76 protein-coding genes, 2 tRNA genes and 2 pseudogenes (3 of these 80 running past the window's edge) are annotated in these 54,741 nt (G+C 47.1%); 39 read left to right on the top strand and 41 right to left on the bottom strand.

Annotated elements, in window-relative coordinates:
* The 25 genes and pseudogenes from RS881_RS28435 to RS881_RS28310 all read left to right on the top strand — a co-directional run.
* Positions 1-66: the 3' portion of a hypothetical protein gene (locus RS881_RS28435; protein ID WP_315824209.1), read on the top strand. Its footprint begins 168 nt before the window's first position; only the last 66 of its 234 coding nucleotides appear in the window; its start codon lies beyond the left edge, outside the window; it ends in the stop codon at positions 64-66.
* Complete coding sequence (locus tag RS881_RS28430; RefSeq protein ID WP_315824208.1) at positions 66-965, top strand: glycoside hydrolase family 88 protein; 900 nt, start codon at positions 66-68, stop codon at positions 963-965. Before RS881_RS28435 ends, RS881_RS28430 begins: the two co-directional genes overlap by 1 nt.
* The gene (locus RS881_RS28425; RefSeq protein ID WP_315824207.1) at positions 931-1,491 is read left to right on the top strand and encodes a glycoside hydrolase family 88/105 protein; all 561 of its coding nucleotides are present in this window, start codon (positions 931-933) and stop codon (positions 1,489-1,491) included. The genes RS881_RS28430 and RS881_RS28425 overlap by 35 nt, the downstream gene beginning before the upstream one ends.
* A gap of 188 nt (positions 1,492-1,679) precedes the next feature.
* A complete protein-coding gene (locus tag RS881_RS28420) occupies positions 1,680-2,861 on the top strand; it encodes a tetratricopeptide repeat protein (protein WP_315824206.1) in 1,182 nt (393 codons plus the stop codon).
* Positions 2,852-3,490, top strand: a complete 639-nt coding sequence (locus tag RS881_RS28415; RefSeq protein WP_315824205.1) for a hypothetical protein — start codon at positions 2,852-2,854, stop codon at positions 3,488-3,490. Before RS881_RS28420 ends, RS881_RS28415 begins: the two co-directional genes overlap by 10 nt.
* Positions 3,412-4,425, top strand: coding sequence for a CARDB domain-containing protein (locus tag RS881_RS28410; protein WP_315824204.1), 1,014 nt, complete (start codon positions 3,412-3,414; stop codon positions 4,423-4,425). The genes RS881_RS28415 and RS881_RS28410 overlap by 79 nt, the downstream gene beginning before the upstream one ends.
* Positions 4,412-4,720 (top strand): hypothetical protein, encoded by a 309-nt coding sequence (locus RS881_RS28405; protein ID WP_315824203.1) that lies wholly within the window; start codon positions 4,412-4,414, stop codon positions 4,718-4,720. The genes RS881_RS28410 and RS881_RS28405 overlap by 14 nt, the downstream gene beginning before the upstream one ends.
* Positions 4,721-4,730: 10 nt before the next feature.
* Positions 4,731-5,627, top strand: a complete 897-nt coding sequence (locus tag RS881_RS28400) for a family 20 glycosylhydrolase (protein ID WP_315824202.1) — start codon at positions 4,731-4,733, stop codon at positions 5,625-5,627.
* Positions 5,609-5,854 carry a hypothetical protein gene (locus RS881_RS28395; RefSeq protein WP_315824201.1) on the top strand — a complete coding sequence of 82 codons (246 nt, stop codon included), beginning with the start codon at positions 5,609-5,611 and terminating at the stop codon, positions 5,852-5,854. Before RS881_RS28400 ends, RS881_RS28395 begins: the two co-directional genes overlap by 19 nt.
* 17 nt (positions 5,855-5,871) lie before the next feature.
* Entirely contained in the window at positions 5,872-6,630 is a 759-nt protein-coding gene (locus tag RS881_RS28390; RefSeq protein WP_315824200.1) for a hypothetical protein, read from the top strand.
* A gap of 153 nt (positions 6,631-6,783) precedes the next feature.
* Entirely contained in the window at positions 6,784-6,972 is a 189-nt protein-coding gene (locus RS881_RS28385) for a hypothetical protein (RefSeq protein WP_315824199.1), read from the top strand.
* A gap of 11 nt (positions 6,973-6,983) precedes the next feature.
* Positions 6,984-7,295, top strand: a complete 312-nt coding sequence (locus tag RS881_RS28380; RefSeq protein WP_315824198.1) for a hypothetical protein — start codon at positions 6,984-6,986, stop codon at positions 7,293-7,295.
* Positions 7,292-8,188: a hypothetical protein gene (locus RS881_RS28375; protein ID WP_315824197.1), complete on the top strand. Its 897-nt coding sequence runs from the start codon at positions 7,292-7,294 to the stop codon at positions 8,186-8,188. The genes RS881_RS28380 and RS881_RS28375 overlap by 4 nt, the downstream gene beginning before the upstream one ends.
* A 49-nt stretch (positions 8,189-8,237) precedes the next feature.
* Positions 8,238-11,075, top strand: coding sequence for a TonB-dependent receptor (locus RS881_RS28370; RefSeq protein ID WP_315824196.1), 2,838 nt, complete (start codon positions 8,238-8,240; stop codon positions 11,073-11,075).
* A 389-nt stretch (positions 11,076-11,464) separates the two neighbouring features.
* Positions 11,465-11,656 carry a hypothetical protein gene (locus tag RS881_RS28365; protein ID WP_315824195.1) on the top strand — a complete coding sequence of 64 codons (192 nt, stop codon included), beginning with the start codon at positions 11,465-11,467 and terminating at the stop codon, positions 11,654-11,656.
* A 26-nt stretch (positions 11,657-11,682) separates the two neighbouring features.
* A complete protein-coding gene (locus tag RS881_RS28360; protein ID WP_315824194.1) occupies positions 11,683-12,258 on the top strand; it encodes a 6-phosphogluconolactonase in 576 nt (191 codons plus the stop codon).
* An 11-nt stretch (positions 12,259-12,269) separates the two neighbouring features.
* A complete protein-coding gene (locus RS881_RS28355; RefSeq protein WP_315824193.1) occupies positions 12,270-13,166 on the top strand; it encodes a phytanoyl-CoA dioxygenase family protein in 897 nt (298 codons plus the stop codon).
* Between the two features lie 320 nt (positions 13,167-13,486).
* A complete protein-coding gene (locus RS881_RS28350) occupies positions 13,487-13,765 on the top strand; it encodes a hypothetical protein (protein ID WP_315824192.1) in 279 nt (92 codons plus the stop codon).
* Positions 13,672-14,301, top strand: a complete 630-nt coding sequence (locus tag RS881_RS28345) for an N-acetylmuramic acid 6-phosphate etherase (RefSeq protein WP_315824191.1) — start codon at positions 13,672-13,674, stop codon at positions 14,299-14,301. Before RS881_RS28350 ends, RS881_RS28345 begins: the two co-directional genes overlap by 94 nt.
* Positions 14,302-14,467: 166 nt before the next feature.
* On the top strand, positions 14,468-14,686 hold the full coding sequence (locus tag RS881_RS28340) for a hypothetical protein (RefSeq protein ID WP_315824190.1): 219 nt from the start codon (positions 14,468-14,470) through the stop codon (positions 14,684-14,686).
* Positions 14,680-15,747 carry a glucose/galactose MFS transporter gene (gene gluP, locus RS881_RS28335; protein ID WP_315824189.1) on the top strand — a complete coding sequence of 356 codons (1,068 nt, stop codon included), beginning with the start codon at positions 14,680-14,682 and terminating at the stop codon, positions 15,745-15,747. The genes RS881_RS28340 and gluP overlap by 7 nt, the downstream gene beginning before the upstream one ends.
* Positions 15,748-15,783: 36 nt before the next feature.
* A pseudogene (locus RS881_RS60070) lies at positions 15,784-17,078 on the top strand (MFS transporter).
* A gap of 15 nt (positions 17,079-17,093) precedes the next feature.
* Positions 17,094-17,915 (top strand): sugar phosphate isomerase/epimerase family protein, encoded by an 822-nt coding sequence (locus RS881_RS28320; protein ID WP_315824187.1) that lies wholly within the window; start codon positions 17,094-17,096, stop codon positions 17,913-17,915.
* Positions 17,916-17,940: 25 nt separating this feature from the next.
* Positions 17,941-18,063: a hypothetical protein gene (locus RS881_RS28315; RefSeq protein WP_315824186.1), complete on the top strand. Its 123-nt coding sequence runs from the start codon at positions 17,941-17,943 to the stop codon at positions 18,061-18,063.
* Between the two features lie 181 nt (positions 18,064-18,244).
* Complete coding sequence (locus RS881_RS28310; RefSeq protein WP_315824185.1) at positions 18,245-18,679, top strand: phytanoyl-CoA dioxygenase family protein; 435 nt, start codon at positions 18,245-18,247, stop codon at positions 18,677-18,679.
* A gap of 198 nt (positions 18,680-18,877) precedes the next feature.
* Here RS881_RS28310 and RS881_RS28305 read toward each other — a convergent pair whose 3' ends face one another.
* From RS881_RS28305 to rpsO, 13 genes are all read right to left on the bottom strand, one after another.
* Positions 18,878-19,342 (bottom strand): hypothetical protein, encoded by a 465-nt coding sequence (locus RS881_RS28305; protein WP_315824184.1) that lies wholly within the window; start codon positions 19,340-19,342, stop codon positions 18,878-18,880.
* A 165-nt stretch (positions 19,343-19,507) separates the two neighbouring features.
* Positions 19,508-20,317 (bottom strand): M48 family metallopeptidase, encoded by an 810-nt coding sequence (locus RS881_RS28300; RefSeq protein ID WP_315824183.1) that lies wholly within the window; start codon positions 20,315-20,317, stop codon positions 19,508-19,510.
* A gap of 212 nt (positions 20,318-20,529) precedes the next feature.
* Entirely contained in the window at positions 20,530-20,841 is a 312-nt protein-coding gene (locus RS881_RS28295) for a glycerol-3-phosphate acyltransferase (RefSeq protein ID WP_315824182.1), read from the bottom strand.
* Positions 20,838-21,200 carry a glycerol-3-phosphate acyltransferase gene (locus RS881_RS28290; RefSeq protein WP_315824181.1) on the bottom strand — a complete coding sequence of 121 codons (363 nt, stop codon included), beginning with the start codon at positions 21,198-21,200 and terminating at the stop codon, positions 20,838-20,840. The genes RS881_RS28295 and RS881_RS28290 overlap by 4 nt, the downstream gene beginning before the upstream one ends.
* Positions 21,201-21,279: 79 nt before the next feature.
* Positions 21,280-21,402 (bottom strand): hypothetical protein, encoded by a 123-nt coding sequence (locus tag RS881_RS28285; RefSeq protein WP_315824180.1) that lies wholly within the window; start codon positions 21,400-21,402, stop codon positions 21,280-21,282.
* A complete protein-coding gene (locus RS881_RS28280; RefSeq protein WP_315824179.1) occupies positions 21,402-21,581 on the bottom strand; it encodes a class I SAM-dependent methyltransferase in 180 nt (59 codons plus the stop codon). Before RS881_RS28280 ends, RS881_RS28285 begins: the two co-directional genes overlap by 1 nt.
* A gap of 10 nt (positions 21,582-21,591) precedes the next feature.
* Positions 21,592-22,101: a 50S ribosomal protein L11 methyltransferase gene (prmA, locus tag RS881_RS28275; protein WP_315824178.1), complete on the bottom strand. Its 510-nt coding sequence runs from the start codon at positions 22,099-22,101 to the stop codon at positions 21,592-21,594.
* Between the two features lie 97 nt (positions 22,102-22,198).
* Positions 22,199-22,330 carry a hypothetical protein gene (locus tag RS881_RS28270; RefSeq protein WP_315824177.1) on the bottom strand — a complete coding sequence of 44 codons (132 nt, stop codon included), beginning with the start codon at positions 22,328-22,330 and terminating at the stop codon, positions 22,199-22,201.
* On the bottom strand, positions 22,327-22,689 hold the full coding sequence (locus RS881_RS28265; RefSeq protein WP_315824176.1) for a KH domain-containing protein: 363 nt from the start codon (positions 22,687-22,689) through the stop codon (positions 22,327-22,329). Before RS881_RS28265 ends, RS881_RS28270 begins: the two co-directional genes overlap by 4 nt.
* Positions 22,690-22,706: 17 nt before the next feature.
* On the bottom strand, positions 22,707-23,432 hold the full coding sequence (locus RS881_RS28260; RefSeq protein ID WP_315824175.1) for a hypothetical protein: 726 nt from the start codon (positions 23,430-23,432) through the stop codon (positions 22,707-22,709).
* A gap of 88 nt (positions 23,433-23,520) precedes the next feature.
* Positions 23,521-24,078 (bottom strand): hypothetical protein, encoded by a 558-nt coding sequence (locus RS881_RS28255; RefSeq protein ID WP_315824174.1) that lies wholly within the window; start codon positions 24,076-24,078, stop codon positions 23,521-23,523.
* Positions 24,079-24,104: 26 nt separating this feature from the next.
* Entirely contained in the window at positions 24,105-24,362 is a 258-nt protein-coding gene (locus RS881_RS28250; protein ID WP_315824173.1) for a hypothetical protein, read from the bottom strand.
* A gap of 171 nt (positions 24,363-24,533) precedes the next feature.
* Positions 24,534-24,956, bottom strand: coding sequence for a 30S ribosomal protein S15 (rpsO, locus tag RS881_RS61735; protein ID WP_315824172.1), 423 nt, complete (start codon positions 24,954-24,956; stop codon positions 24,534-24,536).
* Between the two features lie 157 nt (positions 24,957-25,113).
* On the opposite strand from rpsO, the gene RS881_RS28240 reads away from it, so the two are divergent.
* The 4 genes from RS881_RS28240 to RS881_RS28225 are packed head-to-tail and all read left to right on the top strand — an operon-like array spanning position 25,114 to position 27,353.
* Positions 25,114-26,196 (top strand): glycosyltransferase, encoded by a 1,083-nt coding sequence (locus tag RS881_RS28240; protein ID WP_315824171.1) that lies wholly within the window; start codon positions 25,114-25,116, stop codon positions 26,194-26,196.
* Between the two features lie 10 nt (positions 26,197-26,206).
* Positions 26,207-26,740 carry a hypothetical protein gene (locus tag RS881_RS28235; RefSeq protein WP_315824170.1) on the top strand — a complete coding sequence of 178 codons (534 nt, stop codon included), beginning with the start codon at positions 26,207-26,209 and terminating at the stop codon, positions 26,738-26,740.
* On the top strand, positions 26,710-27,036 hold the full coding sequence (locus RS881_RS28230) for a hypothetical protein (RefSeq protein WP_315824169.1): 327 nt from the start codon (positions 26,710-26,712) through the stop codon (positions 27,034-27,036). The genes RS881_RS28235 and RS881_RS28230 overlap by 31 nt, the downstream gene beginning before the upstream one ends.
* Positions 27,024-27,353 (top strand): hypothetical protein, encoded by a 330-nt coding sequence (locus tag RS881_RS28225; RefSeq protein WP_315824168.1) that lies wholly within the window; start codon positions 27,024-27,026, stop codon positions 27,351-27,353. Before RS881_RS28230 ends, RS881_RS28225 begins: the two co-directional genes overlap by 13 nt.
* 122 nt (positions 27,354-27,475) lie before the next feature.
* On the opposite strand, the gene RS881_RS28220 is transcribed toward RS881_RS28225, so the two are convergent.
* The 14 genes from RS881_RS28220 to RS881_RS28160 form a co-directional block, all read right to left on the bottom strand.
* On the bottom strand, positions 27,476-27,907 hold the full coding sequence (locus RS881_RS28220) for a hypothetical protein (RefSeq protein WP_315824167.1): 432 nt from the start codon (positions 27,905-27,907) through the stop codon (positions 27,476-27,478).
* Positions 27,908-27,944: 37 nt separating this feature from the next.
* Complete coding sequence (locus RS881_RS28215; protein ID WP_315824166.1) at positions 27,945-28,361, bottom strand: glycosyltransferase family 2 protein; 417 nt, start codon at positions 28,359-28,361, stop codon at positions 27,945-27,947.
* Positions 28,358-28,696, bottom strand: coding sequence for a cell division ATP-binding protein FtsE (locus RS881_RS28210; RefSeq protein WP_315824165.1), 339 nt, complete (start codon positions 28,694-28,696; stop codon positions 28,358-28,360). Before RS881_RS28210 ends, RS881_RS28215 begins: the two co-directional genes overlap by 4 nt.
* Entirely contained in the window at positions 28,660-28,947 is a 288-nt protein-coding gene (locus tag RS881_RS28205; protein ID WP_315824164.1) for an ATP-binding cassette domain-containing protein, read from the bottom strand. Before RS881_RS28205 ends, RS881_RS28210 begins: the two co-directional genes overlap by 37 nt.
* A 269-nt stretch (positions 28,948-29,216) precedes the next feature.
* Positions 29,217-29,738: a GNAT family N-acetyltransferase gene (locus tag RS881_RS28200; protein WP_315824163.1), complete on the bottom strand. Its 522-nt coding sequence runs from the start codon at positions 29,736-29,738 to the stop codon at positions 29,217-29,219.
* A 15-nt stretch (positions 29,739-29,753) separates the two neighbouring features.
* On the bottom strand, positions 29,754-30,176 hold the full coding sequence (locus tag RS881_RS28195) for an SRPBCC family protein (RefSeq protein ID WP_315824162.1): 423 nt from the start codon (positions 30,174-30,176) through the stop codon (positions 29,754-29,756).
* A gap of 41 nt (positions 30,177-30,217) precedes the next feature.
* Positions 30,218-30,442: a hypothetical protein gene (locus tag RS881_RS28190; protein WP_315824161.1), complete on the bottom strand. Its 225-nt coding sequence runs from the start codon at positions 30,440-30,442 to the stop codon at positions 30,218-30,220.
* Entirely contained in the window at positions 30,412-30,828 is a 417-nt protein-coding gene (locus tag RS881_RS28185) for a hypothetical protein (protein ID WP_315824160.1), read from the bottom strand. Before RS881_RS28185 ends, RS881_RS28190 begins: the two co-directional genes overlap by 31 nt.
* A 53-nt stretch (positions 30,829-30,881) precedes the next feature.
* Positions 30,882-31,193: a hypothetical protein gene (locus tag RS881_RS28180; protein ID WP_315824159.1), complete on the bottom strand. Its 312-nt coding sequence runs from the start codon at positions 31,191-31,193 to the stop codon at positions 30,882-30,884.
* Positions 31,194-31,466: 273 nt separating this feature from the next.
* Positions 31,467-31,856 carry a VOC family protein gene (locus RS881_RS28175; protein ID WP_315824158.1) on the bottom strand — a complete coding sequence of 130 codons (390 nt, stop codon included), beginning with the start codon at positions 31,854-31,856 and terminating at the stop codon, positions 31,467-31,469.
* Between the two features lie 86 nt (positions 31,857-31,942).
* Positions 31,943-32,110: an SRPBCC family protein gene (locus RS881_RS61730; RefSeq protein WP_425476370.1), complete on the bottom strand. Its 168-nt coding sequence runs from the start codon at positions 32,108-32,110 to the stop codon at positions 31,943-31,945.
* A 403-nt stretch (positions 32,111-32,513) separates the two neighbouring features.
* Positions 32,514-32,969 carry a hypothetical protein gene (locus tag RS881_RS28170; RefSeq protein ID WP_315824157.1) on the bottom strand — a complete coding sequence of 152 codons (456 nt, stop codon included), beginning with the start codon at positions 32,967-32,969 and terminating at the stop codon, positions 32,514-32,516.
* An 11-nt stretch (positions 32,970-32,980) separates the two neighbouring features.
* Entirely contained in the window at positions 32,981-33,586 is a 606-nt protein-coding gene (locus tag RS881_RS28165) for an FUSC family protein (protein WP_315824642.1), read from the bottom strand.
* A 189-nt stretch (positions 33,587-33,775) separates the two neighbouring features.
* Complete coding sequence (locus RS881_RS28160) at positions 33,776-34,744, bottom strand: FUSC family membrane protein (protein WP_315824156.1); 969 nt, start codon at positions 34,742-34,744, stop codon at positions 33,776-33,778.
* Between the two features lie 305 nt (positions 34,745-35,049).
* Between RS881_RS28160 and RS881_RS28155 the strand changes: the two genes are divergently transcribed.
* Positions 35,050-35,122: transfer RNA gene (locus RS881_RS28155), tRNA-Lys, on the top strand.
* A 977-nt stretch (positions 35,123-36,099) separates the two neighbouring features.
* Complete coding sequence (locus RS881_RS28150) at positions 36,100-36,645, top strand: zeta toxin family protein (RefSeq protein ID WP_315824641.1); 546 nt, start codon at positions 36,100-36,102, stop codon at positions 36,643-36,645.
* A gap of 528 nt (positions 36,646-37,173) precedes the next feature.
* Here the strand turns inward: RS881_RS28150 and RS881_RS28145 are convergent.
* From RS881_RS28145 to RS881_RS28125, 5 genes are all read right to left on the bottom strand, one after another.
* Positions 37,174-38,784 carry a hypothetical protein gene (locus RS881_RS28145; protein ID WP_315824155.1) on the bottom strand — a complete coding sequence of 537 codons (1,611 nt, stop codon included), beginning with the start codon at positions 38,782-38,784 and terminating at the stop codon, positions 37,174-37,176.
* Entirely contained in the window at positions 38,778-39,026 is a 249-nt protein-coding gene (locus RS881_RS28140) for a hypothetical protein (RefSeq protein WP_315824154.1), read from the bottom strand. The genes RS881_RS28145 and RS881_RS28140 overlap by 7 nt, the downstream gene beginning before the upstream one ends.
* Positions 39,027-39,162: 136 nt before the next feature.
* Entirely contained in the window at positions 39,163-39,288 is a 126-nt protein-coding gene (locus RS881_RS28135) for a hypothetical protein (RefSeq protein WP_315824153.1), read from the bottom strand.
* A 1-nt stretch (position 39,289) separates the two neighbouring features.
* Positions 39,290-40,216 (bottom strand): hypothetical protein, encoded by a 927-nt coding sequence (locus RS881_RS28130; RefSeq protein WP_315824152.1) that lies wholly within the window; start codon positions 40,214-40,216, stop codon positions 39,290-39,292.
* Positions 40,217-40,271: 55 nt separating this feature from the next.
* A complete protein-coding gene (locus tag RS881_RS28125) occupies positions 40,272-40,751 on the bottom strand; it encodes a hypothetical protein (RefSeq protein ID WP_315824151.1) in 480 nt (159 codons plus the stop codon).
* 158 nt (positions 40,752-40,909) lie between these two features.
* Between RS881_RS28125 and RS881_RS28120 the strand changes: the two genes are divergently transcribed.
* Together RS881_RS28120 and RS881_RS28115 are read left to right on the top strand one after the other, a co-directional pair.
* Positions 40,910-41,554, top strand: coding sequence for a response regulator transcription factor (locus RS881_RS28120; protein WP_315824150.1), 645 nt, complete (start codon positions 40,910-40,912; stop codon positions 41,552-41,554).
* 16 nt (positions 41,555-41,570) lie between these two features.
* Positions 41,571-41,696, top strand: coding sequence for a hypothetical protein (locus tag RS881_RS28115; RefSeq protein ID WP_315824149.1), 126 nt, complete (start codon positions 41,571-41,573; stop codon positions 41,694-41,696).
* A 108-nt stretch (positions 41,697-41,804) separates the two neighbouring features.
* Here RS881_RS28115 and RS881_RS28110 read toward each other — a convergent pair whose 3' ends face one another.
* Entirely contained in the window at positions 41,805-43,271 is a 1,467-nt protein-coding gene (locus RS881_RS28110) for a clostripain-related cysteine peptidase (RefSeq protein WP_315824148.1), read from the bottom strand.
* A 40-nt stretch (positions 43,272-43,311) separates the two neighbouring features.
* Here RS881_RS28110 and RS881_RS28105 point away from each other — a divergent pair, with 40 nt between their 5' ends.
* Together RS881_RS28105 and RS881_RS28100 are read left to right on the top strand one after the other, a co-directional pair.
* Positions 43,312-44,055, top strand: a complete 744-nt coding sequence (locus tag RS881_RS28105; RefSeq protein WP_315824147.1) for a ligand-binding sensor domain-containing protein — start codon at positions 43,312-43,314, stop codon at positions 44,053-44,055.
* Positions 44,025-46,331, top strand: a complete 2,307-nt coding sequence (locus RS881_RS28100; protein WP_315824146.1) for a sensor histidine kinase — start codon at positions 44,025-44,027, stop codon at positions 46,329-46,331. The genes RS881_RS28105 and RS881_RS28100 overlap by 31 nt, the downstream gene beginning before the upstream one ends.
* Positions 46,332-46,758: 427 nt before the next feature.
* Here RS881_RS28100 and RS881_RS28095 read toward each other — a convergent pair.
* The 3 genes from RS881_RS28095 to RS881_RS28085 form a co-directional block, all read right to left on the bottom strand.
* Positions 46,759-46,833, bottom strand: a tRNA-Val gene (locus tag RS881_RS28095).
* Between the two features lie 204 nt (positions 46,834-47,037).
* Positions 47,038-47,823 carry a GIY-YIG nuclease family protein gene (locus RS881_RS28090; RefSeq protein ID WP_315824145.1) on the bottom strand — a complete coding sequence of 262 codons (786 nt, stop codon included), beginning with the start codon at positions 47,821-47,823 and terminating at the stop codon, positions 47,038-47,040.
* Positions 47,781-48,419 (bottom strand): 3'-5' exonuclease, encoded by a 639-nt coding sequence (locus RS881_RS28085; RefSeq protein WP_315824144.1) that lies wholly within the window; start codon positions 48,417-48,419, stop codon positions 47,781-47,783. The genes RS881_RS28090 and RS881_RS28085 overlap by 43 nt, the downstream gene beginning before the upstream one ends.
* Positions 48,420-49,409: 990 nt before the next feature.
* Here RS881_RS28085 and RS881_RS28080 point away from each other — a divergent pair.
* From RS881_RS28080 to RS881_RS28060, 4 genes and pseudogenes are all read left to right on the top strand, one after another.
* On the top strand, positions 49,410-49,544 hold the full coding sequence (locus tag RS881_RS28080; protein WP_315824143.1) for a hypothetical protein: 135 nt from the start codon (positions 49,410-49,412) through the stop codon (positions 49,542-49,544).
* 14 nt (positions 49,545-49,558) lie between these two features.
* Positions 49,559-51,300: pseudogene (locus RS881_RS28070) on the top strand (valine--tRNA ligase).
* A complete protein-coding gene (locus RS881_RS28065; RefSeq protein ID WP_315824640.1) occupies positions 51,276-51,569 on the top strand; it encodes a class I tRNA ligase family protein in 294 nt (97 codons plus the stop codon). The pseudogene RS881_RS28070 and the gene RS881_RS28065 overlap by 25 nt, the downstream one beginning before the upstream one ends.
* Positions 51,491-52,060 carry a class I tRNA ligase family protein gene (locus RS881_RS28060; protein WP_315824141.1) on the top strand — a complete coding sequence of 190 codons (570 nt, stop codon included), beginning with the start codon at positions 51,491-51,493 and terminating at the stop codon, positions 52,058-52,060. Before RS881_RS28065 ends, RS881_RS28060 begins: the two co-directional genes overlap by 79 nt.
* 461 nt (positions 52,061-52,521) lie before the next feature.
* On the opposite strand, the gene RS881_RS28055 is transcribed toward RS881_RS28060, so the two are convergent.
* Complete coding sequence (locus RS881_RS28055; protein WP_315824140.1) at positions 52,522-53,238, bottom strand: hypothetical protein; 717 nt, start codon at positions 53,236-53,238, stop codon at positions 52,522-52,524.
* A gap of 41 nt (positions 53,239-53,279) precedes the next feature.
* Positions 53,280-53,543, bottom strand: coding sequence for a hypothetical protein (locus RS881_RS28050; RefSeq protein ID WP_315824139.1), 264 nt, complete (start codon positions 53,541-53,543; stop codon positions 53,280-53,282).
* A gap of 20 nt (positions 53,544-53,563) precedes the next feature.
* Positions 53,564-53,989 (bottom strand): hypothetical protein, encoded by a 426-nt coding sequence (locus RS881_RS28045; RefSeq protein WP_315824138.1) that lies wholly within the window; start codon positions 53,987-53,989, stop codon positions 53,564-53,566.
* Positions 53,986-54,741, bottom strand: partial view of a hypothetical protein gene (locus RS881_RS28040; protein ID WP_315824137.1) — the 3' portion only. The gene runs 3 nt beyond the window's last position; only the last 756 of its 759 coding nucleotides appear in the window; its start codon lies off the right edge, out of view; it ends in the stop codon at positions 53,986-53,988. The genes RS881_RS28045 and RS881_RS28040 overlap by 4 nt, the downstream gene beginning before the upstream one ends.
* Position 54,741, bottom strand: partial view of a hypothetical protein gene (locus RS881_RS28035; protein ID WP_315824136.1) — a 1-nt sliver only. Its footprint extends 608 nt past the window's final position; just 1 of its 609 coding nucleotides falls inside the window; the start codon falls outside the window, past its right edge; its stop codon straddles the right edge of the window (only 1 of its three bases is visible, at position 54,741). Before RS881_RS28035 ends, RS881_RS28040 begins: the two co-directional genes overlap by 4 nt.

Raw genomic sequence — 54,741 nt, 5'->3', positions numbered from 1 at the left:
CTGGGAATGCAAGCAGGACAAAAGCTTATGCTTACTGTCAAAGCCAATCCAGTACGGATACGCTGATGCGCTTCGGTGTAAGCAGTAGTGTGAAAATAAAGATATGGGTGAATGATGTATTGGTATTTGAACAAGGAGAAAGCCTGTATGGGGTACCCCGGGAAATAGCGTATGGCAAATTCCGGTTTGGGCAATACTTCACGACCATGCAGCATAAGGGGATCAACAAATGGCTGGTCCAGTTGGAGCCAACAAAGACTGGGGCGCAGGTGGTATTGCTGCGGCCGCAAACGGAAGCAGGTGATCTTGACCAAGGTGTTAACTTTAGTGGTATAGTTGCCGGCAAAAGTGGCTGGTGGTATACTGGACAACCTACAGCTTCCCAAGCTGTTGCTTTGCCGGAAAAGGAACTGCAACCGTATCTGTTCACAGGTCCGGCCCTGATCAGCTGGCAGCAAGCGCCACAAAGGTTGTTACCTACGCTGCGGATTGACAGTACTGCCATTTATCAGCGGGAGTCGTATGCCAACTGGCATTATTCGCACGGGCTTACGGTATGGAGTATTTGGCAACTGGCGCAAGCAAGCGGGAATACCTCGATGGATGGTTTTGTAAAACAATACACTGATTTTGTTTTAAGGAATAGTGCTTATTTTAGACAGCAATACGAGCAATCCTTTGCTTACCGGGGCACGCTGCACCGGCTATTTCGCCGCACGATGCTGGATGATACGGGAGCGCCCATACTTCCCTTTGCAACATTGTACAGCAGTACGCGCAATCCGGCACTGAAGAACCTGGTAGATACGATTGCACAGGTAGTAACAAGGGAGCAGGTGCGGTTGTCCGATGGGACTTTTGCCGGCCGGAGCCGGTGGCCTATACGGTATGGGCTGATGATCTTTTATGAGTGTACCCTTTCTCTCGATAATGGCAAAGGCTACAGGCAACGCCAGTTTTTTTGATGAAGCAACGAAACAGGTATTGCAATTTCAGCAGTACCTGTTCATTTCTGAAACTGGTTTGTACAAGCATGGCTGGTTCAGCAGGAGCCAGGAAAAATCGGTGGCTTACTGGGGCCGTGCCAATGGCTGGATCGTATGGGCTACGGCGGAGCTGCTTAATGTATTGCCTACTAATCACCGCGATTATCAAAAGGTGCTTACGATTTTCCGGCAACATGCAGGGGCATTGGTCAAGTACCAACAAAGTAGTGGTATGTGGCGGCAGTTGCTGGACCGGCCAGGAGCTTATGAAGAAACCTCTTGCACGGCGATGTTTACGCTGGCAATAGCGCGTGGTGTGCGCATGGGATGGCTGGGAACAGCATACAAAAAATATGCCTTATTGGGCTGGCAGGGGGTAGCGCGGCAAATTGAAGCAGGTGGTATTGTGCATGGTATTTGCCGGGGCACGGAAATAGGCTTTGATGAGGATTTTTACCTCAACCGGAAACAACTGGACAATGATCCGCGCGGACTGGGGCTGTGATCACAGCCGCGATAGAAATATCAAAACTGGATAATAAACAAAAACGAATAAGAGGCATTGAAACAAGTATTGCTGATATGGTTATTGGGTTGTTGCCTGTTTGGCGCCTGCGGGTCTGGAAGGGGAAGCCGGGCGGTCAATAGGTTGTTTGATATTGACCGGATGGTTCGGTCACAGAACGTGGGTATATGCGGGTAGGTCCCACTGATGTTTACGGGGCAGAGAAAGGATATGGCTGGGTGGTAGCACCTACGGGAAGTTTTGACTCGATGTACAGCAAGCTGTCTGACAGTTTATTCAGGGATGGGGTAACAGGCAGTGACAGTATGGTATTCAGGGCGGATATTCCAAATGGTAATTACTGGATCACGGTGGTGACGGGACAGCACAAGGCTGATCAGTTGCAATTGCAAGTGAAGATAAATGGACATGTTTTTATTGATACGGTATCAACACCCTGGTTCCGGCTACCTTTTAGAAGTACGCGAAAAAAGGTGGCTATTACAGATGATAAGGCGATCATTAGTATGGTTGCTATTGGTGGTGGACCTATCGGCATTATGAGTATTGAAATAAGGCCTGAGACGCCGATACAGGAGATCGCATTTCCGGAGAAAAGCCCGGAGCAGGACACGGCTGTAGCAGTACAATTTGAGCACCAACTCGTTCAGGTTATAGGCAATAGTAGCAATCCCGAGGCGGCCATCAACCAGTTGCACTCGCTTCGTCAATATTTGCAAGCGTGCAGGTATTACAACGGGGGCGGCTGGGGATGGGCCACCAGGAAAACGGGTATGAACCAAATTCAGCGGATGTATACAGCGGCCAACCTGTTGGAACAGGTGGTGGCCGATCCGGCTGATCCATTTTATTATAAGGCATTGTACCTGCTGGGCAGGATCCATTACTGGTTGTACCAGGAAGATGAGCAATTGTACCCGGATAGTAAGGCGGCAATTTATTTTAAGGAATTGGCCAGTATATTTCCCAAGCATGAAGTGCTGCAGATGTACCTGGGCAATCAGGTACCTGACAGCTTTACACCGGGTGATACAACAGGGGCTCCCCGCTGGGCGGTATTGCAATATGAAGCGATGAGCAGGATGCAGAAGTTGATCCATTGGTGGGTACAGCAACGGCAAGCGGCCAATGGGGAGCTAGGCGGCAAGTTTGGTGATGATGTAGAAATGCTGCGGTGGTGGCTTCCTGCGGTAGTAGGCGCCGATGACAGTATTGCACGCAAGGGTTATACTCGATTGGCAGATGGCATCTGGAACAGTGACCTGCTGTACCGGGGTTATTCAAAGGGAGTGGATGATGTGGAGCATTCGGCTGAGCTTTCAGGGATTCGCATCCGGGTATGTTCATGATCCGGTATGGTGATCCGGCTTATGTAGAAAGGTGCATGATCAGTATGCAGCATTTCAGGGATGTTTGGTCGGGCATAACGCCGGGCGGGCATCGTCATTTTAAATCTTATTACCTGTCGGCAACCGAAGCCTGGGAGGATGCTCCTTATGGTGTAGATGTGCCATTGAATGCGCGGGCGTTGCTGCCTGGACTGTGGACGGCCTGGTATAACGATAATCCCACCCTATTGCGGTTGTTCACAGAATGGTCAAATGCCTGGGTAGCTGATGCAGCAGCAGCAAAAGATGGCAAGCCGGCAGGTGTTTTTCCCGCAGCAGTGCACTTTGGGGATGAAAGTTTTGGTGAGCAATGGTATGCTCCGCAACTCAAGTATGATTATTATGACTGGGATCACCTGGGACATGTGGGTGAATTGTATTATCATTTAACGGGGATGTATTACCTCACACGGCAGCGGCATTTGCTGGATCCGGTGAATTATGCGGCCAAGCTCATTACGGAAGCTAGTCAACATGCCCCGGCTGCCGATGCGCCCAAGGGTTCGTCCGAATGGGTGAAGCAGATCCTGTTGCAGGGGGTGAAGATAAAACAGCGGGGAATCATCCACTGGGTCAGGTATTTGCCATGACACGCCAGTTAAGCAGGCAATCAACTTATGATGAGTTGGTTAAGAAGCTATCCTCTCCTTACAATCAATATACGCTTACGGGCAAGGTGGCGGACATGCTGGAAGGCTTTACTCCCATACTGACCTCACTCCGTTACAATTTTCCTTTACTTACAAGTGAAGTAAAGTTTACGGACCGGGTCTATGTACGGGGCAGCGATCTGCTTACGGGTATGTATACGGGGCATTTTGGTAGGGGATTTGAATTCCCTTCATTGGTTGCTACCTGGAAAAATACGGGGCCGGAGGTATCTGTTTTTGTGCGCCGGGGAGATGAACGGTCGGCATTGGTATCGTTGTTCAACCGTGGTAAGGCCAAGGCAATTGAAATGAATACCTGGCGTTTGGCTCCTGGAGAATACAAACTTACGATTGGCACAGATAGCAATGATGACCTACAGGCAGAGGAAATATTGACGGAACAAACGATCAGGATCACTGAACGAATAGGCAGGATTGAAATAAACTTACCAGCGCAAAAGCTGGTGGTAGTAGAACTGCAGCAGCTTCGTGCAGATGGGCAAGGGCTTTCAAAAAGAGCTGATGTAGCGATCAGTGAACGGGATATTGCTATTGGGCATCAACAATTGGAAGCAGGTGATGTAGCGGATATTCTGTGCACGGTGCACAATATAGGCAGTGTGGCAGCCAGGCAGGTGACGGTTGCGCTATTGGTAGATGGAAAACTAACGGACCGGCATATCATTCCGGTAATTGAGGCGCCCAATGACCTTGAACCGCGCGCGCAAGTAGTGCGACTGCAATGGAAGGCAAGGGAAGGGAAGCACCAGCTTACGATCCAGGTAAGTTATGGAGGGAAAGAAATCACCAGCATCAATAATGAGGCTAGTATCGGCATAGAAATACCTTATTGGCCATCAAATGATCATCCATGATTGTAAGGACATTGATACAAGGATTGTTTTTTTGCTCTTGTGCCAGGTTGCAGGCGCCAATGGCTTACCGGTATTGCCTTATCCGCAATATGCCCAGGAAGAGGAAAGGAAAATTAGTTATCCGGCCAAATTGCAGTTCCAGGTCAATGGGCTTACTAAGGAAGCAAGTGAACGATTAACACGGCATTGGCAAGATTTTGGGAAAGGAATGCAGGGAGTAGCTACTGGCAGTGCCAAAGTATCATTGGTAATGCTGGGTAAAAATGCGGCAACTGATAAAAATTACAGGCTGTAACCGGCAGCAGGTGGAGTCAGTTGGGCCAGGAAGGTTATGTGATGATCATGAATGCCCAAGAGCGGGTTATTGCTGCACATACGGAAACGGGTCTTTTTATGGATTACAAACGCTGAAGCAGTTAACCAGGGGGCAATGGGCACAAGCTTTAGTGATTGTAGACTGGCCGGCATTTGCTACGCGGGTAATCTATGATGACATCAGCCGGGGGCCTATTTCAACGGTTGCATATATCAAGGAACAGATTGAAAGGATGGCAGAGGTTAAGATCAATTATCTCTCTTTCTATATTGAACATGTGGTGCAGCCACTCTCGCACCCTGACTTTGCGCCCACCAATGGCAAGCTTACGATTGGGCAGATCAAGGAGCTTTCGGCCTATGCAGAACAATACCATATACAATTGGTGGGGAGTTTTCAATCGTTTGGGCATTTTGAAAAGATATTGTCGTTACCACAATACCGGTCGATGGGAGAAACGAATACAATGATCTCACCGCTTGACCCCAAGGCGCGTCAATTTCTGGAACAGGTGATTGGTGAATTGTGTGATGCGTTTAATGCGCCCTGGTTTAATGTGAACTGTGACGAAACTTTTGACCTTAATAAAGGAAGATCCAAAGTGTACATTGACAGTATCGGCCCGGCCCGTTTTTATTCCGACCATATCCGGTTCTTGTATGACGTTGCGAAGAAGCATCATAAAAAGATGATGATCTGGGGAGATATCGCCCTTCAGTACAAGGATATCCCGGATATGTTGCCCCGTGATATTATTTACCTTACCTGGGAATATAGCGACCAGCAGAGTTATGCCCGGTGGATACAACCTTTGCAGACCGTAAGCTGGAGTTTATGGTGTGCCCGGGCATACTCAATTCTTACCGGATGTTTCCGGATATGGTGATGGCCAAAGGAAATATTGCCGGCTTCCTGGAAGCAGGTAAGGTAAAGGGGGCAACAGGCGCCTTCACCACGATTTGGGATGATGGGGGTAGTTATTTGTTTTCGGCCGACTGGTATGGGGTGTATGTAGCAGCAGAAAAAGCTGGAATCTGGACAGTACGCAGGACCATTCATTCGACAGGCGGTATGAGGTTACTGCGTATGGTACCAGCAATGGCAAGTATGTAAAGTCGCTCTTTAAGTTGATGGAGTTAAGGGAGCTTCCGCTCACTTATAACCTGAATGATAATTTGTGGAACCAGGTATTGCTGCCAGAAAAAGGGAAAAGATTATTGCTGAACAATCGTTCTGTACCCGCAGCCAAGGCGATATTAAAAGAAGCAGGCGGCACGCTTGCTAATGCGGTGCCAAAATGGAATGGGGATGATGTGCATACGCTTCAGCACGCCATTGATCAATACACGATCATGATGGATACAAGACTTGTGCTGGCAGAAACGGTGAATCAATACCGGCACGGGCTAAGTATGGCAGCTACCCAACCGCAACAGGCTGTTTCCCTGCTGACAAATGCAGTGAAGCCGATACAGGAACTGTCAAGGCGGTATCAATTGATGAAGGAAGGATACACTGCTGCCTGGAGAAGGGAAAACCAGGAATATTGGCTGAAGGAAGTGCAACAGCCTTATAATAACAAGATAGCCGACTTGCAGCAGCTTGAGCAGGCATTAACAAGCGCTGCTACAGCCATCCAACAACAGCAGGCCCCTACCCCTGCCAGTAATACACGGCTCGATATAGTTGAAACGACCTTTAGTTATTTTCAGAACTGGATGCTCACCGGCCCCTTCCCGGCCAAAGAACCGGGCCAGGCGCCCGGGTTCCTTTACGCCGAGAACAAGGAGTACAATAAACCACCATCTCCCGGTGACTTCACGATGTACGAGGGGAAAACGTATCGCTGGCAAAAGTTTGCCACTTCAAATGGGGGATCATTGACCTGAGGCTAAGTTTGGAAAAACAACACCGGCCAGCGCATTCGCTTATTGTCATATTACTTCTAAAGAGGCTGTTAATACAGGGGCTTTTTTAACAGCGCCGGCGGGTGCACAGTTGTTTTTCAATGGGAAGCCTATCACCCCACAACAGGTAATGATGTGATGCCGGGTGAAAAGAAATACTTGTTACCCTTTATGGTAGGGATGAACCACTTACTATTGAAAATACCACAAGGGGAAGAACAGGGTTGGCAATTCTTATTCAGGCTGGCACCGGAAGTAGAGGTGATCAATCAGAAACACAAATACCAGGCTAATCCCAAAAACAAAGTATATGAAGCTGAATAACGGTTTGCTGTATGTTTTTCGTTTGCCCTTTTACTTTGTTCCCTCCATGTAAAGGCGCAGGTAAAAAAGAAGAGGTGTTATTGGCCATTGACCAGATGGCAGGTTATGTATCGAATGTATTGCTGGATGAAGAAGGGAAAAGCCGCTGTGATTATAACCTCACAGAAGGTAAATGGTATGCGTATGAAGTGCCCTGGCATACGGGGCAGGCGGTGTATGCCTTGCTGGCTGCTTACAAACAAACGAATAATAAGGCTTACCTGGATGCCGCCATCAGGGGCGGTAATTTCTGGGCCGGGTTGAGATCAAAGACCATCCGGTGATGAAGGGTATGGTAGCTGGCGTACATGGGGATGCACTGGGAGATGAATTCATTGTATTTGCTACGATTTCTGATGGTACGCCGGGTATCTATGAGTTATCGCGTGTTACGAAGAACCCACGTTATGCCAAAATAGCTACGAACGCCGCCAGTTGGATGCTTAAGAATATGTACTACGCTGAAAAAGGTGTTTGCTATGATAATATTGATGCCAAGACAGGAGAAGTATTGAAAGAGTACAGTCCTTTTTGGAAACTAAAAGATAAAAAAGAGCAAAAGTTATTTGATGTTTCGCGCCCCAATACGGAAGGTTGGCTGTTTAAAGACGCCTATGAGTTTTCGGGGAATAAGCAATTCAGGGATGCCTATCTCAACCTGTGTAATAGTCTGTTGGAAAAGCAGGGGCCTGAAGGGGTTTGGATGCAGTTCATGCCCAATTTCATAGATGAGAAATCATTCCACCCACGGTTCTCCTTATGGTATGCCGAGTCACTGATCCATGCGTACAAAATGACGCAGGACAAGAAATACCTGGAAGGGGCAGCGAAAACAGCGCGGGCTTTTGTAAAAGCGCAGCAGAAAGACGGAACGATCTTTTATGACAACTACATGAGTGAGCGGCAACCGGATAAAGGTTCTGCCACGGGCAGCTCGGTAGCGCTGGCAGGTATTGTATGGATCGAATTGTCCAAGTACGGCTATAAGGAGTTTGATAGCAATATTGAAAAATCGGCGCAATGGCTTATCAATAATCGCTATGCCCAGGACCATCCCGATCCCAATTTACGGGGAGCGGTGCTAGAAACGAGAACACGGTTTAGAAAAGGGAAAGTATGGCTTACGAACCGGGATATTGGTACCAGCTTCGGACTTCGCTTTTGGTTGACTACCTGAATTTCAACGCTAAATAATATAACATTAATAACTGCCTAAATTCTTGCACATGAAACGATTGATCAACAGGGTGCTGTTACCGCTCCATTTACTGGTGGCTGTATTTGTTTTGCCAACATTTTTTACCGCTGCCATGGCACAGTCCAGTGGTCAGGTAAAAGGACAAATTACGGATGGTGAGGGGAATGCACTTCCCGGCGCTTCTGTAACGGTAAAAGGAACAACTATTAGTGCAGCTACTGACCTGGCCGGCAATTTTACACTAACTGGTGTAAAGGAAGGCAAGCAAACGATCACTGTGAACTACATGGGGTATGCCCCGGTAGACAGGGAAGTGGATGTGAAACGTGGCCAAACAGCTCCTTTAAACTTCAAATTGACCACACTGGCACGCAGTCTAACGGCAGTAACGGTAGTAGGCAGCAAGGAAGGTCAGGCCAAGGCGCTTAACCAGCAAAGGAATGCAGATAATATCAAGCAGGTAGTTTCGGCCGATCTAATGGGGCGTTATCCTGACCTGAACGTGGCGGAGTCGATGCAAAGGTTGCCAGGTGTAACGATTGGCCGGAACAGCAGTGGTGAAGGTGCTACGGTGCAACTGCGAGGCACGCCAGGCAATTTCACCAATATCAATGTAAACGGTGAGCAGATCATGGGTACGCAGGAAGATGGTTCCCGGAATGCGCAGCTGGATGTAATACCGGTGAATGTTTTGTCATCTATGGAGGTGATCAAAACGCTCACGCCTGATCAGGATGGCGATGCCATTGCCGGCGCCATCAATATGAAATCGCCTACTGCTACTTCATTAAGACACAAATTTGCAGTGGACCTGGGAACGGGTTATAATAACCTGCGGAGCAATTTCAATGCGATTGGCAATGCTTCGTGGAGTAAACGCTTCTTCCCTTCGGCGGGCAGTCCCAATGGCCGTTTGGGCATTATGGCTACAGGCAGTTATTTCAAAACAAAAAATGGTTATGATGAGATCAGGGCACAGGTATGGGAAGAAAAGGATTATGGGAAAGGGAATATCTTTTTCCCTACGGATGTACGGTTGTTGTATGTAGAAAATGAGCGTACCCGTACGGGTGCATCGCTGACACTGGATTATAATTTCAGTCCCAATACCAGTATTGTGGCCAACCTGATGTATGCGGATCACAATAATGACTTGACGAGGTACCGCAAGCGCACACGTATGCAAAGCAAGAGTACTACGCTGAATGCAGACAATGAATATGTAACCACCCGGGGACGCGGATACAATGAAATAAAGGCAGCTACGGAAAACAATAGCAACCTGAACTTTAATGTATCGGGTGAAACGAAGGTGGGTCGTGTAAAGCTGGATGCCGGTATTTTCCTGAGTCAATCGGAGTTTAAAAATAGGTCGGGCATCTACAACTTTATTACCAAGGACATTCCGCTAAAGATCAAAGACATTTCTACAGATTACCCGCAGGCGTATGGGGCTGATTGGAAAAATGATGCATCGTTGTATACGTATAATACGGTAGAACGGGATTGGTGGACTACGAATGGTAAGAATTTTACAGCCCGGCTCAATGCCATGCTGCCTTATTCGATTGGCAAAAACGCTTCTTCCTTCAAGATGGGCGGTAAGTTTAAAAGGATGCACAATACCCGTTTCCGCCCCGACAATACGATTGTTACCACGTATGCAGGTGCAGCTGCAGCCGGTGGTTTGGGCAATTTCCTGGGGCAATCAGAGGTATCTGACGACTTACTGGATGGGAATACCAATTTTGGATTGGGTGTTGACAAGGATAAAACGATCAGTTTCCTGGATGCCAACCTGGGCAGCAGTCTGTTCCCCATCAATGTACCGGCTACCCGGATGAGTATTGACTCTTACTTCTATGATGCGATAGAAACGGTGACCTCTGGTTATGCGATGAACCGCATCCAGTTCAACAAATTTATGGTGTTGGCCGGCGTACGGGTGGAAGCCACATCAGTAGATTATAAGGGAAATATCATTGCCCAGGATAAAGATGGCAACTGGATCTCTACCACGCCCAACCGTAAAAAGAATGATTATGTGAAGGTATTGCCGAATATTCAAGTGAAGTATGACCTCACAAAATCTTCGCTGATCCGTGCCGCGCTTACGTATGGTTATTCAAGGCCCAATTTTGTGGACCTTGTTCCCGGTCGTGTAACGAGCATTCTTAGTGAAACAGTAACAGATGGCAATCCAGAGCTGGAGCCCGCTTCGGCCGCCAACTGGGACCTGATGTATGAGAAATACCTGTCTAACCTTGGTATCCTATCGGCGGGTGTATTCTATAAAAGGATCAACAAGTTCCAATACAATAGTGTAGTGACGCTTCAGGGTGATGAATTTGACAATGCGGCCGTTTATAAGGGCTGGAGATGGTACAGAACGCTGAATGGTAATAAAGCAGACGTATTTGGCATTGAGCTGAATGCACAAGCCAACCTTACCTTCCTGCCCGGGATCCTGAAAGGGTTTTCTGTACTGGCCAATTACACTTATACCCATTCCAAAGCCGATGCACAATTCAGGAAAGGTCTTCGCCTGCCTGGTCAGGCCGATCATACTGCCAATGGCTCGCTGTCATTTGCTTACAAAGGATTTACAATACAGGGTAATTTGAATTACAACAGCGCCTATACGGTCATACTGGGAGATAAAGATGCTACGGATGTAATACGCCATGACAGGATCCAGATCGACGTTAATACTTCTTACCGCATCAACAAAATGTTCTCGGTATATGCGGAAGCGCTCAATTTAACGAAGGCGCCACAGCTAGATTATTTCGGTGAAAGATCAAGGGTTTATCAAAAGCAGTTTTATTCTTTCTGGGGTCGTGCGGGCATCAAGTTCAGGTTGTAAGTAAGGCAACGAGAAAGTGTAGGCTGGCTCTTTTGAGTCCGGAAGTCCGAAAGTCGGAAAGTCCGGAAGTCTGGAAGAAGAATCTTTTACAGCCCTTCGACAGGCTCTTTTAGACCCGGTTTCAGGTTGGTAGCCGGAGGCTACAAAATAACCTCACTCGCCAGAGGCGAGCGAGTGCAAGTCCTCCTCCCGCCATTCGGCTGTAAGGGGAGTGACTGCGAGAAAGTGTCTACAGGCAGGGTGAGCCGCCCCTAGAGGGCGACCCACTCTAAAAGCCGCCTGCGATAGGCCTTTGATAGTGCTTCGACAAACACAGGGTGAGATGGTCCAGGGTGACACCGATGCAAGACTAGTTAATCATCATTCAAAATAAAAGAACATTGTTTATCATGAAAGAAGGAATTGCAGATCAGTTAAGGGTAAAAGTGTATGGCAACAGGAAAGAACTGGGCGCAGAAGCAGCCGAGATGGTGGCTAAGCATATCAATGATCTGTTATCGAGGAAGGATAGTGTTAACATGATCTTTGCCGCTGCGGCTTCGCAACTCGAATTCCTGGAATCGCTGATTCAAAAGAGGTAGACTGGAGCCGGGTAAATGCATTTCATATGGACGAGTATATCGGTTTACCCCCAGGTTCGCCACAACAGTTTGGGCATTTTCTGAATGAATGGATCTTTCACAAGGTGCGATTCAGGAATGTATTTTATCTGAATGGGCAGGCTGTCAACCTGGAGGAAGAATGTGCCCGTTATGGCTCCTTATTGGAACAATTTGCAACAGATATTACCTGTATGGGCATTGGAGAGAATACGCACCTGGCTTTCAATGATCCGCATGTAGCGAATTTCAATGACCCGGCACTGGTGAAAGTGGTTGACCTGGACGAAGCCTGCAAGCAGCAGCAAGTGAATGAAGGTTGTTTTGCAGCAGTACATGAAGTACCCAATGATGCATTCACGCTTACTGTACCTGCATTATTAAAAGCCGGCTGCATCTATTGCATGGTGCCAGGCGCCTCCAAAGCACAGGCGGTATACCATACGCTGGTAAATGAGGTTTCGGAAACCTATCCATCCACCATTCTGCGCACGCTGCCCAATGCCTTTCTGTTCCTGGATACAGCCAGTGCAGCCAAGGTGCAGCAGCTGCCATTGTGGATGCCGGTGATAAGTGAGAATTAAAACCTATTGTTATGGCATCAACAACGATCAACGATCTATCCAAGTTTCATTATATCCTTTCGGACCTGTTCCGGTGGCCCTCTACGCCATCGGAATGGGACGCTTACCGGCTTACAGGTGAGCAGGTGGCCTTCTTTCATGAGTATGGCTACCTAAGTAATATCAAGTTGCTGGAAGCCGGGCAAATCGACAGGTTGAATGAGGAACTGGCATCAATTATCAATCCCGCGCATCCAGGCAATGAGTTGTTTTACCAGTTCTATTCCAATGAATCATCGGATGCAGCCTCGGTCTTATTTCATGCTTTGGGTGCCTGGCGCATCACGCAAGGATTTCATGATGTATTGTGGAATCCGGCATTTGTGATGGCTGCGCATCAACTGTTGGGTAACCAGGCAGTACGTTTCTGGCACGACCAGTTATTTTATAAGCCAGCCCGGCATGGTGGTGTAGTAGCCTGGCACCAGGATTATTCTTACTGGACACGCACATCCCCAATGCAACACCTTACGTGCTGGGTAGGGTTGGACGATGCCACCACGGAAAATGGTTGTTTGTATTATGTGCCTTACAGTCATCGATGGGGTCTACTGGACAAACCTGAACTGGCCGGAGATATGGAAGGATTGATGGACTACCTGACGGAAGAACAGAAAGAACAGTTTAAACCGGTACCCATTGAATTGAATAAAGGGTATGGCGCTTTTCATCACCCGCTGATGGTGCATGGTTCTTATGCCAATCATTCACCAAGGCCCCGTCGGGCTTTTGTATTGAATGTATTTGCTGATGGTACTTTATCGAATTCGGACAATGGGGAGTTATTGCCTAAAACACCGGGTATAGCCAAAGGAGAGAAGATGCAAGGGCAGTTCTATCCGCTGTTGTATACGCCGAGGAAGTCGTGAATCGGCAATCGGCAGTCGGCAATGCTTTAACTTCGAGGAGCTTCGGCGGGCACAAGTACGCCAAGGCACAGTAGCCCGGCTGCAGACTTGCGCCAGGGTGTGTATCCAGGGTGAGCCGCCCTGAAAGGGGCCCACCCTAAAAACAGACTCGACAGGCTCCTTTAGATGAAAGGTGAGTCACCCTGCAGCCCGGCAAAGCAGCGCGGCAGGGTGGCCCACCTTCTACAAGGTTGAAAGGTCGACAGGTACAGGCTGACAATGGTTAAACCCAGCAATATGCTTTTGAAAATGACATTGATTAATGGTACAGCGCAACGATTATGATACAAGACAGAATAACAGAACAGCCATCGCGTTACCGGCATCTTGAACAAATGGAGGTAACGGAGATCATACAACATATTAATGAGGAAGATAAAACGGTAGCACTGGCAGTAGAGCAGGCCTTGCCCCAAATAAACGCCTTGATTGCCCGGTTAGAAGAAAAATGCTGGCCGGTGGGCGGTTGTTTTATCTGGGCGCCGGCACCAGTGGCCGGCTCGGCGTATTGGATGCCAGTGAATGCCCTCCTACGTATGGGGTACCGGCCACGCTGGTAATGGGTATTATGGCTGGTGGTGATGAGGCGTTGAGAACGGGTACAGAAGATGCAGAAGATGATCCGGAAGGTGGCTGGAGGGACCTTCAAGAGCACGGAGTAACCACGCAGGATATGGTGATTGGTATAGCCGCCAGCGGTAGTACACCTTATGTGGCGGGCGCACTGATGCGCTGCCGGCAGGAAGGTATTGTTACCGGATGTATTGTCAATAATCCGGGTTCACGGGTGGCGGCACAAGCGGATTTTCGGATAGAAGTGATTACAGGACCTGAATTTGTAACGGGCAGCACAAGAATGAAAAGTGGTACGGCTCAAAAAATGGTACTGAACATGATCTCCACCGCAGTGATGATACGGCTGGGACGGGTGTATGACAACCGGATGGTGCACATGCAGATCAGCAATGATAAATTGCTGGACCGTGGTGTTAACATGCTGATGGAAAGATCGGGGCTTACGGATTACGCAACGGCCAAAGCCTGTTTGCTGCAATATGGCAGTGTGCAGGCAGCGCTTGACAACCTTAAACGTTAATATCATTGAATTCCACTGAAGGCTTTGACAGATACCTTCAAATCAGGGTAAGCCGTCCCAAAAGGACGACCCACCCTAAAGACGACTTCGACGGGCGTAGTTCCGCCAAACGGGATAAACGCTGACAAGCTTCTTCATTCAACGACATAATATTAAACATTAACATATGGAACAATCAGGGCACGGAAGAAAGATCGTTATTATCGGTGGGTTCTTCTTCATATTTGGTTTTATTTCCTGGATCAATGGCACGCTGATCCCCTATTTGCAGATAGCCTGTGAACTGGAGGAATGGCAAGCCTACCTGGTTACTTTTGCCTTTTATATTTCTTATACGGTAATGGCCATGCCCTCTAGTATATTGCTCAAAAAACGGGCATGGTGAATGGGATGAGCCTGGGGCTGATCATCATGGCGGTAGGCTGCCTGAGTTTTATACCGGCAGCGTATGCACGTTCTTACCTATTGTTCTTGTTGGGCTTGTTTATTGTAGGTACGGGCCTGACGCTATTGCAAACAGCGGTAAACCCCTATATCACCTTACTGGGACCCGAAAGTACAGCAGCCCGGCGCATCAGTATTATGGGTGTGTGTAATAAAGTAGCGGGCATCCCGGCGCCGCTGGTGATGGGCAGTATCATTCTCAAAAACTCCAATGGATTGTTGGCGGAATTGGCCAGGCTTTCGCCGGAGGCCAGGAGCATGCGGCTGGATGAGTTATCAAGAACGGTGATACTCCCCTACTCCTGCCTGACTATCATTTTACTGGTGGTGGCCATTGCCATCCGGTATGCGCACCTGCCAGAGATCAATAAGCCTGATGCGGGAACGGTCAGTAGCGGCCATCATAAGCAAGCAAAGTTATCGCCAGTGGTACGCAAGCAATTCCTATTGGGTTTCCTGGCTATTTTTGCCTGTGTGGGCGCCGAAGTAATGGCGGGAGATACGATTGGAAATTATGGATTGTATCATGGGGTAGCGCTGGATATTTCCAAAAGCCTTACGTCTTATACGTTGGCAGGGATGATGATCGGCTACCTGGCGGGTATCTTCGCTATACCCCGGTATATCTCGCAGCAAAACGCTTTTTATTACTCTACGCTGGCGGGGCTTTTCTTTACCTTGTTGATCCTTATCCTTCCCGGCCAGTATTCGATTATTTGTGTAGCGCTTCTGGGTTGTGCCAATGCTTTGCTGTGGCCAGCTATCTGGCCGCAAGCTTTAAAAGGCTTGCAAGGCAATTTGCTCAATAAAGGGGCTGCTATCCTGATCATGGGCATAGCCGGCGGGGCCTTACTGCCGCTGCTCTATGGCTGGCTGGCCACGGTATTCAACAACCAGCAGGCTTATTGGATCTTAGTGCCGGTATATGTATTCCTTATCTATTATAGTTTTACTGGTAAAAAACAAGCCAATTCCTATCAATCCTTGTCCGTAACCTCATAATTATCCAAACATGCATCCAACAACAGGAAGCTACCGGTGGACGATCTGCGCGTTGCTCTTTTTGCAACAACCATCAATTACCTCGACAGGCAGGTATTGGGATTGCTGAAACCGGTACTGGAGCAGGAATTCAATTGGACAGAAAAAGATTATAGTTATATCGTGATGGCCTTTACGGCTACGTATGCCCTTGGGCTGGTAGTATTTGGCCGGTTCATTGACCGGATTGGGACCAAGCTGGGGTATACCATTTCGGTTACCGTATGGAGTATTGCCGCCATGTTGCACGCGGTGGTAAAAAGCACGCTGGGCTTTGGTATTGCCCGTGGTGCGTTGGGTATTGGAGAATCGGGCAATTTTCCTGCCGCTGTTAAAACGGTGGCGGAATGGTTTCCGAAAAGAGAGCGGGCACTCGCTACAGGTATTTTTGATTCAGGAGCCAATATAGGCGCCTGTGTGGCCCCCATCCTGGTGCCCTGGATATTAGGAGCATACGGATGGCGTGAAGCCTTTATTATCACAGGAGCGATCGGCTTTCTGTGGCTAATCGCCTGGCGTATTTTTATGAGCATCCGGATAAACACAAGAAGGTATCGAAGGAAGAACTGGCGTATATCCGTATTGATGACGAAGATGGTGCACCCGAAGGGGCTACCGGAAAGCGCATGGCTGAAGCAGCGCCGATCAAATGGATACACCTGTTCAGGCTTACACCTACCTGGTCGTTTATTGCAGGCAAATTCCTGACAGACCCTATCTGGTACTTTTTTATGTTCTGGCTACCCTCCTATTTCAATACTACATTTAATCTTGACCTCAAGAAGCCAGGGCTAGCGTTGGTGATCGTTTACTCGGCTGCTACGGTGGGCGCTATTGGAGGAGGCTTATTGTCCTCCTGGTTTATCCGCAAAGGATGGACGGTATCGAAGTCGCGCAAAACAGCCTTGTTTATTTCGGCCTTACTGGTATTGCCCATCCTGGGCGCCCGATTTGCTACAGATATGTGGACGGCGGTAGCGCTGATCAGCCTGGCCATTGCCGGCAATGCAGCCTGGAGTGCGAATATTTATACGATTGTGTCGGATATGTTGCCTAAGAAATCAGTGAGCTCTGTCATTGGTATTGGTGGCATGGCAGGGGCTATAGGCGGTGTAATTTTCCCCTTGTTCATTGGATTTATATTGGATTATTACAAAGGGATCGGTAAGCTGGTAACAGGATACAATATCATCTTTCTTGTATGCGGGTTCTCCTTCCTGCTGGCGTGGCTGGTGATCCACTGGTTAACACCCACGATGAAGCCTGTTACGCTGGCCGATACGCAACACTAAAAGCTCAAACAAACAATGCAATTATTCATGATTTGCCCCATTTGGGGAATGGCAGGGCAGCCTCTAAAGGATTCGCTACAAAGGATCAAAGATGCGGGTTATGATGGGGTTGAATATGGCTGTTCGCTGCATGACCCCATCAGGAAGGAGTTTATGGAGCTTGCCAAGGTGTTGGAGCTGGAAGTAGTAGCTCAGCAATATGATGCATCGGGCAATAGCTTTGCAGGGTATGCACACAGTTATGAAGCGCACCTGCGCTACCTGGCCTCCTTTAATCCGTTGTTCATTAACTCGCAAACGGGTCGTGATTTTTACCCGATAGAAGAGAATACGGCTTTGATCCAACTGGCAGCTACTATTGAACAGGAAACGGGTTGCCGGATCGTTCATGAAACGCATCGTGGTAAGTTTGCTTATAGTGCAGCTACTACGATGCAATACATTAACAGTTTGCCCAACTTAAGGCTTACGGGTGATTTTTCGCATTTCTGTACGGTATCGGAATCGTTCCTGGAAGACCAGCAGTCAGCGATGGAGGCTATCTATCCGCGAGTATATCATCTGCATGCACGGGTGGGTCATCCACAGGGGCCACAGGTAACGGATCCAAGGCTACCCGAATGGCAATATGCGCTGGACAGGCATTTGCACTGGTGGGACCAGGTTATACAATATCACCGCAAGGCAGGTACGGCGTATTTCACAATTACGCCCGAGTTTGGGCCGGCGCCATATATGTCAAGTGCCCCCTTTACTCAGCAGCCCATTGGCAATCAATGGGAGATCAATTTGTATATGTGCCGGTTACTGCGGGAACGGTATGCTACGAATCAATAATTTTTTTCACCATAATGCAAGCATCATGTCAATAGAGATCACGCAAGCACAAGTTGATTTTTTTGAAAAGGAAGGTTACCTGATCGTGCCCAATTTATTATCGGCGGAAGAGGTGGGTTATTACCGGGATCTGTATGAGGGTTTTTAGCCAACCGGATCGATGCATCGCGTTACCGTTCGGACCTGGGTAGCCATGTGAGTAAGGAAATCCCGGAAAAAAAGGAGCGGATCACGCAGATCATGGTACCGGGACGGGTATTGCCTGAACTATTGGAAAACCATTGCACCAAAAAGCCCTGCAGCTAGCCAGGCAACTAATGGGACCAGATATGGCACTTGACTTTGATATGCTGATCGATAAGGCGCCCCAATCCAATACACCTACGCCCTGGCACCAGGACTGCGCGTATTGGATTGCTATGCCCGATACAAGGGCAACGAGTTGCTGGGTGGCGTTGGATGCAGCTACGAGAGATAATGGATGTATGTGGTATGTACCGGGCTCGCACAAGTTGCCCATCCGTACGCATGTACCGGCGGGGAAAGGTGGCGGGGCGCTGGAATGTGTAGCCGCCGAAGGGGAAGGGCTGGCCATAGAGATACCGCCTGGTACGGGTATCTTTCACCATGGACATACGTTGCATTATTCAAGGGGCAATTCAACAAATACGAGACGGCGGGCCTTCATTACTAATTACCGGCCGGCAGCCATGATTGCCTATGAGCGGGAGCAAGGATATGATCATACGGGGAGCGCGAAGTAAGGAATGAGAAGGTGTGAATGCAAGGCAGCGAGGCAACAAGGCATTGAGGCAACGAGGCTGGAAAACAAGCTACGAGCTGCGAGCTGTGGACGAAACGGCAGCATAGAAAAGGCTGTTACTAAAATAGCAGAATAGTAAAACAGACCCATTTATTCAATGGGTCTGTTAGCAATAAAGTGATGTGTGACGACGGATTGATTAATCGACCAAAGCTGGTACACGTTTTCCGGGTACCGGGGCCCTGCGACCAGTTTTAGCAACATGCGCTGTAGGGGCAGTAGGTATTTTGTTGAAACGCATGGCGGTCCATACGTGGTCCAACGCTACTTCTCCTACGCCTTCAAAACCGGCATTCCGGATGCAGTCCCAACTACATTGGCGATTGAGGTCTGTAACGATCTTGGAAGTGGTTTTTGGATAAGCGATCCAAAATTTACCTTCTTCCTGCAATGCTGGTAGAACGTCCTTCATGATACCTGTTAATTGGCTTTCGTTGACTGCAAAGACCAGTGCAAAGTCGATTTTGCGCGACTTCAGCAAAGGGGTTACATTTTTAGCGAAGGCTAATTTTACAAACTGTTTCTCGATTGAAGAAGGAAGTCCCTGAATCAGTACATTTTTTTCTTCCTGGAGCTGAAGCTTATCTAACAAGTTTTGCGACATGCCTGAGAAGTTTTTAGTAAGTGATTTAGGATTAGTTTAGACGGGATTGCAAAGGTAAGGTAAATAGGATACGAAATTGTACTTTTCACATTAAAAACCCACCAGGTGCATTAATAGGCCCCTGGCGGGTAGTATAAAATCGATTATAATATAATTTTTACTTACCTATTTACCCATTGGTTTATAGTACTTAAGGGCTTCGGGCATGAGCTCGCGCAATTTCTCAATACGCGTTGCTTCGGCAGGGTGAGTACTGAGTATCTCGGGTGGTTTTTGACCTCCACTTGCGGCAGCCATGCGTTCCCAGAGGGGAATGGCTTCCTGTGGATTGTATCCGGCCATGGCAGAAAACATCAACCCATAGCGGTCGGCTTCCAACTCTTGTTTGCGTGAAAAAGGTAGCATGGCGCCTACCTGGGAGCCGATACCATAGGCATTCATGAAGAGGTTTTGGGCTGCGGGGGTTTTATTGGCGATGGCCACCTGAAGTGCTACACCACCTAATTGCTGCAAGCTGGCCTGGCTCATGCGCTCATTACCATGTTTGGCAAGGGCGTGGGCAATTTCATGTCCCATTACTACAGCAAGTGCTGCTTCATTTTGTGTGATGGGCAACAGTCCTGTATAGACAACGATCTTACCACCAGGCATACACCAGGCGTTGACCTCTTTGGAATCGACCAGGTTGTATTCCCATTTGTATCCCTGTAATTCCTGAGAAAGTCCTTTGGTGGAGTAATAGCTATTGATGGCAGTAGTAAGCCGCTGTCCTATCCTACGCACCATTTCAGCATCTTTATTGGCACTGGTAGCAACCACCTTATTCTCGCTTAGGAACTGGGTGTACTGGGTAGATGCCATACCCTGGATATCTGCCTCGTTGTATAAGGACAGTTGATTTCTGCCAGTAATGGTATTTTGGCTGCAACCCGTTATCAGGGTTAATAGTGCGGCTGCAACAAAGATTCGTTTCATGGAAAGTAATTTTGTCAAAAATAGTACTAAAATAATACCAGCCTTGGGGAAGGTGAAAGAATTCAGCATACAGGATACAGAATCCAGGATACAGAATACAGAATCAATTAATTGGAGGGGTTGTATGACCAACGGGGCTTGAATGGTTGTAAAAACAAACATCCGCTACAAAAAGCAGCGGATGTTAAAATTTTATACTTATTTAAAAGCGTTTAATCTTCTTCTTTGGCCAAACGGCGTTTCTCCCGTTTGCGGTCGCGGTGCTTCAGGATGGGCACTTTGCTCTCACTACCACGCAGCAGGCGGGTAATGTTTTTTTGGTGTGTGAGCACTACCAGGAGGGCTACCGCGATGGCAAATGCCCGGTACAAGGGTTCTTTTTCATTAAATATGAAAAGGATCAGTACAGCAAATGCAATACTGGCCAGGATGGAACTGAGGGATACAAAACGAGTAAGGAATAATACGAGGAGGAAAACACCTACGCAGCAAACGGCCACCAGGGGCTGAATAGCGAGGATCATTCAAATAAGGTGGCAACGCCTTTACCTCCTCTGAAGTCGGCCCAAATGGGAAATATATGCCCCAATACAGCAGCAAGGCCAAGACCTACCATCAAGTTGGTACGATCCCATTCATTGACGCTATTGGCATAAAAAGGTAGTAAGAGGTATAGACTAGTAGCAGCTACGCCTTTGAGTACATCCATAATCATTACGAAGGTACCCCAGCGTGAACCCAGTACCCGGAAGGTATTGGTAGCACCGGCATTTCCGCTTCCGTATTCACGGATATCAATGCCGAAAAAGCCTTTAGAGACCCAGACAGCAGTAGGAACAGAGCCGATCAAATATGCTATTACAATGACGAGCACTTCTTTCATTGAATAGTTGGTTGAAAGTTGGAAAATTCAAATATAAGTAAAAACAGTTTAAATCAGTGGATCACACTGCATTATTCTGTTACACAGCAGTTAATTGTAAAGCGATCCATGCATCTTGTTGTTTTTCACCCACAATTTTTAATCCGTTACTAATTGCGGAAGCTTCAATATCAGCACGATCGCCTGCCAATAAACCACTCATTATAATAACGCCCCTGGTGTTAAATGTTGTTGTAAAGCCCCCATATTTGCCAGTAAAACATGCTTATTGATGTTGGCCAATATGATATTAAATAATCCAAATTTTTCTAAACTATCGGCCTTTTCCAGCACAATGTTTGTGGCACCGTTTACAGTTATGTTCTCACTCGCATTTTCCACGCTCCAATCGTCATTGTCGATGGCAGTAATATGGGAGGCTCCTTTTTTTTTCGGCCAATACAGCCAGGATACCCGTTCCGGTGCCAAAGTCGAGCACGGACTTACCGGCCAAATCGAGTGATTCCATGTATTGCACCATCATAAAGGTGGTAGCATGATGGCCCGTACCAAAACTCATTTTGGGTGTAATGATGATCTCATATTGCATACCCGGTTGTGGCTGGTGAAAATGTGCACGGATAGCGCAAAAATCACCTACTACTACGGGTTCAAAATTCTTTTCCCATTCTTCATTCCAGTTCCGTTGAGCAATACGCCCGGTAGTCCAGGATACACCGCCTAATTGTTCTGCCAGCTCCTGGATATACGCCTCATCCCATTGTTCTTCGGGAATGAAAGCCGACAAGTATTGAACTCCTTCTTCAAATCCTTCAAAACCCTGATCGCCCAGCAGGGCAATGAGGATTTCCTGGACCTCTTTATCAACAGGAGCGAACTTCAGGTGGATGTAAGTGGACATGGTGTGTGGTTGCCAAAATGTTTTTTAAAGAAAAGGGTGAGCGGCTTTTGAAGCAGCTCACCCTTACTATGCGATCAAAGTATTAATTCCCGTGGGCTTACTGCTGGGGAGCAGCGCCATTGGTACCCTGGGGCGACCTTGGCGCGCCATCGGGTTTAGGCATTAACACTTTACGGCTCAATTTGAACTTGCCGGTCTTGTGGTCGATGCCGATCAGTTTCACTTTCACCTTCTCCCTTCTTTCAAAACGCCTTCCATTGTTTCGAGGCGTTTATGAGAGATCTCACTGATGTGCAACAAACCTTGTTTACCAGGCAGGAATTCTACGAAGGCACCAAATTCTTTAATGCCTTTAACGGTAGCTTCGTATACGGAACCAACTTCGGGCATGGCAGTGATGCCCTTGATCCAGGCCACGGCTTTATCCAAGCCTTCTTTGGCCGGGCTAAATACGCTTACTTCACCGTAGTTACCTACTTCTTCAATATTGATGGTAGTACCTGTTTCGCGTTGGATCTCCTGGATGATCTTACCCTGTGGCCCGATCACCGCACCAATAAATTCTTTATCAATGAAGAGTTTCTCCATACGAGGAGCATGTGGTTTCACTTCCTCACGTGCAGTCGATATACATTCGTACATGGCATCGAGGATGTGCAAACGGCCTTTACGGGCTTGTTCAATGCTTCGCGCATGGTATCCATACTAAGGCCATCGATCTTGATGTCCATTTGTACGCCGCAAATACCTTCGCGAGTACCGGTAACTTTGAAGTCCATATCACCGAGGTGATCTTCATCGCCCAGGATATCGGTAAGGATTGCATATTTATTGTCAGATGCGCGGGTAACGAGACCCATTGCCACACCACCAACGTGCTTAGGGAAAGGAACACCTGCATCCATCAATGCCAATGAACCTGCACAAACAGTAGCCATGGAAGAAGATCCATTGGATTCCAACACATCGCTTACAACACGAACGGTGTATGGATATTCGTTACCAGGCATCATTTGTTTCAGGGAGCGCATGGCCAGGTTACCATGTCCTACTTCACGACGGCCGGGACCGCGCATCATTTTCACTTCACCTGTAGAGAATGGCGGGAAGTTATAATGCAGGATGAATTTTGAATACTCAGAGTTGGCAGCGCTTTCTATCAGCAGTTCATCCAATGGCGTACCGAGTGTAACGGTAGTGAGCGATTGTGTTTCACCGCGTGTAAATAAGGCTGATCCGTGGGGAGAGGGCAGTGGATCAATTTCCATGGCGAGGCCACGGACCTGATCGAGCTGACGACCATCAAGACGTACACGATCATTGATCATCATGTCACGTACCAGTTCCCACTGGAGGTCTTCGTAATATTTTTAGCCAGCTTTTTAGTGCTGTCTTCTACTTCTTCGCCGAGGCTTTCGATCAGCTCTTTTTCAGCTTATCAAAAGCATCGCTGCGATCGTGTTTTGCAGAAGCACTTTTAGCGATGGTATAAATCCTTTCTTTTGTAAAAGCAGCTACTTTATCGCGCAGTTCTTCGTTCACAACGGGCTTGGTATACTCACGTTTACCAGTTACACCAGCTTTATCGCGCAGTTCTTGCTGTGCTTTGATTTGGATGCGGATGGCATCGTGCGCAATTTCCAGCGCCTTTACCAGGTCTTCTTCACTGCATTCTTTGGATTCACCTTCCACCATCATCAGGTTCTTATCGGTAGCGGCGATCAGGAAGTCCATATCAGCAGTAGCGAGTTCTGTACGGCTTGGATTTACAACAAAGTTTCCATCTATACGAGCTACCCGTACCTGTGAAATAACTTCCTTAATGGGAATATCTGAAACTGCGAGTGCGGCAGAAGCGGCCAGACATGCGAGGGCATCGGGCATTACTTCTTTATCGCTGGATACGAGGGTGATCAACACCTGTACATCGCAGAAATAATCTTCTGGAAATAAGGGGCGCAAAGAGCGGTCGATCAAACGGCTTACCAATACTTCATAATCATTCAGTCTACCTTCTCTTTTGAAAAAGAGCCTGGGATACGACCAGCAGAGGCAAATTTTTCATTATAATCTACAACAAGGGGGAAAAACTCTTGTCCTTCTTTAGGTTCTTTATTGGCTACAACGGTAGCCAGCATAATGCTGTTTCCCTGGCGAACGGTAACGGAGCCATGAGCCTGGCGAGCCAGTTTACCGGTTTCGATGGTTACCATACGGCCACCACCAATATCAAATGTTACACTAATAGGTTGAGAGAGCATACAGTCTCAATTTAAGGTTAGCAATCGCAAACGGGTAGGCGGGAAGGAATGGTTTGTGAGAGCAACCAGGTTTAAAATACAATTTCCGGTCAACAAACCAGTATGTCAGTAAAACAAGTATTCCCAACTGGTATTATACAGTTGGGAATAGTATCTTAAAGCATATACTGATTATTTTCTGATTCCGAGTTTCTCGATCAATTGGCGATACCCCTGGAGGTTGTGCTTGCTCAGGTAGTTCAGCAGGCGCTTACGCTGACCAACCATCCTCATCAATCCACGGTGGGTAGAGAAATCTTTCTTATTTTGCTGGAGGTGCTGGGAAATCCCGTTGATACGCTCTGTCAGCAAAGCAATTTGACCTTCAATAGAACCGGTATTGTTGGCTTTTCCGCCAAATTGGGTGAAGATATCTGATACTTTTTCTTTTGTTAAATACGGCATCTCAATTTTTTTAAACATCCAAATTTTAACTTCTTCTATAATTTGGCGGCAAAGGTATGGAATTAATCGTGATTTTAATATCTTGCCTGTCCGTTTTTTTTTCTTATCGAGAGAAAATGGGGAAGATGTGAAGATAGGTAAGTCGGACATACCGATGGAGGGAAATAGGCAGTAAAACCTTTAAAACCAGCATGAGTTACCAGTTTGCCATTAGCTATTGTGGGCTTATAACCCGGCGCTATGCCACCCTGATTGCCTTCCAGGGGCCATATTCCCCACTTATTTCCTAAACTACCCTACCGCCGGCATGAAGCAGCTTGTATTTACTGTCACCAATGATCTTAGCTACGACCAGCGCATGATACGGATCTGTACCTCGCTGAGCCAGGCTGGGTACGGGGTGAAGCTGATAGGGCGGAAAATGGATAACTCAGTACCGCTAAAGAGCAGCCTTTCCACCAAAAAAGGTTATCCTGTTTTTTTCAAAAGGGAAAGGGTTTTATATAGAATACAATATCAGGCTATTTTTTACTTGATAACCACCAAATTAGACGTAATCTGCGCTATTGACCTGGATACCATTCTCCCCTGTTATTGGGTATCGGCCATTAAAGGGATTCCAAGGATCTATGATGCGCATGAGCTGTTTTGCGAAATGAAAGAGGTGGTGATCAGGCCCCGGATCTACCGGTTTTGGAAACGGGTGGAGCGTTTTGCTGTACCCCGCTTTAAAGCCGGGTATACAGTAAACCAACCCATAGCCGATGCGTTTAAGGACATGTATGGAGTGAATTATGCGGTGATCCGCAATGTACCTGTGGAATATCCGCTAACGATCCCACATAAGAAAGAAAAGTATATCTTATACCAGGGAACGGTGAATGAAGGCAGGAGTTTTGAGACCCTCATTCCGGCTATGCAACAGGTGCCCGCCCGACTGATCATTTGTGGGGATGGCAACTTTATGGAACAGGCAAAGCAATTAGTGGCAGCGCACAAACTGGAGGAAAAGGTTATTTTCAAAGGCCGGGTGTTGCCACAAGAATTAATAGATTATACCGTTAATGCGTGGATAGGTATTACGCTATTTGAAAATAAGGGTTTAAGCAACTATTATTCGCTGGCCAACCGGTTCTTTGACTATATACAGGCAGGAATTCCACAACTGGGTGTGGATTACCCGGTTTACCGGGAAATAAACAATCAGTACCAAATAGCTGTTCTTATAGACGATCTGGGTGCTGACAACATAGCAGGTCAACTTAACAGATTGTTAAATGATGAGCATTTATATCTGGGATTACAGCAAAACTGCTTAACTGCAAGAGGGATTTTTAACTGGCAACAAGAAGAGCAGAAACTGGTTACTTTTTATTCAACAAATATTTGAGGCTGTTATTTTGGAAAAGTATGTACATATTGTTTCGTCGGATATCCCTTATCCCGTAGATTATGGTGGTGTAATAGATGTATTTTGTACGGTAAAGGCGCTGCATGAAGCAGGTGTTAAAGTTCATTTACATTGTTTTGATGATGGACGTGGACAACAACCAATGCTTGACCAATATTGTACAACGGTTCATTATTATCAACGACTTACCGGGCACAAGTGCATTACGCCCCGGTTACCATATATAGTGGCCTCCCGCTCCTGCAATCAATTGCGGGAAAAATTACTGGAGGACAATCATCCGATACTTCTACAAGGTATTCATTGTACTTACCTGCTCAACGATGAGCGTTTTGACAATAGGAAGATACTTGTGCGGCTCATGAATGTAGAGTATGAATATTATGAGCAGTTGTGCAAAACCACTACGGTATTGCAACCACTGAAGAAGATCTACTACCACCATGAGAGCCGCCTTTTAAAGAACTATGAAAAACGATTGCCGATAAGGCCATGTTCCTGGCATTATCAGAACAGGACGTAGCGGTATACCGACAAAAGCTTCATGCCAAAAATGTAGTATGCCTTCCTCCTATGCTGCCGTTTACGGCCGTAGAAACAGAAACGGGTATCGGTTGTTTTTGCTTGTACCACGGTAACCTTTCTGTGGCAGAGAATGAAGAAGCGGCCATCTGGTTGCTGACGAATATCTTCAATAAGATAGATGTTCCCTTTATTATAGCTGGTAAAAAACCATCGCCCCGGCTGGAGCGGGAAGTAAACCTGCATGGTCATGCCTGCCTCATCTCAATCCTTCGGCCCAGGAAATGCATGACCTGATCCGTAAAGCGCAGATCCATGTATTACCATCCTTTTGCCGTAAGAGCAGGTCGGTAAAATTATTAAACGCTCTTTTCTCCGGCAGACATTGTGTAGTAAACCCCACGATGGTAAATACTTCCGGACTGGACACAGCCTGTCATGTAGCCACTACTGCCGAAGCGTTTCAATCGATCATCATCCAACTCTATCACCAGCCTTTCGATGAGCACGAATTGGTTTTGCGCAAAGAAATACTGGCCCCCTTCTTAAATCATGGTCAATTAACCAAGCAATTGATATCGTTGATATGGCAGGGAGAACACCAATACAGCTAACACGAATGGAAAGGGTTGACAGGTTGGAAAGTTGAAAGGGTGATAAGGTGAAGCATTCAGGAAGGAGGCAACCAGGCACCGTGGCAGTAAGGCAACGAGAAAAAGCAGGGTTCTGTTTATTGTTATTTAGAAAGCCTGATGAAGTATTGAAGTCTATACAAATCAAAATAGGTTAAGGAAGGATTGCAGGAAAGCAGGTTGCGCCGGACAGGGCCTTTAAACAGGTGATACAAGAGCAGCGGTATCCACTCCCCTTTCCATGACTTCAATGAACGGTAAATCCTGAATAGTTTTACATGTCTGGCCAGTTCGGCAGCCGGTAGCAAATTGCTTAAGCCGCACAGGTTTTTCAGTGCATTTTCGGATTTGGCAATAAACGCACTATTGATTTCCAATCCTGCATGCAATACAGGATTATCTATATAAGCAATGGGAATACGCGCTCTTTCCAATTGTATACCTATCCAAGTATCTTCATGTCCATATCCCTCTCCGCCGGTTTCAAAAGACAATTGTTTAAAATAGCGGGCTTCTATGATGAAGTTATTGGTCATAAAAGCCGGTTGGTGTTTTTTGTCGTCCCTCCTGCCTTCACGAGCCAGGCCATAGGTCCAGTGTAAACGGAGAGCACAATCTTTGGGCGGAGCAGCAGTATAGGTTCTCCCCTACTACTACACCTGCATGGGCAGTTACTGCAAGGATATATTTGTCTAAAAAATCATCTGTGATCAGTTCGCTATCGCCATCCAGGAAAAGGAGCCAATCGCCTGTAGCGGCATCTGCCAGGTGCTGGCGGATGCGTATACGTCCCTGGTTTTGTGCATGAAGGGAATAACGTACAAATGGCAGGGAAGCAATGGCATTATTGACAAGTTGAAAGGCTGGTTCCGAAGCATCATCCATTACAATAATTTCTCCGGCCGCTCCTAAACGGGAAAACCCGGCGCTTAGCCAGGCCACCAATGTATTGATATCCTGATTGAATACGGGAATTAGGACGGAGATCATACCATGTCGATGCTTGCATTATCGATTACCCGGCCCCTTTCGGTACGCACCATACGTGCCGGGAACTTATTGATCACGATATAATCATGGGTAGCCATGACTATCGCGGTGCCGTAATCGCGCGATATATGAAACAGGAGCTGCATGATCTCATCGGAAGTTTCGGGATCGAGGTTACCGGTAGGCTCATCGGCCAGGATGAGTTTGGGCGAATTGAGTAATGCCCTGGCCACATCCACCCGTTGTTGTTCGCCACCACTCAATTCAAAAGGCATTTTAAATCCTTTTGATTTTAAACCTACCTTGTCCAGTACATCAATGATCTTTTCGTCCATGAGTTTTCATCTTTCCAGCCGGTAGCCCGCAATACAAATTTGAGGTTGTCATTCACGTTTCGGTCGGTCAGCAATTGAAAATCCTGGAATACAACGCCCAGGTTACGACGCAGGAAAGGCACTTTTTTCCAATCCATTTCACGGAGGTTGAACCCCACAACGGAGCAATCTCCTTCTTTGAGGGGTAGATCGCCGTAAAGGGTTTTCAGGAGACTTGATTTTCCGGTACCCGTCTTTCCAACGAGGTACACGAACTCCCCCTTTTTGCACCCTGAGGTTCACATCCTGCAGAACGAGATTCGTACCCTGGTATATATTTACGTGCTTTAATTCAATGATTGCATCCTGCATATTAACCGGTTAAGTCAAACAAAAATAGGTAATTATGTCTGAACCCCGATTTTTTTGGATTTGAAGGATTTAGTGGATTTGGGTTCGTGGTTGGTTTACAAGGACACGAGTAGTTGGTTAATTAGGCAGGAGCCAATGAACAGCGCCTGGGAGGAGTTAACCACCACATTTAGCCTTGAGGTTGCAGACTGGCTCCCATTAGTACGATGGGCTTTTTGTCGCCGGGCATGGTGATCATTCTTTCATATTTCAGACCCAGTTTGTCCAGCAGCCTGATAGAGCGTACATTGTCCTGGTTAGTAATGGCCAGGATATAGGGTAAGGCATATTTATTTTTTGCATGGACCAGTACGGCTGTTGCAGCCTCATAACCATATCCTTTTCCTTCATAGGGAGCCAGGTAGGCAAAACCTATGTCAACATGCTGTAATGCATCTCTTTTGATGAGTCCACACATACCTATGGGAATTTGTTCTTCTTTCAGGAGCACCAGCCATAGGCCAAAGCCATTCTCCTGGTAACTTTTCAGGGGAACGTTGTGTATATATTTCACAGCATCTTCCAGGTTCCTCACGCCTTTATCGCCAATAAAGGTGAGCCAGGCTGGTTCATTAACGAGTTGAAGGATAAAGGGGGCATCCTCTACGGTTATTTGCCTGACCAGCAAGCGTTCTGTTTCAGCAATTATCATGGTTATTGTTCAGCTTTATCGTTCTACGATTTCTTTGATGGTGGCCAACACATCATCCCATCCGGCCAGGGAATTTTGCCACCACTGTTCGCAGTTAAAGTTAATTTGATTCACCGTTAGAAGGGTCTTATTATTTTCCTCCGACAGGCTGTACGTAATGGTAGTATAATGTTCGGGGTGATCTTCTAAACCACTGTAGGGTGTCCAATAGGTATACCGCAACAGGTGCGTAGGCACAAAATCGAGGATGATACCTTTATCCCTCACCTGGTTACCTGCCTGGTCGTATACAAATATCAGTTCACTACCCACTTTCCAATCAGTGATAACCTCTACTCCTGGCAGAAATTGGGTAATGATATCGGGGTTGATCAATGCATTCCACACTTTAGAAGCGGCGGTATTGATCTCAATGGATTTGTTAATACTTTTCTCCATCTTGTTCGATTTTAGTGCAATCCTTTCCTAAAGTTACGCACTCAATCCTTCTCCCACTTTCTTTTGTGTGATCCTTCCTGCCTTTGAATGGTCCAGCCATTGGCAACGGCTTTTGAGTAATCTTTTCCGCAGTTTTTGGGATAAAATATTTTCAAGACCGTTTTCTTCCGTGAATAGCCTGGCAGGATACCCAATTGACCAAGGATCTCATAGGATGCCGATCCACAACGCATACCTACCAAGGCATAATCGTAGGGTGTTTGCAACAGATAGGCCTTTGCAATGCTGTCGAATTGCTGCTTTTGCCGGGTAGTGACGGGAATGTATACAACGGCTTTTTAGCGCTATCAGGATCACCACCCAAGATGGCATAAAAACTACGTTCATTGTGTTCGGCATAGATGCTGTGCCGGTTATTTTGCTTTTTGAATACATGAAAGGCACCTGCAGGCAGAAAATTGAGGATCTGGTTGCTGTCGGCTTCAATGCCCACATGACCGCCCAAGATACCGCCAAACCATTTCGATTCGGTAGCTGAGTATTCCTTCAACGGCTTAGAACCATACAGAAAATGAACTTTCAGGAAAATAGTATCGCTGGCCCAGGCCAGTGAGGAAAGGAAACAAGCTATACAAATAAGAAAGGGGCGCATATATGGCCCCTTCAAGATAGAACAAAATTCAGTATGTTTTGACTATTTTAGGACTACAGGTCACTCATGATCTCCCATTTTGATACATAGATTGTTAATTCGTTTGGCTTTTCGGGATCGCCATTGAAAAATATCAGGTTGCCGTCCTTCGCCTCCAGTCTAATTAACTGCTTGGTTAGGCTACCGTCTTTTTGCTTGATAAAACCAGTGTATAGGGCACCGCCAACTGTAAAGTCATTATTAAAATTGCAATCAATTTGCTCGAGAATCATCTCGAATCCCTCCTTCTCTTGACCCGATGCCTGGGCCGACAAGGTGATCGTTTTCGCCGTTGGGTTTACAAGTATTTCAGTATTCACGTCCATCAGCTGGCCTGATTGAGTGGCCAGCAGCTTTTCAGCAGAGAACTTAACAGTTTCGTTGCAAACACTTTTTGCTGGTCAGAATTTGCAATAGTCGCTTTGCCCGACCTTGCGGTCGAATTAGGCCTGGCGGCTTTCTGACCAGTGTTACAGGCTAAAAACGATAAAAGAATGAAGGAAGCAAGGGGTTGCGACAGTTTCGGGTATTGCATATTTAATAGGCTATGTATCCTTTAGTAGGACAATCGAAACCTTTGTTACCATTAGTCCCCGTTTTTATTTGGGTTCAATTAAATCCCATAGGTTGCCATAGAGGTCGGCAAATACGGCTACCCTACCCCAGGTTTCCAGAACGGGCTCCCGCACGATGGTGATGCCCTGATCGAGGAGGTTTTGATAATCTCTTTCAAAATTGTCGGTATACAGGAAGAGGAATACCCTGCCGCCGGTTTGGTTGCCTACCCTGCTTTGTTGTTCCTCATTGGCGGCTTTGGCCAATAACAGGCAGCAGCCATCAGAACCGGGAGGAGACACCACCACCCATCGCTTTACCGGATTGAGCACGGTATCTTCTATGAGGGTAAAATGTAATTTTTGGGTATAAAAGGCAATGGCTTCGTCATAATCGTTTACTACCAGGGCTATGAGTGCCAGGCTTTGTTTCATGGTTGCGTGTTAATTGCGAATTTGATGGCAACAAATATGCGTGTAAAATTGCCTGCAACCAAAATAGTTTTTCCTGTAGAAATGTCCTAAGCGTGCTGCACTTTACCCGAATTGATCAGGGGTAATAATTTGTTTTGCAAATACTGGGTCCAGGCAGGCGCACAGGAATCGTAACACTCTACTTCAGGAGTCAACCCTTCATGTGTAAATACAAGTTGTGTTTTGCCTCCTTTTTCTGTAATATCAAAAATCACTTTCGATCCTACCCATTCCTGTCTTTTCTCAATAAAACTAAGTTCGCTTTCTGTGATCAGCCATACTATTTTTTATTGGGGATCACTTCCACCAGTTTTTGTTTGCTATAATGAACCCCATCCCCGGCACGAAAACTAAACTCATCATTCAGCTTTTCGGTATTGCCTTCAAATTCTTCCCCATAGTATCCCTGCCACCAACCACGTACATTGGTAACTGCTTTAAATACTTCCTGGGAGTGCCCTCCGTCAATAGGGTAAGTGTAAAATCTGTTGTTGTTGCCATGGCTTTAATTTTTAGCGTTGATTTCCTATCAAAGCTATTGGCCAAATGGTACTTGTACGGGGTGTAGAATAGACTTTCAGATGGGTAAATTTGGACAAATTCGTTACATAAAAACTGTTATTCGGCTTTGTGCAATTTCTCAATGATCTTGACCTGTTCGGTGGTAATGGAGTAGATGAGTTGAAACTGGTCGGTGATGGCTTTCAGGTCGGACAGGGTTTTGCGCACTGATTGTTCGGGCTTGCCAGCACCTGGCTGCATTTCCAGCCTTCTTTGCTCTAATAATTGCTGCAGGCGGGCACGGATGGGGTATTCGCTGGCTTTTTGATCGGCCTTAAGAATGGCCTGGTTTTCGAGCACATTGGCTGTATTCTGAAATTGATCATCTACCTGTTTTACCAGGGGCACAAAATCGGTTGAAGCATATTGTGCGGCCGAGCGCTGTGCATAATAAGACAAAGAGGCAATATGGGAATTAAGCAAGTGACTGGTGGCCACAAACTGGTGATAGTGTGGTAAGCCAGGCTGTTTGTTTTTGGGTTCAGAAAGCATCCGTTGAAAGTGGTCCGACATATTGGCCAATGCTACAAATGCTTCTTTACGGGCTGTACGGTAGTTGTTGTTGGCAGGCGTTTGCCCGGTAAAAAGGCAGCTACCATATTGAAATAATGGCGGCTGGCCGTAATGGATTTCTGGATAAAGGGTTCCATTTGTTCATGCTCCCACAGGGGCAATACAAAGGAAGATACCAGCCAGGCAATAATGGAGCCGATGCCTGTATCCACAATCCTATCCTGCAGCACATCTGTCAAGCCGCTGGGATTGATAAAGTGGAAGCTTAATACCACATAGGTAGTGATACCGGCAGAGCCGACGAGGTAATTCAACTTGAGGTAGCTGTATGCCAGGATCATGGCCACCAGCATAAGGATAAAGAGGGCTGTATGGTCTTTGATAAAGAACAACACACCAAAAGAACAGGCCGCTCCTATGAGGGTGCCACCCAACCGGTGAAAGTTTCTTTGCCGGGTAATACTGTAGGCCGGCTTCAGGATGGTGACAATAGTAAGTAATATCCAGTAACCATGCCCCAGGGGATAGAGGAGTGAAATAATGTAACCGATCATCATGGCCAGGGTAACACGGATGGCATGCCTGAAATGGGAAGATTGCAAACTAAGGTTATCCACCAATAAGCGGATATTGAATTCCTGTCCGGCTACATCCTGCTCTTCGAGGCGGTCGGGATCGATCTTTTATTTTTGCTGATGCTGCGGTCGTAGGTGGAATAATGGGCCAGTATACCGATTCGTTCTACCAGGTCTTCGATGCTGTACAGGATATGGCGTAGTTTGATCAGTCCTCGATGGTATGTGGATTCAATTGCTGGTCGCGGTGGGCAAAAAGATAGTGCTGGTTTCTTTGAATGCCTGATCCAGGGTATTGTCGTGCTTATAGGATGTTCCTTCCTGCACGGCCAGGCCAATCCGGTGCAGTTTTTCCGATGCCTGCATGATCATGCGGTGGTATACTGGCAGGATCTCTGTATCGTCGAATTCTTTGTGCAGGGACTCATAATCCTGTTGGGTGGTCATGATGCGCTCGAAGAGGTCCATGCTGTCGAGGAACATCATCATGAGGATACGGCCTTTGCTGGTGGATTCAAATACAACACGGCGGGCCCTGAACAGCATTTCGCGTAACTCGTCCTGGTGCAGGTGCACAGAAACCTGGAGGCGCATCAGTTCCCGTACCAGGCTGTCGGTATCGCGTTCCTTTTCGTAAAAGGCGGCTTTGATCTTGAGGTAATCGGCAATTCCCATGAGGTTTTCGCCCAGTAATTGCTGAATGGGTTTGTAGGGCCGCAGGGTATACAGGGTAAGGCTGAGGATAGCATACCAGGTACCGCCGAGGGTAAACCAGGCAGCATCGCGCCAGATATTGGAGGAGGCGAGGTGACTGTCAATATTGAAAATGAAAACCAGGAGGGCAATCAGGCCGATGGCGTTTACGCGGTTGCCATATACACCTACCAGGGAAAAGAAAAGACCAAAAACGATGATCTCCAGCCCTATCAACCAGGGAGAATGCCGGGTAAGCCCTACTATGACAACGATGATAAAATTGAGCAGGATGCTCACCAGCATCCCATTGCGGCGGTGCTGGGGCGGTCCGGGTGTATCGGTGGTACTGACTACCAGGGCGCCCAGGGGAATGACCATGAGGTGGGATAACAGGCCGAAATGGTTTAAAATAAGGGCCGGAATGATGGCACCTGCGGTAATGCGTACGCCGGCATATAAATACTGACTACTGATAAACTTCCTGAATTCCCGGGTATAATCCATAGCTTGTATTCATAACTAAATTACACACTGTTTTGTTGGCAGGGGCCTAAGGTCGGGTTTAAATTTCTGTAACTCATCCGGTTGTAAAAATATTTTCGGAGGCGGCAAGGTAGGGGGTCTTACACAGTCCAGTCTAGTACTGGCTTTCAGGGAAATTCAAAAAAACAAGTAGAAATGATCCACAGGATGTGAAAATAAAATATAAAATAAATTTGGTGCGATGTGATTTTAGCGTATTTTTGCACTCCAAAAAACGATATAACGGTCCTGAAAATGAGACAGTTATTGAGTAGAAAGGGAGGTTAGAACTCGTAGCTCAGTTGGTAGAGCACAACACTTTTAATGTTGGGGCCCTGGGTTCGAGTCCCAGCGGGTTCACTTGATGGGACAAGTACACTAAATCGGTGCTTGTCCCATTTTTCTTTCGCTCAAACCCGCGTCCACGCTGAATATTAGGATCAGGGGATCGAGTACCAAATATCGAACCAAGCATTCCTGGCTAATATGCATTCTCCATACAAAATAAAACTCGGTCATATAATTGATTTCAGGGTGAAATATTGCTCTTTTACGAAAGAGGAAGGCAGAAGGCAAATACTCCCTTATCAAGGACTTCGTTGTGACTTTTGGCACGATCACGGTGATAACTCAGAAAATAAAATGTTCATGATATGGCCAGAATTCGAGAATGCAGCAGGTGAAGTTATTTTGGAAAATGATCCTGTTGTTCCTCAAATAGGTACAGCCCCTATGTGGGTAATTGTACCTGAAAGAAGGCCCTACCATTATGGTCATATAAAAGAAGGCTTAGTATGCTATTTTAGGGAAGGTGCAAAAGGACGGTCGAATGTCAGGTAATTGAAGTAATCGGCTTGCTAATTAACCCAACAGGTAGCCATTAATTTAACTTACTTATAATGCATTCTTCCTGAGTCCACTCTACCGGTTCTTGCGTTTGCTGAACTCCCTCTTTTTCTGTATCTTTATTTTATATGACAGCGCTTCAAATCATTGGAAAAACAGGTAACGAAGCTGTGCAAAAGCTCCGTCTACAGAAGCTACGCAGTGGTTATCCTTTCATGATCAATTCGAAAGATCTGGAACCTAACCAATGCTATTTGGAATATCCGGATGGCTCCATTCAGCTTGTTTACTTAAAAAATGCCGCCAGGGAATTCACGGTAATTCGCACTTTGTCTCCTTCAGAGGAACTGTCACTACGTAGCAGATATGGTCTTTCCCGTCTTTAATTATGCCGGAACTATTCATTATTACAGGTTCTAACGGAGCTGGTAAGTCCAGTATTGGCCCAGAGTACCTACCTACTCACATCCGGCAGCAAGGCCCCATTTTTGATGGAGACAAACTCCTCGTCGAAAAAAAGAAAGGAACTTTGGCGAAGCATCAAATCCCACAAAGAATGCAGCAAATTAGCATTTGCGTTCGTTACTGAAACATTTGACAGGCTGGTAGAAACCGCACTTGCAGCGAACGTGGATTTTGCCTACGAAGGGCACTTCACCAATGAAGCTACCTGGGATATTCCTCGCCAATTTCGGGTAGCAGGCTATTCTATCCACTTAATTTTTCTCGGTCTTCAGGACACAGGCTTATCTGAGCTTCGTGTCGTTGACCGGTCACAAGCCGGTGGCCACTATGTAGATCCCCGTACAGTAGCAGATAACTTTTATGGCAATCTGGAAAAACTGAATGAACATTACGAAATGTTCCAAACAGTTCAGATCATTGATACTTCCGAGGCGGAGCATGTAGTCCTTGCTGTATTAGAAGAAGGCAAACCTGCGAATGCCGTGCCATCAGAAATGCTTCCATTGTGGTTTCAGCAATATTTACCCTCCATTACCCAAAAAATCAAGGCCGGGGAACCACGGTTTTACTAAGATTATCAATGCTACAAGGCTATTCAGAAGACTCCATTGAACATTTAGGCTCCAGGTGAATTATTAGGACTGTGTCATATACTTTTGCTATGGCATTCTCCTTAACAAATCCAGGTCCCGTATAAATTGATTCGAGTTTTGTCCCAGCGGGTTTCACCGAGTCGGACAGGCTTCCAAATTTGGAAGCCTGTTCTGTTTTTATCTCGCTGGAAGCCGCACCCAGCGTGCTTATTCAGTCCTGACGCGGGTTTCAGGGAAATAAAAAACGGCAGTACAAGTGATTTTGTACTGCCGTCCGGTAGAGTGGAGTCTGCCGACGAATTGTCGAACCATATAAGAGCCTTTTTCAGACGACTATACCAACTTAAATCATTGACTGATAATAGCTTGTTGAAAATAAAGTAAGCTATTATATTAAAAAAATAAGATTATGCTATATTTATTACGAGTGCGACAGGCATTCATTTGTATACAATTTTTGTTAAGGCATTGTTGAAGTTAGAATCCTATCCACCCGGGTTTGCGATTTTATGCGATCGTAATCGAATTTGATCGTTTATTTTCGTTTTTGTGACTGTAATACAGGATTAAGGTGTAATATTTCATTTTAAGCCCACCGCGATAGTGCGGAAGGCTTTTCATCATCTCAACTACCCTTTTAGGATTCTCGCCTTTATCTGCTCCGTTTGTCGTGTTCGTTGTATTCGCGTTATTCGTCGTATTGGTCTTGCTGTTTTCTGCTGCTGGTGGCTCGATATCAGAGGATGCTTTTTTACGTTTGATGAAAGGCAGGTTGTATGTAACGGATATGGACCAGCCGTTCTTGAGCCTGTTCCTCGTAGCGAGCGTGCTTTCCCCTTCCGGCAGCCATTTGTAATTGCCATTGGCATCTTTGGGATACTGGCCGCTCAGTTCCGTTACCTTGCCCCACATTAAGCCGGTGTTCACGCAAAGGCGATTGTTGCTGCCAAACAGGAAACTGACGCCCGTAAAGTACCGAGGCCTCGGCTTGTCGCTGAAGTTGACACCCGCCCCGAAGTGTAGACCTGCATTGAAGAAATAGCCGAACTTATAATAAAAGTGCAGGTAGGAAGCGAAGCCAAACTCGACCTTACCGGTATTCTCCTGTATGATGCGATTGCCCCTGACAACGGGCGTTACAGTCAGGTCGCTGTCTTTCCGCGTAGTGAACTCATTGTCTGCAAGGCCCCCGATATACAGGCCGGAGCTGACATCGATCTTAAAGAAGTTCCTGATGTAGCCGATCTGAGTAGGATAGTTGGATTTCAGCAGGTCGGGATAAGGCGCATTTTCTTTCCGCTTAATGGCCAGCTTGAAATTGATCTGATCGTATTCAGGGATATCGGGGAAGCGATAGGCGATCACGTATTTGCTGCGCCAGAACTCGCCGTACAGTGCTTTAAGACTTTTACCCAGGCTGGAATCAGCAGAGATTGGGTCCAGGAAAATATCGACGAAGCTGGTGAAAGACTGGTGTGTGTCTTTCCCCACAGCAGTGAGCACGCTGTCGATGGCGAGCAGGGCCTTTTGTTTCTTGTCTTCAATGCAATTGTGCGCCGTCCGCGACATCACGCGGTAGTTTTCCAGCAGCAACCCCATCTCCGCCCGCAGGTGAAGTAGAGCTGTTTTCACAAACAGGTAGCGCGCCTGCTCATCTGTTACATCCTCCTTCTTTTGGCCGGCGCTTTGCGGTGAAATGCCTTGCGGATTGTCGATCTTCGAAAACAGCAGGTTTTCCAGCAAACCGCTTGCCTCGTTGTTCACCAGAAAAGCCGTATCGGTTAATTCCACATCATAAAGATAGGGATTCACGTTCCGAACGATGTACACTAACGGGGCGCCTGCCTTCAGGTGAATGCGGCGCGTATTGTGCACCACGAACTGCTCCCGTGCCAGCCGAACTTTCGGACAGGTGTCGCAAAGTTTCAGGAAGAGGTCGATAGTATCACGGCTTTGTGTTTTATTAAACTTATAGGGAATGAAATAAGTAAGGCCTGATGAGGCATCATACACGATGCGGTTGTTGAAAGCAAGCAGCGTGTCCTCACAACTCAGGCAGGTATCGCAGCAAAAATTGGCTGGTATCCGGTAGTTATCAAACAGGTTGGTCTTCAGCACTTTTTTACAGAGTCGAAGTATTTGGGATAAACAGGCACGGCTGGCTTACTGCCGGCAGCAGGTGCAGCATCGGTACCGGAATTATCGTCAATGGCTGCTTTCTTTTTGTTTATCAGCCGCAATAGTTCAATCCCTTTGTCTCCAACTGTCTTCAGCACTATGGCGTAGCCTGCTTTGACAGATTGTAGTTTGTTCTTCTTAAAGTCAATTAGCAATACTTTCTCTCCTTCAATATCTCTCAATTGAAAAGGATAAGTTTTTCTGGTACACCGTCCACGAAGACCATAAACTTTTTGGTAAACTCGGTTAGCTGTATATCCGTGGCTCCATCAGAAGCTTCAATACCAAAGCCGGCACCGTCTGCCAGAAAATCCAGTTCTATTTTGGGCAATGGTTTTGTTTAACAATGGCTGCTTCCAATGTCGACTGTTCAACGGTCACCAACTGACCGTTGGTGCTATACACGACCACAAACAGACAGAAAGAAATGATCAACTTTTTCATATCAGTTGTTTTTCAGTTTTAAATGGGGAAACACTTTCAGGTTGTTGATGATGTTTTGGATGGGCACAACATAGGTACTGGTCAGGTCGGCCCCGATGATGATGCCAATAATGTTCTTTTGGTCGTCCATTACAGGTGCGCCGGAGTCCCCTTCCTCGCTGCATTTTTCCAGCTCGATAAGGTCTTTCAGGAAAAGCCCTGGATGGGCTGCGCTGATGTTATAGGGCCGCGTTTGTCCGCAGGCCTTGATACCGATGCCGGTCCTTTTGCCTGACATGGCCCCGCAAAAGCTCAGCTTCAGGGTGCCGATGTCCTCGCCGTTGACGGCATGGAGGTCCTCCGGCTCGCCCAGTTCGTCCACCCGGTCGCTTAGGCTGTTCTCGTCATCCAGCCGCGCCACGGCCGCGTCCACAAAATCATTGATATAGCCAAAGTCTGCCTGTGCCAGCGTATGGCCTGCCAGGCCGGTCAGGGTGCCCGGTGTCACCAGTTTGCCAGCCCCCCTCAGCACAGCCGGTGGTTTCACTTCCAGGATGCCATTGGCCAGCTCGCTGCCAAACAGCACGTGGTAGCAGCTCAGCATATAGAGCGTGGTGCTGCCATCAGGTTCGCTTTTAGTCACTTTGAGCGACATCGTGCCCGTGTTATCCTGGTGAATGCGCGATACGCTTTCGCCCGGCCGCGCCGGCAGGTGGTCGCCGCCGGGATTTCGCCATTGCGGTTTGATGCCCACCGGCTTTTCTTTTACATCCGTAGGAATATTGATGCCGCCATAGTTTATAAAAGCAGGGACCGGGTTGGTGATCTCAGTGAGGTTATCTTTCTTCTTGTTTACATAAAATTCCAGCACAAGCTGACCGGTATTTTCATTACCAGTCGTCTTTTGCCCACGCCCGTGCCGGCAAAGCCGTCGATTGTGTTCTGCCATTTGGTACCGAAAGTTTCGATGGCCCCTTTGATAGCTGCTTCTTTTTCGGAAGCGCTCAGTGTTTCAAAATTGACAGGCGCATTGACGGGAAACCCACCGGCGATCTGTCTTTTCGCTTCCTTGAAGGCCAGCACGATGTCGAGCAGGTCGTGCCAGAGCTTGGAGCCGAAGCTGAGGAAAAGCCAGTACAGATGCAGCCCAGCACGATCTGGCAATAACGCCAAAAGCCGCCGGAAGGATAGAGTTCAGTGATCTTCACCGGCCAACCCAGCTGCATGTCGCCCGACTTCACCAGCAGGTAAAACAGATCGGCCCGCAGGATGGTAGCCACCACTATGGCCACACTGATGTTGATCTTGAGAATGCGGTAGTACCGCTGCTGTTCCTGCATTTCCGAAGGCAGCTTCAGGGTGGTGTTCCTGATGCGGAAGAACAATTTGAACCAGGGCTGGAACTTAAGCAATTCCGCCACCCGTTCGGAAAGTAGGCTCAGGATGAAGAGGGCCATGAGGAGATTAAGTAGGTTATCTGGCATATGAAACGATTGACAGGTTAAAGTGTGGAACAAAATTCCATTAGCGGGCGGCGCGGACGAATGGGGAAAAGGACGGAAAAAACGGAAAAACACTGTGCATTATTGTTTTCCGTAAAGCCAATATTGCATTGTTGTGTGAGACTAGTAAATTCACGGTAATGAAAAAGACCATCGGCATAGCAGACGATCAGCAGTTGTTCACTAAATCACTATCCATCCTAGTGAATACATTTTCAGGTTTTACAGCAGTACTCGATGCGCTCAATGGCCAGGAGTTGCTGCGAAAGCTGGAACAGCAGGCTGTGCTGCCCGACATTATTCTGTTGGACGTGAACATGCCCGTAATGGATGGCGTGCACACGGCAGAAAGGTTGACGCAAACATATCCTTTGATCAAGCTGGTGGCCTTGTCGATGAAGGACGATGATACTACCATCATTAGTATGCTGAAGGCGGGCTGCTGCGCCTACCTCCTGAAAGACATCCATCCGGATGAACTGGAAAAAGCCTTGCAGGAAATAGACACGAAAGGTTATTACAACGCAGATACGGCCAACATCAATTACCGCCGCCTTATCGTAAGCGGCCGGAAACTGGAGGCTAATAGATTATCAGAGCGGGAAATGGAGTTCCTGCAATATGCCTGCAGCGAACTGACATATAAGCAGGTGGCAGCCCGGATGAACCTGTCGGAAAGGACCATCGATGGTTATCGGGAATCCGTATTTGAAAAACTGAACGTACAGAGCCGCGTAGGCATGGCGCTGGAAGCCATCCGGCGGAAAATGGTATCGATTCATTAATTAAAACAAAATAATAATGGCAACATCTACCAAACCCGTAGGCACCACTTCTAAAAAGCCCGGAAAGCCAGCTAAAAACAACCAGATCAAACGGCCCCACCAAACCCAAACCAGTGGGTACGACCAGCAAGAAGGCAGCTAAGAAGAAAACCGATCCCACCAAACCTGTAGGGACCTCTCCCAATCCTCCCGGAAAATCAGCTAAGAAAAAGGCGGCCCCTAAGAAAAAGAAATAAATATATAGCCGCGATCAATGTGTTTTTATAAAAAGAATCGATAGTTGCCTATCGATTCTTTTTATAGCTGCGTAAAAATTTGCCCCAGCTGCCCTTTGCCATTTTAATCCGCTTGCTTGCATAAAAGAAATCGTAGAACACGATCTGCGTAAAATCGTCGGCCAGGTCGGGATGAAAAATGGAAAGCCCATGTCCGAAAGGAAGCTGCGTGTCAGGATTGATCTTTTGAAATTGTCACCAACGAACCTGAACGGCCTGTATTCCTCGATCGCGGCTTTGAGGTCGCGGAAGCTCTCCTGTGTCACTAGGCCCTTCTCTGCAAGGCGGGCCACATAGTCGAGCAGGTCGATGCAAAAGATCAGTGCAGTAAGGTCGATAGAACCGTCTTCATTCAGGAAGTAGCCTTTCGAAAGATCAAGACAGCCCAGCCGCTCTGCAGCAATCTGGTTGAACAAATGATTGTCAAGGGCTTGTGCAAGCGATTCACAAACAACATCCAGCGCCTTGATCACTTTACCTGCTACCACTGGCTGCACGGCGCTCACCACCAGTTCTTTGATGCTCTTCTCCCAGGTAGGGTTATTAAATACATTGGGCAAGGTTTGCACTGTTACCGTAGCCAGCTCCTTTCCGTCCACGGCCGGGTTTTGCGCAATGCGGCCAAGGATTTTCAGGTAATCGAACCCTGCAAAGAAGTTCACTGTCTCGGCAGCCACAAACCACTTTGTCGTCTCTTCCAGCTCCACGCCATTTTCCAGCATCTGCATCCAGCAGTTGACCATGATCACCAGCTCCGTTTTCATGTTCAGCACTTTGAGGGCGCTGTTAATCTCGGTTAACGTAAGCATATTGATCTGCACCTCATCATCTTCCACCTTATCGGTCAGGGTATTTTTGAACTTGATGTCCAGCAGCTCGTTGAACTCGAACGATTCGAAAGCAGGTTGGTTTTGCACCAGAAAACGCGTACGGCGGTTGGCGATGACCTTGATGTCCGAGCCGCGCGCATCCTGTAGTTCATCCCTGTCGGCCCATACCTCTTCGGCAAAAATATTAGGCAGCAGGTGATCGGGTGGCATCGCTTTGAATTCTTCCGTATGCTTCGTAGGGTCACCGTCGAAGATGCCGAAGCCTGTACCGTGGTCCCAGGTAAACAACAGGAACTTTTCCCGTAGCAGGTCGTTGTCTTTGATATGGCGCAGCACGGCGGCCAGCACACTCCTTTCACCCGGATTCACTTCGCCGAAATCGTGCAGCAGCTTCTCCCTTCTTCTGCCAGTCGCAGTATTGTGCTCAAACAGGTTCAGTTTGCCGGTGATTCGGCCGCCGCTCAATTGCTCGAATTGACTTTCGAACACAAGCAAGGTCAATTGTTCATTGTGCTTCGACTGCTTCAAAGTAGTCAGCAGTGCATCCGCATAAGATTTGGTTTCGTCGTCTTCTGCATAAATAAAAAACAGAACAGTCCAGCCTTGCTGCATAAATTCTTTATTTTTAGTTTTTACAATTTATGGGAGTTCAATGAAATGCCCCCTGACCATCACTTTCTTTGCTGGTATCTTCTTGGCCGGCATCTATAGTCTGCATGCTCAAACGGACTTCCGGCTGGCCTTTACCCAAAAGGTTGGTCCCGCACAAGGCCTCAGCAGCTACAACGCCAGCAAGATCGTACAGGACAGGTATGGATTTATATGGATTGCCACACAGGATGGCCTCAACCGATTTGACGGCAATCAATTCATCATCTACAACAAGACCAGTGATACGGACCACCGGCTGCTGGGCAATATGATCAATACCATACAAATCGATTCGATGGCCAACCTGCTTTGGGTTACTACTTCCTATGGGGGACTGAACGGCATCGATTTGATCACTGGACGTGTAATACATACGCTAAGGAACGACATCACCCCAAAGGGATTTCCCGGCGGCTGGCTCAAATGCTTCACCATCTGTGCCGGACTGATATGGATAGGTACGGAAAACGGTATTGTGGTGTACAACCCGCAGGCAAGGGCATTTATGGCCATAGAGCATCTGCCTGTTGCAGGTACACAGCCAAAGGCCAATGTCAGCTTCCTTTATGCGGATGGCTACAACAATGTATGGGCTTATCTGCCCGGCACAGGTCTGCTGGCCTACCAGGGCCGTACCGGCAAGTTGCTGCACACCTATATACCGGCAACATTCGGACAGCCGGAACGCAAAAGCTTTTACAGTTTCCTGGGCGGGTGGTTCGCATCGATGATTCCAGCTTTTTGATGGCGATCAACAATGGGTTCCGATTGGTCGTTCATGATCAGGCAGGCTATATTGTAGCGAACAAAGCCCTGCCCGTGAACAAGTCCATCAGCGAAGAGTATATTTATGCCTGTGCATTCGACAGGTACCACCGGCTCTGGTTTTCCACCGGCGACCAATTGTTTGTTACAAGCCTTCAATCTTCCCAGTATGTACCAGTAAAAGATATGGCGGGCGACAAAAGCCAGGCTGAACGGCTCGACTTTATTTCCTACATCTGCTTCGACGCACAGGATAATATGTGGCTGGCATGTCGTAAAGGTATAGCCTATGCTCCATTGCGTGAACCCGTCTTTTCCCCGTATTTCGAATCCGCCGAAAAAAACATCAAACTGACACACGTCAATTACGTGTATTCAGATAACGACACGTTGCTATACGCCTGTACCACCACAGGCTTATTTACTGTCAATCGTATAACCAGGGCCATCACCAGCATGGGACTGGCAGCTGGCAGTAACTACCTTTTCAGGAACTTCGACCATCGTCTCATTGTATCTTCAGAAGCGGGATTACTGGCGTACAATGACCATCGTTTCCTGCCCATTGACCAACTTTACCCGGAACTGGCGCCCATTCAGAAAGAAATGATCAACAGTTGCCTTTTTCTCGGCGATTCACTGGTGGTAATGGGTAGTGAGACCAACAAGGGCATCTTCATCTGGGACCTGCGGAATCATACGATGCAGGGGCACGAAGCTGTGACTACCCTTTTCAGTAACACCATCATCAATACGGTGTACAAAGATGCGCTCAACAAGGTCTGGATATTATCTGACAATGCTATCAGCCTGTGGCATCCCCTGTTGCAGAAGGTAGAGCCGCTTAGCCTGATGGACTTGGACCTAAAGATACCGCTGAACCTGCTGATGGACATCTGCGAGTTGAAAGGAAGTTACTGGCTCTCAGTGTATGGCAAAGGTGTTGCACAGTTGGATAGTACAGGTCGCATCGTGCACATATACTCTACGGCCGACGGGCTGTTGAATACCGGGGTTTATAAACTGCTTCCTTACAAAGACAGCCTGTTGTTCATTACCTCCAACAACGGGTTGTTCACGCTTAATCCTGCTACTCGTAGCCTTCACCAGTACCTCGTGGAAGATGGCCTCAACAGCAACCACTTTGAGGAAAACTGTGGCTCTGCGGGTAATAACGTGTTCTATGCAGGCGGCGTGGAAGGTTTTTCGAGGATCGTGCCGGCCCTGCTGCACAATAATACCATAGCGCCCACCCTTTACATTACGAACCTGAAAACGGAAAGAGCTTCGGGCAAGCAGGATAGTTTCCTGCTGCAGCAAAAAGAGTTTTACGTGTCCAATGATGTGTTGCAGACCACCGTTTCGTTTACTGCTTTCAACTACAGTAATCCCAAAAGAGTGCGGTATGCTTACCGCATCGAAGGATTGACGAACGACTGGATTGAGACCGGCAACAGGAACTTCATCACCTTCGTCGGTCAGAAGCCTGGCCACTATGTGCTGGAAGTCAGAGCGGCCAATGAAGACGGCGTGTGGAGTGTACCACAGAAGATCAGTCTCGTATTCCAGCCACAGTGGTACCAGACGTGGACGTTCAAGATCCTGCTGTTCCTTTGTCTGCTAACCATTCTCTATCTCATCTACCGTAATCGTATTGCCCAGCTACGCAAGCAACAACAGATACGCAAAGATATTGCAAACGACCTGCACGACGATATCGGCAGCACACTGAACTCCGTGAAAATATTCACCCACCTGGCCAAACGTGAACCTGATAGTAAGGAACATCTGAACAATATAGAGACTTCCATCACAGAAGCTACACTGGGTCTGCGCGATATGATCTGGGTGCTGGACGATTCGAGGGATACTGTAGATGAACTGATGGAAAGGATCAGGAAGTTTGCACAGCCGGTCTGCCTTGCTCACCAGATCGCCTTCAGCGCTACTATCGAAACGTATATCACCCACCATACACTTACGAAAACGGAAAAACGCAACTACCTGCTGATGGCAAAGGAAGGGGTCACCAATAGCCTTAAATATGCTCGTTGCGGTCACATACAGGTCCGGTTATGCTATCTCAATAGCCGGCTTTGCCTGCAGGTAAAGGATGACGGCTGTGGCTTCAATATGTCGGCCGTTTCTGAAGGAAATGGCCTGAAAAACCTTTCCTACCGCGCCCGGCAAATACATGCAACCTGTGAGATATTTTCGACCAGCTGCGGCACTACCATCAATATAGTCAAACGATAGCGGCATCCGCTTTCACCCTTCTCTTTAATAAGAAGACAACTAAACCAGTAATTGGTTTCTCGAAATTAATACGATGTTTATTTGCGTAGCCAGATAGCAATACTCTCAAATATATAAAATGACCACGCTTCCTAAAAGGGGTTATGAAATTAAGAGGTTGCGCTTTCCAGGTCATTGCTAGACAGTTTGACACTGTGCGTCCTACGATATCGAACATCTGCAGGTTTTGAGCGAACGCGACTTGATCGCCTCCAACCAGCAGGGACATGAGGATAGGATCTATAAAGTAAAGGAGATAGATAAGTATATTAACCAGCTCAGGCCGATATAGGAACACTACCATAGATCTACGCGCGTGCAATAAAGTTCGACAGTCCGGTAGCCTAAAAATAATAAAACCCTGCAATGTAGAGCTTTACCTATGCTGTGGGAGTTGACGGGCTCGAACCGCCGACCCTCTGCTTGTAAGGCAGATGCTCTGAACCAACTGAGCTAAACTCCCTTTTTATTCCCAAACCTCCCTTCTTTTCCTTCTCTCCGTACCGTGGTATCGTTTTGGGAGTGCAAAGATAAGGGTTGGATAATTACTGCAAAATTTATTTCGCCTTTTTCTCAATATTTTTAAAAGAAATCATGCTTATAAAACATTAAGTAGTAGCCCTTCATAATGAAGACAGCTACCGTACTGCATTTGGTCCAGTATGCCTTAGGCCTCCACCTTCCAGGTAACTTTCTTATGCGGGTATTTTTCTACATGCTGGTACACCAGTCCCCGGATATAATCATTTTCAGGATATCGCGTGAGGTACCCTTTGAGGGAGTCCATGTCATGAATAGCACAATCCGAGGGCAGGTACCCCATACCATAAAAACGCCCTTTTTCAAAGAGAATGCAACTTTGCTCGATGGATTGGTTGCCTTCATCCACCACCGCAAAAGTAGGCAGGTTTTGATCCAGGTATTCCAACGCCTGCCCTACCCGCTCATTGTAATCCGAAGCCGGTTCACGGTGTTCGCAAGCCCCCTGACAGCTGCCCTCGTCCATACCCGTACAAGGTGCTGCTGTATCTGTTTGCATATGACACAATTTGGGGCACAACTCAAATTGTGTGATCAACCGGCGCATCAACCCATGCCCTTCCAGCAACAGGTTGAAAGTATAAATAGGAACAAGATTTTTCTTCATCTTGTCGATGGCTAGCCGCTGGTAACCACTCCTGTCCTCATAACAATACAGACCGAAAGCGGGCGTGAACCGTTTCTGGCTGCTATTGTAAGGAGGCCAAAGCCGCTTGATCTCTATACTTTCCAGGATAAAGGCCATCAATTCAGTAGCACAGGTTTGGTACGTAATGCTGTAAATATTACGCAGGAATTCCTGCCGCTGCCGGCCGGCCCCATTGTGCGTAAAATGACTGCGTACCCGGTATTTAAGGTTTTTAGCTTTGCCTACATACAGCACCTTGCCCTTCTGGTCGTGGAAATAATACACCCCGGGGTATAAGGCAGTTTTTCCACTTCTTCCTTGGGCAGGTGTGGCGGCAGCGATTGTTCCTTGGCCCCTTTCTTAATGAATTGTTGAATATGGGTGATCGCATCATGCTGCAGCAGATGTTCAAATAACCTGACCGTAGCATCTGCATCCCCGCCGGCACGGTGCCTGTTTTCCATAAGGATGCCCAGGCTCTCACACAGGCGGCCCAGGCTATACGATTTAAAGCCCGGAAACACCTTTTTGGAAAGCCGTACCGTACAAAGCTTTTGGGTGGTAAGCTCATAGCCGGCCTGCGATAAATGGTGTTTTAAGAAGGAGTAATCAAAATTCACATTGTGGGCTATAAATATGGCCCCTTCCAGCAGGCCATGAATCACCGGAGCCAGTTCCTCAAAGGAAGGCGCCTCTTCCACCATCTGCGGTGTAATACCCGTAAGTACTTGAATATAATAAGGTATGGCCCGTTCAGGTCGTACAAGACTTTCAAACCGGTTGACTACCTTTTCTCCGTCGTGCAACACAATAGCTACCTCTGTTATGTCGTTATTAGCAGCATAACCGCCCGTGGTTTCTATATCAACAATGGCATACATAAGAATGAGGCAATAAAGTTAGGAAGAAGCGCCTGCAATTGAGTAGAATAGACACACCGGTTTTTATCCACGTACCACCACCCAATCAGGAAGCTGCTAACCAGCTTCTTACCCTGATCCCATCCCCTGTGAGGACTTTGAGCTGTCTTTAAACCTCAAAATCCATATCTATGCAAAAGATCGACCTACAAAATGCAGGTGAAACTGCCGTATTGGCCACTGCTACTGTCCTCTACTTTTCAGCCTTAATTCTGTTTTCATTTTGGTTTACACAAAGTTGATTGTCATTGATAATCAATGAGGATAGGTTTTTACCCGCAGGAGCCGACTTTCCTGCGGGTATTTTTTATTGAGTAAAAATTGGCTTGCACTTTCAAAATCCTTGTATTACTTTTGTGCCAGACCCCGGAATAAAGCACATTAGCCGAGTTTCACACGATTGTTGATCACTTTACTACTCCCTGAATCGTACTACGTATCTTATTGACAGACCACCCCTGCGAATTCACATCCCTCTGAAGACCGATTGTACCGATCGTACACGTACAATTTCTTAACACACAAAACACGTAGTCGTATGAAAAAGAGTTCCTTATTTCATTTTGGTGAAACTGGTAAAGTTGTATTACTGGCAATCGGTTTCCTGTTCTTTATTATGTTGCTTTCTTACCTGTACTGGTTTGCATAATTAATATGCTGAAACCTTAACCACACAAAGACCGCTGGCAAAGGCTTTGCCGGCAGTATACCTCTTTTTTTCAAAACGCTCCATGAACATCATGGGGCGTTTTGACTTTCCGTTAGATCCGTTTAACCTTCAATCAGCATAACCTCTCCCAATCGGGGCTGCAGTGAATTAATCAGCGTAATCCTCCCCAATCAGCCTAATCCGCGATTCAATCCGCCCAATCCATCCCAATCAGCGAAATCTGCGATTCAATCTGCCATTCGTTTTCCGTACCTTTGCCGTCCTATAAGACGATCATACAGATGGAATTAAGCAAAAACTACACCCCCTCCGGGATCGAGGAAAAATGGTCCAGGATCTGGAAGGAAAAACGTTATTTTAATAGTAAACCCGACCAACGGAAAGCCTTTACCGTAGTGATACCCCGCCCAACGTAACGGGCGTACTGCACATGGGGCACACACTCAACGAAACCGTTCAGGATATTTTGGTGCGTAAAGCACGCATGAGTGGTTTTAATGCCTGCTGGGTGCCTGGCAGCGACCATGCCTCCATTGCCACAGAAGCCAAGGTGGTACAGATGCTCGAAAAAGAAAAAGGCATTAAAAGAGCGATCTTACCCGTGAAAAATTCCTCGAATACGCTTACGAATGGAAAGATAAATATGGTGGTATCATCTATCACCAGATCGAAAAACTGGGTTGTAGTGTAGACTGGGACCGCGTATCCTTTACCATGGATGCCGACTATTACAAGGCCGTGATCAAGGTCTTTGTGGACCTGTACAATAAGAAACTCATCTATCGCGGCGCCCGCATGATCAATTGGGACCCCGCTGCAAAAACAGCATTGAGCGATGAAGAAGTAGAATACAAAGAGCTGCAAGGCAAGTTGTATTATGTAGAATACAAAGTGGCCAACGCCGATGGTACCCCTTCAGACGAAAAGGGCATCGTCATTGCCACCCAACGTCCGGAAACCATTATGGGCGATACAGGTGTGTGCGTTAACCCTACCGACGAACGCTATGCCCACCTAAAGGGAAAGAAAGTAATTGTTCCCCTGGTCAACCGTGCAGTACCCGTGATCTTTGATGAATATGTAGACAAGGAATTTGGTACAGGCGCCCTGAAAGTTACACCCGCACATGATATCAATGACTATAACCTGGGCCTGAAACATAACCTGGAGATCATTGACACCCTTACCGAAGATGGCAAGCTGAGCGAAGCTGCCCAGGTATGCGTAGGCATGGACCGTTTTGATGCCCGTAAAGAGATCGTGAAATTACTCAAAGAGCAAGGCCTGCTGGTTAAAGAGGAAGATTATACCACCCGCCTGGGCTTTTCACAACGCACCAATGCCGTGGTAGAACCCCGCATCTCCACCCAGTGGTTCGTAGCCATGCGTACCCTGGCCGATAAAGCATTACTGGCTGTAACCAGTGGTGAAGTACGTATCCATCCCGGCGATAAATTCCTGGCAACCTATAAATACTGGCTCGAAAATGTAAAAGATTGGTGTATCAGCCGCCAACTGTGGTGGGGCCAGCAGATACCCGCTTATTATGCACCTGATGGTACCTTTGTAGTAGCAGAGAGCAAAGAAGCGGCATTGGAAGATTTTAAAAAACAAGGCTCCACATTCAAGATTGATGACCTTACCCAGGACGAAGATTGCCTCGATACCTGGTTCTCTTCCTGGTTATGGCCCATTGAAGTATTCAAAGGGGTTACCCAACCCGGCAATCCCGATATTAACTACTACTACCCTACTTCTGTACTGGTAACCGGACAGGATATCATCTTCTTCTGGGTAGCACGGATGATCATGGCTGGCATGGAATACATGAATGAAAAACCATTCAGCGATGTGTATTTCACCGGTATGGTGCGTGACAAGCAGGGACGCAAGATGAGTAAACAACTGGGTAACTCGCCCGACTTGCTGGACCTGATCGATAAATCCGGAGCAGATGCCGTAAGGTTCGGTATCATGATCTCCTCTCCGGCCGGTAATGATCTCTTATTTGATGATTCTTCCCTTGTACAAGGAAGCAGTTTCAATAACAAGATGTGGAATGCCCTGAAGCTGGTGAAGATGTTTGAGCAAAAACAAGCTAAGCATGATGAGCAGGGAGAGCCGGGAAAAACACACGTAACTTTGCCATCGAATGGTTTCAACACCGCCTGAATGAGGCAAAGACAGATATTGAAAAGAATTATGCCGACTTCAAATTAAGCGAAGCATTAAAAACACTCTACTCCCTGATATGGAACGATTTCTGCAGTTGGTACCTGGAGTGGATTAAGCCAGCACCTGATCAACCCATTGCCAGGGAAGTATATGAGAAAACAGTTGAGTTTTTTCAGAACTCATGCAGATGCTGCACCCATTCATGCCTTTTGTTACAGAGGAGATCTACCACCTGCTGGCCGAGCGCACCGATGATCTTTGCGTAAAACAGTTTGCTCCTGCACAACCTGCCGACAAAACCGTTTTACTCGAAGGCGAACTGTTGAAAGAGGTGATCACCGGCTTACGCGATTCCCGCAACAAAAACCAGCTGAAGCCTAAAGAGGTGATCAAACTATGTATTCAAACCGCTGATAACGCTTTGTATAAGGCAATAGAACTGATCCTGACCAAACAGGTGAATGCAGAAGCCATCACCTATGTACAGGAGCCTGTGCCTAATAGTATCGCCTCTGTAATTGGAAAAGATAAATTCTACATCACCTCCGAACAGGAAGTCGATACAACCCACCAGAAAGACACACTTAATAAAGAGCTGGAATACCTGAAGGGCTTCCTGGAATCCGTCAACAAGAAGTTAAGCAATGAGCGGTTTGTACAAAATGCCAAGCCCGAAGTAGTAGGGATTGAACAGAAAAAGAAGGCCGATGCCGAAGCCAAAATTAAGATCATCGAAGAAAGCCTCGCACACCTGTAACAGGCCCAATTGATTATTCACCTGTAGATACCAGGTCATATTACATAATAAGGGTGGACCGTCCGGATACAATTACCAGGCAGTCCACCCTTTATATTTTAATCCCTTCTAAGTGACATTTTGTCTGCTTTTATTCTCCTTACCCCTACAATTGATAGCCCCTCTACCATAATCCCATTGTAGATTGACCGTCTCTTAACAATATATCAGCCCTGGATCAGCCGTAGTGTAGCCATCTTTCTGGTAAGCTTGAAGTAAACTTGAAGTAAACCGGAAGTAAACCTAAAGTAAAGTGAAAAGTCGATTTGTACCGGAAATGGAGGACAAAGCAGGTAAATGCCTTTGTGCGGGGAACAATAAAACCTGATTTTTATCAGTTCCATAATGAGTAATTCTGTTACCTGAATTTACTGATAAAATGGCAGGTTTTTGCCCTTTCCCCATTAAAGTTTATAATCTTATTAATTCCGTCCCAGCAAATTAATGGGGACGATAAATTCCCATCGGTTTGCCGAAGGGTTTAACCGCGAAAGGTCCTGCAATCGGCTATAGCGAAAGCCAAACGTTACATTGTGCTGATTCCACCATTTCGTATCAAAATACACTTCTGTGCCATAAGAACGGAAATCCAGCTCTACCTTATTGCGGTTGATATAATCCTGGATGCGTACAAAATCATAGAACAAGTTGGCCCTGATCCGGGTAAAGTAGAGGATATTGCCAAAACCCCAATCGGGATAGGCCAAGGCCAAATGATAGTTAGCCCCCAATTTGAACATGCGGTGCAGGTTCAGGCCCACATATCCCCGCGCAAAAGGAAAGGCCGTGGGGAAGTTGTACGTAGAAGAAGTATCCCGCCCATGAAAGGCCGTGTTGATGATGATACTGTGGTCCCTGCTAAAGCCTGGAAAATACCAATTGGCAGTTGCCACAAATTGGTTGCCTTGCCGGTTGATAAATGCCCGGCTATAGTTGAGGTATATGCTTTGCGCCAGGTGCGGATAGATCTGCTGCCGGACTTGTTGTAACTGGTTGCTGAAAGATATATAAGAACTAACATAACCAAACGAACGGTTATCGAAAGTGTCTTTGTAGATGCCGGTAAAGTAAGGCTTGTTATAGATAAGGTCACTGCCGAAGGTGAGCGCCCGGTTAAAACGGCCACTGGTAAGGTTCAAGGGTACTTGCAGGCCAATACTGTTTTCCCAGGTACTATAATTTACCCCCGCCCTGCCAGGCTGGTAGTTGTGCGGTCGAAAGTGTATACCGACCCCAGCCTGATCCAGGGAAACAAAGCCGCATACGTAAACCGCCCGCCCACTTGTTTGTATTTGAAATCCCGGTTATAATTAAAATACAATTCCGATTGTAAAGTATTCAATACATTCTCCCCAATGATAGAAAACGTATAGTCCGGGTCTTCCACAATGGGCCGCCAGCTATGGAAATTAAATAAACGGAATGCTTTGTGGTAGTCCGTCACCGGGTACAGCGTATCAGTGGCTAATTCATCCTGCAGGATGTTTTTCCCGGCGCCAACCCCTGCACCTGGAAAATGGCAGGTGTACTGGCAAATTCTTCAGTAGCCAGCGGCTTCAGCTGATTGCTATTGAGTTGCCCTTGTACCAGGTGATCACCCACCGCCGTAAAGGCGCTCCAGGCAAAGCGGCCATGCGCTACCTGCAACTGGTATTGACCGGTAGAAGCCGTCGCTACTGGTGGCGTAAACAGGAACAGCTTTTTGTTTACCAGTATAAATAACCGGTCCTGTCCATTCCAACTGGCCGAAAAACTAATCGTATCCTGGTGGATCGCAGGAAATCCGATCACATTCATCGAAAAGGGCAATAGATATTCAGTATTGCCATTTTCCGTATTGATCAGCCCCAACGACATGGCCCCTTTGCCATTGCGAACAGCCGATATCACCTCGTTCTTACCATAATATTTTGGAAACGTATACAACAACCCGTCTGGATTGGGCAGTTTTTAATGAGCGTGCCATCAGTACTATTGAGGATATGCAGCTCCGCAGCAGTGCCGGGCACCACCTGCACCGTTACTATCTGCGTACCATCTTCCGAAATATCAGGCGAGAAATAATGCGACTTTTTCGTTAACGTGCGCTGCTGGTTGGTGTTTATATCCAGCCATTTGATCACACTATAGTCTTTCCAGCGCCAACGTATATCCGGTTCATAAGCAGCATACACTACCCTTCCATTGCGGTAAGAAAAATAATTGTCCAGCGAAATATCTTTAATGCGCAGTTTTTCATCTACCCCACCCAACACATTCCTGGTGTAAAAAGCCGGTACCTTCTTGTAACTGCTGCTTACAAAAATGAGCCTTTGATCATCTATCCATTGTGGGTATTCTTCATTCCCTGCAAAATGGCGGTGTTGCTGCGCCCACTGATCTACCGTAGAGTCTTGTGCTGTAGTGGCCAGGGATGCTTTGAAATGATCCATCGCCTCCCTACGGAAAGTCTTATAATCAATACCCGTATATTTTTTCACTGCCCGTTGAAAGGGATAGAAAAGCCCATTGTATCGTACCGCTTCATCCGTGATCTTTCCCCAGGTATCCGGACCGTATTTTTCCCGGCCATAGGCTACCATCATATACCCCAGTTTGTAATGGTCCGGCACAAAATCACGCAGCGAGCCATTGCGCAATTT

The sequence above is a fragment of the Paraflavitalea speifideaquila genome (assembly GCF_032395985.1).
Taxonomy (GTDB): domain Bacteria; phylum Bacteroidota; class Bacteroidia; order Chitinophagales; family Chitinophagaceae; genus Paraflavitalea; species Paraflavitalea speifideaquila.
This window is presented reverse-complemented; position numbering and strand designations above follow the sequence as displayed.

Bases quoted from the DNA above. Each gene is read 5' to 3' on its own strand.
- RS881_RS28430 (WP_315824208.1), top strand. From the start codon at position 66: ATGCGCTTCGGTGTAAGCAGTAGTGTGAAAATAAAGATATGGGTGAAT.
- RS881_RS28425 (WP_315824207.1), top strand. From the start codon at position 931: ATGGCAAAGGCTACAGGCAACGCCAGTTTTTTTGATGAAGCAACGAAA.
- RS881_RS28420 (WP_315824206.1), top strand. From the start codon at position 1,680: ATGCGGGTAGGTCCCACTGATGTTTACGGGGCAGAGAAAGGATATGGC.
- RS881_RS28415 (WP_315824205.1), top strand. From the start codon at position 2,852: ATGTTCATGATCCGGTATGGTGATCCGGCTTATGTAGAAAGGTGCATG.
- RS881_RS28410 (WP_315824204.1), top strand. From the start codon at position 3,412: ATGGGTGAAGCAGATCCTGTTGCAGGGGGTGAAGATAAAACAGCGGGG.
- RS881_RS28405 (WP_315824203.1), top strand. From the start codon at position 4,412: ATGATCATCCATGATTGTAAGGACATTGATACAAGGATTGTTTTTTTG.
- RS881_RS28395 (WP_315824201.1), top strand. From the start codon at position 5,609: ATGTTTCCGGATATGGTGATGGCCAAAGGAAATATTGCCGGCTTCCTG.
- RS881_RS28390 (WP_315824200.1), top strand. From the start codon at position 5,872: ATGGAGTTAAGGGAGCTTCCGCTCACTTATAACCTGAATGATAATTTG.
- RS881_RS28380 (WP_315824198.1), top strand. From the start codon at position 6,984: ATGTTTTTCGTTTGCCCTTTTACTTTGTTCCCTCCATGTAAAGGCGCA.
- RS881_RS28370 (WP_315824196.1), top strand. From the start codon at position 8,238: ATGAAACGATTGATCAACAGGGTGCTGTTACCGCTCCATTTACTGGTG.
- RS881_RS28365 (WP_315824195.1), top strand. From the start codon at position 11,465: ATGAAAGAAGGAATTGCAGATCAGTTAAGGGTAAAAGTGTATGGCAAC.
- RS881_RS28360 (WP_315824194.1), top strand. From the start codon at position 11,683: ATGGACGAGTATATCGGTTTACCCCCAGGTTCGCCACAACAGTTTGGG.
- RS881_RS28355 (WP_315824193.1), top strand. From the start codon at position 12,270: ATGGCATCAACAACGATCAACGATCTATCCAAGTTTCATTATATCCTT.
- RS881_RS28350 (WP_315824192.1), top strand. From the start codon at position 13,487: ATGATACAAGACAGAATAACAGAACAGCCATCGCGTTACCGGCATCTT.
- RS881_RS28340 (WP_315824190.1), top strand. From the start codon at position 14,468: ATGGAACAATCAGGGCACGGAAGAAAGATCGTTATTATCGGTGGGTTC.
- gluP (WP_315824189.1), top strand. From the start codon at position 14,680: ATGGTGAATGGGATGAGCCTGGGGCTGATCATCATGGCGGTAGGCTGC.
- RS881_RS28320 (WP_315824187.1), top strand. From the start codon at position 17,094: ATGCAATTATTCATGATTTGCCCCATTTGGGGAATGGCAGGGCAGCCT.
- RS881_RS28315 (WP_315824186.1), top strand. From the start codon at position 17,941: ATGTCAATAGAGATCACGCAAGCACAAGTTGATTTTTTTGAAAAGGAA.
- RS881_RS28310 (WP_315824185.1), top strand. From the start codon at position 18,245: ATGGCACTTGACTTTGATATGCTGATCGATAAGGCGCCCCAATCCAAT.
- RS881_RS28305 (WP_315824184.1), bottom strand. From the start codon at position 19,342: ATGTCGCAAAACTTGTTAGATAAGCTTCAGCTCCAGGAAGAAAAAAAT.
- RS881_RS28300 (WP_315824183.1), bottom strand. From the start codon at position 20,317: ATGAAACGAATCTTTGTTGCAGCCGCACTATTAACCCTGATAACGGGT.
- RS881_RS28295 (WP_315824182.1), bottom strand. From the start codon at position 20,841: ATGATCCTCGCTATTCAGCCCCTGGTGGCCGTTTGCTGCGTAGGTGTT.
- RS881_RS28290 (WP_315824181.1), bottom strand. From the start codon at position 21,200: ATGAAAGAAGTGCTCGTCATTGTAATAGCATATTTGATCGGCTCTGTT.
- RS881_RS28285 (WP_315824180.1), bottom strand. From the start codon at position 21,402: ATGAGTGGTTTATTGGCAGGCGATCGTGCTGATATTGAAGCTTCCGCA.
- prmA (WP_315824178.1), bottom strand. From the start codon at position 22,101: ATGTCCACTTACATCCACCTGAAGTTCGCTCCTGTTGATAAAGAGGTC.
- RS881_RS28265 (WP_315824176.1), bottom strand. From the start codon at position 22,689: ATGGAGAAACTCTTCATTGATAAAGAATTTATTGGTGCGGTGATCGGG.
- RS881_RS28260 (WP_315824175.1), bottom strand. From the start codon at position 23,432: ATGATGATCAATGATCGTGTACGTCTTGATGGTCGTCAGCTCGATCAG.
- RS881_RS28250 (WP_315824173.1), bottom strand. From the start codon at position 24,362: ATGCTCTCTCAACCTATTAGTGTAACATTTGATATTGGTGGTGGCCGT.
- rpsO (WP_315824172.1), bottom strand. From the start codon at position 24,956: ATGTCCGACTTACCTATCTTCACATCTTCCCCATTTTCTCTCGATAAG.
- RS881_RS28240 (WP_315824171.1), top strand. From the start codon at position 25,114: ATGAAGCAGCTTGTATTTACTGTCACCAATGATCTTAGCTACGACCAG.
- RS881_RS28230 (WP_315824169.1), top strand. From the start codon at position 26,710: ATGTTCCTGGCATTATCAGAACAGGACGTAGCGGTATACCGACAAAAG.
- RS881_RS28225 (WP_315824168.1), top strand. From the start codon at position 27,024: ATGCATGACCTGATCCGTAAAGCGCAGATCCATGTATTACCATCCTTT.
- RS881_RS28220 (WP_315824167.1), bottom strand. From the start codon at position 27,907: ATGACCAATAACTTCATCATAGAAGCCCGCTATTTTAAACAATTGTCT.
- RS881_RS28215 (WP_315824166.1), bottom strand. From the start codon at position 28,361: ATGATCTCCGTCCTAATTCCCGTATTCAATCAGGATATCAATACATTG.
- RS881_RS28210 (WP_315824165.1), bottom strand. From the start codon at position 28,696: ATGGACGAAAAGATCATTGATGTACTGGACAAGGTAGGTTTAAAATCA.
- RS881_RS28200 (WP_315824163.1), bottom strand. From the start codon at position 29,738: ATGATAATTGCTGAAACAGAACGCTTGCTGGTCAGGCAAATAACCGTA.
- RS881_RS28195 (WP_315824162.1), bottom strand. From the start codon at position 30,176: ATGGAGAAAAGTATTAACAAATCCATTGAGATCAATACCGCCGCTTCT.
- RS881_RS28185 (WP_315824160.1), bottom strand. From the start codon at position 30,828: ATGCGCCCCTTTCTTATTTGTATAGCTTGTTTCCTTTCCTCACTGGCC.
- RS881_RS28180 (WP_315824159.1), bottom strand. From the start codon at position 31,193: ATGGACGTGAATACTGAAATACTTGTAAACCCAACGGCGAAAACGATC.
- RS881_RS28175 (WP_315824158.1), bottom strand. From the start codon at position 31,856: ATGAAACAAAGCCTGGCACTCATAGCCCTGGTAGTAAACGATTATGAC.
- RS881_RS28170 (WP_315824157.1), bottom strand. From the start codon at position 32,969: ATGTCGGACCACTTTCAACGGATGCTTTCTGAACCCAAAAACAAACAG.
- RS881_RS28160 (WP_315824156.1), bottom strand. From the start codon at position 34,744: ATGGATTATACCCGGGAATTCAGGAAGTTTATCAGTAGTCAGTATTTA.
- RS881_RS28150 (WP_315824641.1), top strand. From the start codon at position 36,100: ATGGAGACAAACTCCTCGTCGAAAAAAAGAAAGGAACTTTGGCGAAGC.
- RS881_RS28135 (WP_315824153.1), bottom strand. From the start codon at position 39,288: ATGAAAAAGTTGATCATTTCTTTCTGTCTGTTTGTGGTCGTGTATAGC.
- RS881_RS28130 (WP_315824152.1), bottom strand. From the start codon at position 40,216: ATGGCAGAACACAATCGACGGCTTTGCCGGCACGGGCGTGGGCAAAAG.
- RS881_RS28125 (WP_315824151.1), bottom strand. From the start codon at position 40,751: ATGCCAGATAACCTACTTAATCTCCTCATGGCCCTCTTCATCCTGAGC.
- RS881_RS28120 (WP_315824150.1), top strand. From the start codon at position 40,910: ATGAAAAAGACCATCGGCATAGCAGACGATCAGCAGTTGTTCACTAAA.
- RS881_RS28115 (WP_315824149.1), top strand. From the start codon at position 41,571: ATGGCAACATCTACCAAACCCGTAGGCACCACTTCTAAAAAGCCCGGA.
- RS881_RS28110 (WP_315824148.1), bottom strand. From the start codon at position 43,271: ATGCAGCAAGGCTGGACTGTTCTGTTTTTTATTTATGCAGAAGACGAC.
- RS881_RS28105 (WP_315824147.1), top strand. From the start codon at position 43,312: ATGAAATGCCCCCTGACCATCACTTTCTTTGCTGGTATCTTCTTGGCC.
- RS881_RS28085 (WP_315824144.1), bottom strand. From the start codon at position 48,419: ATGTATGCCATTGTTGATATAGAAACCACGGGCGGTTATGCTGCTAAT.
- RS881_RS28080 (WP_315824143.1), top strand. From the start codon at position 49,410: ATGGAATTAAGCAAAAACTACACCCCCTCCGGGATCGAGGAAAAATGG.
- RS881_RS28060 (WP_315824141.1), top strand. From the start codon at position 51,491: ATGCTGCACCCATTCATGCCTTTTGTTACAGAGGAGATCTACCACCTG.